We start from the raw sequence: 52,910 nt of genomic DNA, 5'->3' as shown, positions 1-52,910 counted from the left end.
GAGAACACGTCTTCGATCGGCATCAGGAACGGCTTGTCCAGCGGACGAACCGGCGTCGGGATATAGGCATCGACCGCAGCCATCAACTCGCGGATCGCATCTTCGCCGATGGTCTTGTTGGAATCTTCCAGAGCAGCCAGCGCCGAACCCTTGACGATCGGAATGTCGTCGCCGGGGAACTCGTTCTTCGACAGAAGCTCGCGAACCTCGAGCTCGACCAGTTCGAGCAGCTCGGCATCGTCGACCTGGTCGACCTTGTTCAGGAACACCACGATCGACGGCACGCCGACCTGACGGGCAAGCAGGATGTGCTCGCGGGTCTGCGGCATCGGGCCGTCGGCGGCCGACACCACCAGGATCGCGCCGTCCATCTGCGCAGCGCCGGTGATCATGTTCTTCACATAGTCGGCGTGGCCGGGGCAGTCGACATGGGCGTAGTGGCGCGCTGCCGTCTCGTATTCGACGTGCGCCGTCGAAATGGTGATGCCGCGGGCCTTCTCTTCGGGCGCCGCATCGATCTGGTCGTAGCGCTTGTACTCGCCAAAATACTTCGTGATCGCCGCCGTCAGCGACGTCTTGCCATGATCGACGTGGCCAATCGTGCCAATGTTCACATGAGGCTTGTTACGCTCGAATTTACCTTTTGCCATAGTCTCTTTCCTTGGACGGCCTTGACCTTCAGTTCAGTCGAATGCGGGGCGATTAGCGACTACGGCCGAAAAACACAAGTGCCTTGTGGCCGGGTGCGCTGTCCACTCGGTGCGAACCGATGATCCGATTGCGGGGATGTGGCGCTGATATAGGAACGCGCGAACGGAAATGAAATGGGGGCTGCGGGCTCCAGCACCTGTTTGCTATTCCCGCCCATGTCCTGTCCCGCCCATGTCCTGGCCTTTGCCTGCCGGATGTGCAGCCGGCGCCTGGCCCATTGCCGCTGCGGCGGCGGTCTGATTTGGTTGCCCCATGCAATTCATACCGACCTCCATACGCGGCCCGCTGTTCATGATCGTTTCGACGGGGTCGTACCTCGTCAACGACACGATGATGAAGCTCGCCACAGCGGGATTGCCGTCCTATGAAGTGCTGTTCCTGCGCGGGGTCGCGGCCACGCTATGGGGCATGCCGCTGCTGTTCCTGCTGGGCTATCGCAGGCAGATCCCTTTGATCTTCGACAAACGCGTGCTGCGCCGCAACCTGCTCGAGCTGGCGGCCATCCTTTGCTACGTCGTGGCGCTGGCCAACATGCAGATCGCCGATTCGACCGCGCTCGGGCAGATCACCCCGCTTTTGATGCTGGTCGGCTCCTCCATCCTGTTCGGCGAACGGATCGGCGGCGTGCGCATGGCGCTGATCGGGCTCGGCTTCATCGGTGCGCTTATGGTGGCCCAGCCGACCATGCAGGGCATCTCGGTCTATGCGTTGCTGGCGCTCGGCAACGCGGCATTGGCGGCGGCACGCGATCTTGCCGGCAGGCGGGTCGCGGCCGAGGTGCCGGGCATGATCGTCGCCATTTCCGCCATCGTGGTGGTGCTGATCGGCGCGGGCGCCGCGCATCTCGTTTCCGAGCGCTGGGTGATGCCGGAAGCCCGGCACCTGCTGCTCATGGCCGGCGCCGGATTCTTCCTGATCTTCGGCCATTTCTTCATCTTCATGGCCTATCGCGTCGGTCCGACCGGCGTGGTGGCGCCGTTCTACTACTGCTTTACCGTCTGGGCGGTCATCTCAGGCGTGCTGGTATTCGGGCAGTTCCCGAATGCCCTGGCGGTCTGCGGCATCCTGCTGGTGGTCGCGAGCGGGCTGACCATCGTCTCGCTTGATGAACGCAAACGCAGGCTGACCGTCGTCGCCTGACCTTCAAGTCAACGCGTCGAAGCAGGTTTGGCCGACCTGCGGTCGGCCAGTCGGCAGACTGGCGCCTAAAGCGTTCGCTTGCCGGAGAACTGGTGATAGGCCCACAGCACGACCACCGCGCCGATAATGGCGACGATCAGGCTCCAGATGTTGAGGCCGGTCACACCCGTGGCGCCAAAGGCGCTGAAGATCAGCCCTCCGACGATGGCGCCGACAATGCCGAGCACGATATCCATGATCAGGCCCTGGCCGGTCTTGTTGACGATCTTGCTGCCGATAAAGCCGGCGATGACGCCGAGGATGATCCAGCTGATAATGCCCATTTTTCCTCTCCATTCCCCGCCCGCCGATCATGGTCACATGATTGTCAAAAGCTCAAGCCAACTTGAATTTCCGCCCGCATGCTCCATTGTAGCCGGCGGGACGGGCTTGGTCGTTATGGAGGATTGACCTATGGGACTCTTTGACAACGCCGTACCCGGCGGCAACATCACCAAACCGCTGATGATCGCGCTCGGCGCGCTGCTGGTGGGAAAGATGCTGAGCGGCAGAAGCGCCGAACAGACGAGTGCCGAAGAGACGGGCGAGCCCGCCCAGCCTCAAACGCCAGCCCCCACCGGAACCACGGCCTCAGGCGATGGCGGCCTGCTTGGCGGACTGGGCGGACTGCTCGACAAGCTCAAGAATGCCGGCCAAGGCAATGTTGCTGACTCATGGGTCGGCACCGGGCAGAACCAGCCGATCAACGCCAATGATCTGCGCAAGGCGATCGGCCCGCAGGTCATTCGAGAGATCGCGCAAAGGACCGGACTGGACGAGCAGGAGTTGCTCAAGCAATTGTCCACAGCCCTGCCCGGCATTGTCGACAGACTGACGCCGAACGGACAGGTGCCGCAGCAACACCAGGTCGCGTCCGCTTTCAACAGCTAGACTTCTGCGCCTGCATCACGCGCAAACACGCCCAGCACCGCCTTGCGGCTGTCGGGCGTTGCTCCGACCAGCGCGGCGAACCGCCTGGCAGTCGACGCATCGACCGGCGTGTAGACGGAAACCGAGAAATCACTGTCGCGGCCGCCCGGCTGCAGCGTGGCGAAATCGAACGACATCGCGCCGGCGACAGGGTGCCGGATGGATTTCCGCCAGATCGGTGGCTCGGCGATGTCGCGGCTGTTCCAGCACGTGGCGAACGCTTCGCTTGCCGCTTCCAGTGACGAAACCAGCGCAGCCAGCACCGGATCGCGAGTCATGGCGACAGTGGCAAGCCGGAACTGCGCCGCCGCCGAGCGCGAAACCTCCGGCCAGTCGACAAAGCGCTGCCGCCATTCCAGGTCGAGAAACAGCCGGGCGAGCAGGCTGCCGGACCACTCATCATCCGTCTCGAAATCCCCGAGCAGCACCGCCGCCGGGTGGTTCCAGGCGACGACCTGCCAGTAGCGGTTGACGACATAGGCCGGGTGCGGCGCCAGCCCGTCGAGCAGGCTGAGCAACGGCGCGCTGGGCAGGCCTTGCGCGCCGAGCCGGTTTCGCCAATCGAGATCGGGCCGCGCCAATTGGAACAGATAAGCCTGCTCGGATCGGCTCAGCTTCAGCACCCGCGCCAGCGAGCGAAGCACCTTCGGCGATGCGTTCACCTCCCGCCCCTGCTCGAGCCAGGTGTACCAGGTGGTGCTGATCCCCGCCTCGGCGGCGACCTCTTCGCGCCTGAGGCCCGGTGCCCGGCGGCGGCCATTGGCGCCATCGACCCGCGGCAAGCGGTCCCGCCGCTCGCGCAGGAAGCGGGCAAGCTCATCGTGCCGTGGGCCGTCGTATGGCATGCAGTCACCTCCGATACCAGTATAAGCTATAGTCTTGTACTACTTTAAAGGAAAGCTAGGTTGCGGGCGATCGCAACATCAGCCCACGGGACTTCGACAATGAACGCGCTCAATGAAATCCGTCAGATCGACTACACCGTCATCTTCGCCCGCGACATGGCCGCCATGCGGCACTTCTACGGGGATGTGATGGAATTTGATCTGCAGCGCGAACTCGGCGACAGGTGGATCGAATATCGGGTCGGCCCGAACACGCTGGCCTTGACCAGCCTCGGCATGATGTTCAACGACACGCCGCAGCAGCGGGATGCGCTGTCGCTGCAGCTGGCATTCCGGGTGGCGCCGGAGATGGTCGCTGCTTGCGCCGAGGCGCTTCAGGCCAAGGGCGTGCAGCCGGTCCTGCCGCTCACCGACCAGGAATGGGGCCACAGGACAGTGTTCTTCCGCGATCCGGACGGCAACGTTGTCGAGATATTCGCTGAGATCTGATGCGGAGTGGGGAGTTTGGAGCGGGTAGCGGGAATCGAACCCGCATATTCAGCTTGGAAGGCTGCTGCTCTACCACTGAGCTATACCCGCATCGTCCTCAAGGTTCGCGGGCTGGCAGTGGTGGAGAGGGTTGGATTCGAACCAACGTAAGCTAAGCTAACGGATTTACAGTCCGTCCCCTTTAACCACTCGGGCACCTCTCCAGCCTGCCGTCGAAGCCTTGCAACGAGGCATTCTCGCCGATCAGGTCGAAACCAGGGTTTTGTCCGAAATCAGCGAAGCGCCTTATGGCGGCAAGGCCAGTGGGTGTCAACCGCACCGCAAGGCAAAATGCGCTGATTTTGACAGCCTGCCCGGCAAGCCGGCTTTCTGCCTGTATCCACAGCCCGGCGACGCGGCTATAGAAGCCGGCCATGAGCAATGACAACACGCCCAAGACCGCCAAAGACATCCATTACGCCAAGCTGCGTCGCGCCCATCGCGACGAGAAGGCCGGCGGCGCGCCCGCCTTCCGGCCGCGCCAGCCGGTGCCGCCGGGCGAAAACGCCGCCGACGGGCTGGTCAGGCTCTATGGCCTGCATACGGTGCGCGCGGCGCTCGACAATCCGCGGCGGAAGATCCGTAAAATGCTGGTGACGCGCAATGCCGCCGAGCGGCTGGCGATCGCCGACCTCGCCGCTTTGCCGTTCAAGGCCGAACTTGTCGAGCCCAAGGAGATCGACAAGATCACCGGTTCGGATGCCGTGCATCAGGGCGTGCTGATCGAAGCCGAACCGTTGAAGCCGAAACGCCTCGACACGCTCGGCGACACGAAACTGGTGCTGGTGCTCGACCAGGTCACCGACCCGCACAATGTCGGCGCCATCCTGCGCTCGGCGGTCGCCTTCGGCGCCGGTGCGCTGATCACCACGGCCCGCCACAGCCCGCAGGAATCCGGCGTGCTGGCCAAATCCGCCTCCGGCGCGCTGGAACATATCGACCAGATCGAGGTGAAGAACCTCGCCGACGCGCTGGAACAGCTGCACGAAGCCGGCTTCCAGACCATCGGCCTCGATTCGGACGGGCCGGCCGAACTCGAAACGGGTTTTTCAGGCGAGAAGATCGCGCTGGTGCTTGGCGCCGAAGGCAAGGGCCTGCGCCAGAAGACGCGCGAGACGGTGACCACGCTCGCCCGCCTTGACATGCCCGGCGCCATCCGCTCGCTCAACGTGTCGAATGCGGCGGCGGTGAGCCTTTATGCGGCACGGAAATTCCTTGGAGGGTGAATGGTGAAATAGTGAATGGGAAAGCGTTCTTACCGTCACCATTCACCATTCACTATTCACCATTCACTATTCACCCACTTCATGCCCCGCCATCCGCTCCAGCGCCCGCACCAGCGCCGAATGATCCTCTTTCGCCCCGCCATTCGCCGCGCACGAGTTGAACAGCTGCTGCGTGGTCGAAGTATTCGGTAGCGAAACTCCGAGCGCCTTGGCGCCTTCCAGCGCCAGGCTGAGATCCTTCTGGTGCAGTTCGATGCGGAAGCCCGGCGCGAAGGTGCGCTTTATCATGCGCTCGCCATGCACCTCGAGGATGCGCGATGCCGCCAGCCCGCCCATCAGCGCCTGCCGGACCTTGGCGGGGTCGGCGCCGGCTTTTGCGGCAAAGACCAGCGCCTCGGCGACCGCCTCGATGGTCAGGGCCACGACGATCTGGTTGGCAACCTTGGTGGTCTGGCCGACGCCGTTCGGGCCGACAAGCGTGATGTTCTTGCCCATCTTTTCGAACACGGGCTTGGCGCGCTCGAACGCCTTGTCCTCGCCGCCGACCATGATGGTCAGCGACGCCGCCTTTGCGCCGACCTCGCCGCCCGACACCGGCGCGTCAAGATAGTCGCAGCCGAGATCGTTGATTTTCTTGGCGAAAACCTTGGTCTCGATCGGCGAGATCGAGCTCATGTCGATGACCAGCTTGCCCTTGCTCAGGCCGGAAGCGACACCGTTCTCGCCGAACAGCACCTCGGCTACCTGCGGGGTGTCGGGAACCATGGTGATGATGATATCCGCAGCCTTCGCCACTGCCGCGTGGCCGGTGATGCTTCTCAAGCCCTTGGCGACGAGATCGGCCGGCGGCTTCGAGCGGTGGTCGCTGGCAATGACGGCGTAGCCGGCATCCAGGAGATGCCCCGCCATCGGCGCGCCCATGATGCCAAGGCCGATGAAGCCGATGGTTTCCATTGTTGTCTCCTTCGTTGAGGCTGAGTTCCTTCGCGCCCCCCTCTGGCCTGCCGGCCATCTCCCCCACTTGTGAGGAGATTGGCAGTTCCGGCGCCTCGCTCACCCTGCAATGTTGGGAATTGACGAAAGCCGGGATGACGTCTGATCTTCCCACCTGTGGGGGAGATGGCCGGCAGGCCAGAGGGGGGCGCGAAGGAACGCGACTTCAATCGTAACAGCTAAGCCGCGGCACTCCCCTGCCCGTTAAGCTCCCGAAACCACCCCAGCCCAGCCTCCGTCCCCGCCTTCGGTTTGTATTCCGCTCCGACCCAGCCGGAATAGCCGATCCTGTCGATATGCTCGTAGAGGAAGGGATAATTGATCTCGCCCGTCCCCGGCTCGTGACGGCCGGGATTGTCCGCAAGCTGGATATGCGCGATGCGGCCGAGGTTGGCCTCGATGGTACGGGCGAGATCCCCCTCCATGATCTGCATGTGATAGATGTCGTATTGCAGGAACAGGTTCTTCGAGCCGACGCGGTCGATCATCGCCAGCGCATGGTTCGAATAGTTCAGGAAGAAGCCCGGGATATCGCGCGTGTTGATCGGCTCGATCAAAAGCCGGATGCCGGCCTGCTCCAGTTTCTCGGCTGCAAACGCCAGGTTTTCGGCAAAGGTATTTTCCAGCACCGAATGATCGACACCCTGCGGCGCGATGCCGGCGAGGCAATTGACCTGCTCGCAGCCCAGCGCATGGGCATAGCTGATCGCCTTGGCGATGCCTTGCCGGAATTCCGGCACGCGGTCGGGTAGCACCGCGATGCCGCGCTCGCCCTTGCCCCAGTCGCCGGCCGGCAGGTTGAAAAGCACCTGGTTCAGGCCGTTCTTCTTCAGCCGGGCCGCGACCACGTCAGGCGTATGATCATAGGGGCCGATATATTCGACGCCCTTGAAGCCGGCGCGGGCTGCGGCATCGAAACGATCGAGGAACTCATGCTCGCCAAAGAGCATCGACAGATTGGCTGAAAAACGCGGCATTCTTTTTCTCCTTCTTCTGCTTGGCCCTAGGCGTGTTGAGATTCAGGTCGGGCAGAGTCGAAAACGGTGACTTTCGAGAACCGGAGCGGAACGTACTTTCTGTACGTGAGCACCGGAAGCGCAGGAAGGCGCCGTTTGCAGGCCTGTCTCACCTGAATATCGGCGCGCCTAATCGAGCAACACAATCGCCGTCGGCGCATCCTCATGGCTTTCGGCAAGGTCCTCGAATTCGGTGATCTTGTCGATTTCCGTGCCCATGGAAATGTTGGTGACGCGCTCGAGGATGAATTCGAGCACCACCGGCACCTGGTATTCCTTCATCAGCCGCTGCGCTTCCTTGAACGCGCCGGCGAACTCTTCCGGTTTGCGCACCCGGACCGCCTTGCAGCCCATCGCTTCTGCGACCGCGACATGGTCGACGCCGTAGCCGGCCTCCGGATCGTTGGCGCGGTTGACGTTCTCGAAGGCCAGGCTCACCTCGAAATCCATCGCAAAACCGCGCTGCGCCTGGCGGATCAGGCCGAGATAGGCATTGTTCACGACGACATGGATATACGGCAGTTTGTGCTGTGCGCCGGCCGCCAGTTCCTCGATCATGAACTGGAAGTCGTAGTCGCCCGACAGCGCCACGATGGTGCGATCCGGATCGGCGGCGCGCACGCCAAGCGCTGCCGGCAGCGTCCAGCCGAGCGGGCCGGCCTGGCCGCAATTGATCCAGTTGCGCGGCTTGTAGACATGCAGGAACTGCGCCCCGGCGATCTGCGAGAGGCCGATCGTGGTGACGTAGGTGGTGTCACGGCCGAACGACTTGTTCATCTCCTCATAGACGCGCTGCGGCTTCAGCGGCACCTGCTCGAAATGCGTCTTGCGCTTCATCGTCTTCTTGCGGGTCTGGCATTCCTTCGCCCAGCCCGACCAGTCGCGCAGCTTTCCTGCCGTCTTCCATTCGGTGGCGACGTCGAGCAGCATCTTTAGTGCCGCACCGGCGTCCGAGACGACGCCGAGATCCGGCGCGAACACCCGGCCGATCTGGGTCGGTTCGATGTCGACATGGATGAATTTCTTGCCCTTGGTGTAGACATCGACCGAACCGGTGTGGCGGTTGGCCCAGCGATTGCCGATGCCAAAGACGAAATCGGCTTCCAACATCGTCGCATTGCCGTAGCGATGCGAGGTCTGCAGCCCGCACATGCCGGCCATCAGCCGGTGGTCGTCGGGGATCGCGCCCCAGCCCATTAGCGTCGGGATGACCGGCACGCCCGTTATCTCGGCAAATTCGATCAACAGATCCGACGCATCGGCGTTGATGATGCCGCCGCCGGCGACGATCAGCGGCTTTTCCGCGGCATTGAGCATCGCCAAGGCCTTTTCGGCCTGGGCGCGCGACATTGCCGGCTTGAACGGGACCAGCGGTTCATAGGCATCGATATCGAATTCGATCTCGGCCAATTGCACGTCGACCGGCAGGTCGATGAGCACCGGGCCCGGTCGCGACGAGCGCATCAGGTGAAATGCCTTCTGCAGCGCCATCGGCACGAGATAGGGCTCCATGACCGTGACCGCCCATTTGGCGACGGGTGCGGCTATGGCGGCGATATCGACCGCCTGGAAATCCTCCTTGTTGAGCCGTGCCCGCGGCGCCTGACCAGTGATGCACAGGATCGGGATGGAGTCCGCCGCCGCCGAATAGAGCCCGGTGACCATGTCGGTGCCGGCCGGGCCCGACGTGCCGATGCACAGCCCGATATTGCCTGATTTAGCTCTCGTGTAGCCCTCGGCCATATGCGAGGCCGCTTCGACATGGCGCGCCAGGATGTGGCGGATCGAGCCCCTCGCCTTCAGCGCCGAATAGAACGGATTGATCGCCGCGCCCGGCACACCGAAGCCGCAGGAAACGCCTTCCTTTTCGAGAACGAGAACCGCTGCATCTACAGCGCGCATCCTGGCCATGTCCAGCCTCCGCAAATTGTTGGTCGACCGACAATGCCAGTATGGTTTTCATTTTTCAATTTTTTCAGAATAATTTTTCATTTCTAGAAAACGGCTCCTGTCCACTGATTTCGCTGGCTTTTCCGTTTTTCATGAATCCGGGCACCAGAATCTGTGAAAAAGTTTTTCATTGCGATTTCGGCGAAACCGGCGACAATGCCGCCATGGAAACCAGCGAAAAACGCCAGCGCGGGCGGCCGCGCGCTTTCAACGGTCCGTCCGAGGCCGGTTCTGTACAGTCGCTGGACCGGGCTTTGCGCATCCTGGCCATCGTCGCCGAAGGCAGTGGCCTGTCGCTGAGCGAGATTTCGGCGCGCAGCGAGCTCGCAGCGTCCACCGCCTACCGCATGCTGACGACGCTGCAGAACCACGGCATGGTTGAATTCGATACATCGGACCAGTTGTGGTCGATCGGCGTCGAGACTTACCGCATGGGTGCCGCCTTCCTGCGCCGCCGCAAGCTGGTCGACCGGGCCCGCGTGGTCATGCAGGAATTGATGGAGAAGACCGGTGAAACCGCCAATCTCGGCGTCGCCGAGGACGATTGCGTCGTTTTCGTCAGCCAGGTCGAGACCCATCAGGCGATCCGCGCCTTCTTCCGCCCAGGCACGCGCAGCTCCTTCCATGCCTCGGGCATCGGCAAGGCGGTGCTGGCGCAGCTCGAGCCGGAACGCGTCGCCGCCATCCTGCGCAAGTCGGGCCTGCAGCGCTTCACCGACAAGACGCTGTCCGACATTTCGGCGCTGGCCCATGACCTGGCTGTCATCAAGCACCGCGGCTGGTCGGTCGACGACGAGGAGCGGCATCCCGGCATGCGCTGCGTGGCCGCCGCCATTTTCAACGAGTTCGGCGAGCCGATCGGCGGTGTCTCGGTCTCCGGACCGACGGTGCGGGTGACGATGGAGCGGCTGGACGAGATCGGGCCGCTGGTGCGCGACGCCGCCGCTGAGGTGACGAGGATGATCGGCGGGTTCCGATTATAATGCGGAGAACGCTTCAGCTTTTGCTCGCCGCTTCACTGTGCGGATGCGTGGCGACGGTGCCCGAACCCGCCCCTGTCTCCCAGCAAGTCAGCGAGATTCCGATCTCGCTCGCTTTGGAGGAGACAATCACGATCGGCATTCGCCAGCATTTGCAGGATCCTGTATCCGCCAAATTCGGGACGATGCGCGCCGGCGAGCGGACGCTCAACGGCCGCCGGGAAATCGTGGTCTGCGGCCATGTCGCCGCGAAGTCATCGTCCGGTGGTCATACAACAGACCAACCGTTCGCCGCCAAGATCTATCCGGATGAAGGAAGCAGCTTCGAACTCATCGCCATGGGCGATCAATCGCTGAATGCGAGCGGTGGTGTTGTCGGCACCTGCCATGCAGCCGGATTACCGATCTCCAAACCGTAGCTGACACTGCCACGCGCTCAAATGTAGGAAAGAGGGGCTGCGTACAGCCCCTCCTTCTTGTGGGGAGCCTCCTCTTAGAGGCGGCAATAGTGGCGGTAGCCGTCATAGCCGACATAGGTGTCGGAGTACGGATCGTAGCTGGCGTAGCGATTGGCGCAGCGGCGGACGTGCCAGGAACCACCCTCGTCGTCGACATAGACGGTGCGGGGCTGCTGGTTGAGCAGGCTGCCGAGCACGAAGCCGCCGACGCCGGCGGCGATGCCGATGCCGATTTCGCGGTTGTGGTGATGGCTGTGGGCGGCCGAGGGCTGGACGGTGCCGACCAGCGAGGTGGCGGCGACGGTGCTGGCGATGAGGGCAGAAGCGATTTTGCGCGTGAACATGACGATCTCCTTGTTTCGTTGCGAGAGGCGATCCATCCGCCTCTTGATCATCTGTCGTTTCGGCGCGGAAAAAGGTTCGAAAGAATTTGGGATTTTCTTGAAGGCCGGAAATCAGCCGATGGAAACCAAGATCTGATCGATCGAGCGCTCAACGCAAAAAAGGGCGGCCGAAGCCGCCCTTCCGCGAGGCAGGTCGTCTCGCTCAAAGGAAGATGATCACCTTGCCGTGGTGATGATGATGCTTGTGGTGATGGTGCTTGTGTTGATGGTTCCACCACCAAGAGGGCTTGTCGTGGTGCTTGTGATGGTGGTGATGATGGCTGTGAGCGGAGGACGACTGCACGGTACCGGCGAGCGCGCCGGTGGCGACGAAGATGGCGACCAGGCCCGAAGTAAGACTGCGCTTCAACATGATGATCTCCTTGATCGAGGCGACCATTCGCCTCTGGAGATCAGTCGCGGTGACGTGGTGAAAGGTTCGAGGTTTTGAGCGAGTAGTGAGTAGTCAATGGTCCGAAAGGCGTTCGCCCATTCACCATTCACCATTCATCCCCATCCCAGTCACATGCCGCAGCCAAAACGCCATCGCGATAAAACCGACGATGGCGGCGATGCCGGTCCAGTCGACATTGGCGCTCTTCACGTCCCTGATGAGCTTTACCGCAAGCAGCCAGGCAATGACGACAAGCGGCAGGATGATGACAAGTCTGATCATGCGACACCCCGTTCGATGCGTTTGCACCTGAGAGATATGTAGGGATCGCATTGGCGGTTTTCAGCATGGCGGCCCGCCCACCTCGGCGGGGTCCATTAGCGATCGAAAACGGAGTTTTGTCTTTACTGGCGCACGAAATATGCTAACCGGAGCGCCGTGCCCTTGTAGCTCAGCTGGTAGAGCAGCGGTTTTGTAAACCGAAGGTCGGCGGTTCGATTCCGTCCGGGGGCACCACCCTTCGCTCTTCGAGCTTCGGGTGGCAGGCCACTCGAAGCTCGTTAGTCGAAGGAGGACTGCCGACGGTTCTATTCGGCGGAGCTGGCAGCACGACATCAGGCCAACTCGCAGCCGTCGGACCTTCTAGGAAAATGTGGCAGCCTGTATGGCTGCCGTATCGCCGAACGTGTTCCTCACCCTAACCGACCTGTAGACGTAGGCGGCCCAGATCCCTGTGACTATGAAGGATGCCAAAGGTGTAACCAGAGCCCCTCCGGCAAGCAAACGGTTTACCGGGACACCAAGCACAGTCGATATCCAAACTGTGTCCAGTACGAATAAGAGAGGGATCGCGAACCACAGACATATGAACAGCTGCGGAAAGCGGTGGCTTCGCCGCAGCATCGAAACAAGCACGACCAGCTGAAGCACCAGAAATGCCAGATTGAGGGCTGCCTCGCCATAGATGGCCAAGGCCCCGTTGGGCACTGTAACAAGCTGTTGGTAGGTTTTGACCAGACTGGCCATATCGACAAGTGTGCGCAACGGCGAAAGGGACAGGCTGATCGCCAGCAGGATCAGCCAGCCGCCGAACCCCACGAGGTCATCTGGGCTCTGTGACGATTTGCGCGACGACCGGACGGCGAAGAAAACCGGCACGCCAATCAGCAACAGAAGTATCGCCCAATGCCACATTTACCCACCCTCGAATACATCCCTGGGTTGTTTAGCTCGCACCTCTGGATTGTGCAAGCGTTTTTACAGAGATCAAGGCATCGTAGAGATTTTCGGGTTTAGGTTTGCAGAGGACGCTTTCGTCGCTCGCAATGGCCGCATCTCACCCCAAGTCAAAATGCCGCGGAAAGGCCTGGTGCAGCAGGAGCAGCATGGTCTTGCGCAGCACGTCGGTGTCGCGGCTGGACGGGTTGAGATGGTCCCAATACCAGGCGCCATGCACCAGATAGTTCAGGCTCTCCGACAGCGTGTCTATGTCGACGCCGGTGTAACCGCCGCTGCGTGAAATCTCGATCAGCAGCTCGCGCGCTTCGGCCGTGTAGGCGAGATCGCTCGGCAGGCCGATTTCATTGTAGATCTGCATGCTCTTGCGGTCGCTGGAAAACACGACGAAGACCGAGACCCATTTCGGATGCTGCCGGGCAAAGCGCTGCGCGCAATCGACCGCGCCCAACACCCGCTCGACCGGCGACAGGCCGGGCGCCCGCACCAGCGTCAGCCACAGCGCGTCATATTGGTCGCTGAGATATTGCAGGACGGCCCGGAACAGGTTCTCCTTGCTGCGAAAATGAAAGACCACCAGTGCGTTGGACGAGCCGACATGCTCGGCAATGCGCTGCATGGTGACGCTGGCCAGCCCCTCCTCCGCGATGAGCTCGATGGTGGCGTCGATGATGCGCTGGACGCTCGCTTCGCCGCGCTCGCGCCGGCGGTCCTTGGGCGCGGCGTCGTTCGCCGCACCCTTGGCCGCCTTGCTTTTTCCCGCATCCGGAGTGGCTATGCGTTGCGCCATTGTCGTCAGGCCTTTCCCCGGCGGCCGAAACATCCCGCCGCTGCCTTGGCATGCCGGCGCCCTGCGGACTCACAGCGCCGGGCGTGTCCCGGCATTCGTGTACCACTGACCACGAGCCATCTCATAGGCCATACCCGCCCGGAACACGTCGGCGTCGCTATAGGTGCGGCCGACAATCTGGATGCCGGTGGGCACGCCATTGACGGCGCGGCCCGACGGCACGGACAGAACCGGGCAGCGGCTCAGCATGTTGAACGGCGTCGTCATCACCCAGCCCAGCGACGGGTTCACCTCTCGTCCATTGATCTCGACCTTGCCTTTGGTCTGATCGAATTCCGCCGGCACTGCGGGAAGCGCATTGGTCGGGCAGATCAGCACATCGTATTTTTCCAGCAACGGCCCCAGCGTCTGGTACATCCTGGCCGCCACGTCCAAAGTTGCGACAAAGTCCGTGGCCTTCGACTTCTGGCCGTCCTGCGCAAACTGCCTGGCATAGCTGGTCATGTCCTTGCCGTGCTTGGCGAGCAGCGGCGACAGCGAGGCGCCGAAGAGATGTTCGAGATAGGCCATGCCGGCCTTGAGCACCTCGTCGCCCCAGCCGAGGTCCACCTCCTCGACGGTGGCGCCGAGCGAGCGGAACACATCGCAGGCAGCGAGCGTGTTCTTGCGCACGTCCGCATCCACCTCGAAGGACCCGAGATCCATGGAGAATGCGATCTTCCAACCCTTGATCGGCTTGTAGTCGAGCGGCAGGCGCAGTTTCGGGCGCAGCGTGGCGATGTCGAGCGGGCTCGGCCCGGCCATGACGTTCTGCAGCAGGATCGCATCCCCGACGTTTCGGGCCAAGGGCCCGGTGTGGCAGTAGAAATCGAGATTGAACGGCGGCTCATCGGGATTGCGGCCGTAAGGCGGCTTGAAACCGACCAGGCCGCAGGCCGAGGCAGGGATGCGGATTGAGCCCGCTATGTCCGAGCCGGTTGCGATCGACGACGTGCCGGAGGCCAGCGTTGCCGCCGAACCGCCCGACGAACCGCCCGGCGTGAAATCCGGGTTCCAGGGGTTGCGCGTGACGCCCCAGCGCTTCGACCAGGTATAACCGGCGCAGCTGAATTCGGGCGTCGCGGTGCGGGCGTGGACGATGCCGCCGGCCTTCATGACACGCTCGTTCATGGTCGAGGTATGGCCGCCAATGGCGTCCCCGGACAGCAGCGAGCCATGCGAGGTCGGCTTGCCCTTGATGTAGCTCTCATCCTTGATGCCGATCGGCAGGCCCTCGAGCGCGCCGGTCCTGGCGCCTCTGGCGTATTTCGCCTCGGCTTTTCTGGCGAGATCCATCGCCTCGTCGAAATGCGTGAAGGTGAGGCAGTTGATCGTCGCCTTGGTTGCCTCGGCGCGGCGGATGGTGGCCTGCATCAGTTCCAGAGGCGACAGTTTCTTCGCCTTGAACAGCCGCAACGCCTCGCTGGCCGGCATGTAGCAAAGGTCGAGATCGGACATAAAAAATCTCCCGCGGCGGCTTTACGGCATCTGGCATTGGGGATGGCCGAGCCGCGATGCGCGGCCCGATGTTGGTCAGCTTCGGCCGGCGGCGCTGCTATTTCTGCAGATCGGTCCAGATCCTGGTGTAGAGCGCCTGGACGTCGGCGGGACAGGCCGACATGAATTGGCCCTTGTCGGCAAATTCGGCCGGAACATCCACTTCGGGCGCGCCCTTCATATCGGCCGGCAGGAAGGGCTCGGAGCCCTTGATGCCATTGGCGTAGTGCGCGAAGGCCGAGATCATCGCTGCATTCCTGGGGTCCATGATGAAATTCTGGAAGAGCTTGGCGTTCTCGACGTTCTTGGCATCCTTGAGCACCGCGACACTGTCCATCCAGATTGGAAAGCCCTCCTTGGGATAGCCGTAGACGATCTTGTCGTTCTCCAGCCGCTCGCGCAGCGATATGCCGTTCCAGTTGACGCCGGCGGCAATGTCGCCCCTGCCGAGACCGTCGACGGCCGCATAGTCGAGCGACAGCCATTTCGCTTTCGCCTCGATGAGCTTGTCATGCACCTTTTTCAAAAGCACCTTGTCGTCGGTGCAGTACTTACCGCCCTCATAGGCAATGGCGAGGAACATGATGTCTCCCATTTCGGGCACGACATTGATCTTGCCCACGAGTTCCGGCGGTGGATCGAGGAAAATCGCCGAGGTGTTCGGATCGCCCGCATAGACCGATTTGTTGACCGAGATGCCGGTCGTGCCCCATTGCCACGGCACCGAATATTTGCGGCCGGGGTCGAACGGCACGTCGACCCATCTCGGATCGACGTTTCTAAAGTTCTCCATCGTGTTGGGATCGGTTTCCAAGAGCAGGCCTTCGCTGATCCAGATCGGCATCACGCTGGCCGATGGAACGACGATGTCATAGCCGGAAGCGCCCTGGCGGACCTTGGCCAGAGCCGTATCGTTGGAGTCGTAGTCGGTGACGGTAACCTTGACCTTGTAGGTTTCCTCGAACTTCTTGATCAGGTCCGGGCTGGTGTAGTTGCCCCAATTATAGATTTGGAGTTCGCCCTCGGCGCGGGCAATGCCGGTCATCGCCAGCAGCGACAGGCCGAGCGCCGTGGCGGTCGATATCAACTGCATGCTTGTGTCTCCCATTGTTGGGACCGGCGGGATTGCGCCTCGAGTCCCTAAGTTCCCTTCGTCCTGGTGATCATTCACCGGCGAATGCCGGCTGACCAACTCGGTATCTCGGGCAACGGTATTAATTACTAAACATACAGTCAATATCTTTTAGCGACAAAACTGCATCATCGGCACCGGCAGTGCGCCGGCGAAGCCGACATGATATGGTCAAGGTTGGGCCATGATGAATTGGGGCAAGCCGTGGCGTGAGCGCCGCAGCCTGCAGGGCTTGGATCACGGTCATGCGCCTTTTTCTGGCGGTCGTGCTGCTGATGACCATGGCGCTCTTCTCCGCTGCGCGCGGCGAAGAGCGGATAGCGCTGGTTGTCGCCAATCCGGCCTCTGAGGGCTCACCGGCAATCGCCAACGCCGACCTCAGTGCCGAACTCGTTGCAGCGACGCTTCGATCGCTTGGCTTCACCGTCCGGCAGGTGTCGGATGGCGACCGCGCCGATGTCGCGCGCGCCATGCATGATTTCGCCCAATCCCTGGCCAATCCGGACTCCGTCGGCATCTTCTACTATGTCGGCCACACCGCGCAGGCCAACGGCAGGAACTATTTACTGACGCGCGGCACCCGGATCGATTCAAAGGAAACGGTCGACCAGACGGCATTGCCCCTCGATCTGTTCATGCAGGCGCTCGAGGCAACCCCGACATTGAAGGTGGTTCTGCTCGACAATCCCGGCGATGGCCACAACCCTACTTCCGGCGTGATGCAGGGTCTGGCGGCGGTCGATCCCCTCACCCACGCCATCGTCGCTCTGTCGGCCAAACCCGGAACCGTTGCACTGGACGAAGCCCGCCCCGTCACCGTATTTGCCGATGCGCTCACCGCTGCGCTGGTCAAGCGCGGCGCGGACATAGCCATCATCCTCGCCTCGGTCAGGCAAACCACTATCGACAAAACGTCAGGCGCCCAGTGGCCATGGATGGCATATGGCCGCTCGGCAGACGCTGCCTTTGTGCTGACGCCGGACCAGGTGGCCGGCGCGGCACCGGCGCTGCCGCTTGTGCCGGAACCGGCACCGCCGGCGATGGCGAGCGGCGGCTACATCTCCGGGAGTGGCGGTTGGGAGCCTGATGGCAGCGACTACGCCGATGGCAGCGGTCAGGAGCCCTACCCCATGGACGTTGCACCGGGCTCCGGCAGTCCCGATGCCGCGATGGGCGACAGCGCCAAGGAGGCGGCGCTCTACGAGGAATACAAACGCCAGGAACAGCAGCGCCAATTGCAGGAAGAGCAGGCTCGGCAACGATACGAAGAGGAAAAGCAACGTCTTGAAGACGCAGCTGTGGCCGCTGCCCAGAACAATCTCGGCGGGACCTATCCGCAGGATGGCGGAGCCACCGGCGCCGAACCGCCCCCCGATAAGGCAGGGATCCCCCCTGAGGACGGCATGACATCGGCCCCGCCACCCGCGACCGGCGCCGAAAGTCCGCCGGAGGCGCAGGCGCCACCGAAACCAGCGCCGCCGCCCATCGACCAGGCGCAAAGCCCTCCTTCCGGCGGCGCCCTTCCACAACCCGAGACGGGCGCTGTCGAGGTGGTGCGCCATCCAACCATCGATGCGCCGGATGAGATTGTCGCCGGCGAGACGGTGACCGTTTCGATCGCTCTGACCGAGGAGCAATTGACGCCCGAAGTGAAGGTAAAGGCAGCGCCGGGCTCGTCGGCGACAGAAGATGGCGCCCTGGCCATGGCGATGCCGGCGGGAGCCGAGCAATGGCCGATCGACATCGATCTGTTCGCCTCCGGCTTCGATCTCACCGACGGCGGCAAATGGAGCCGGCAAACGACGCTCTACCGCCAGGGCGACAGCGACTTCGTCCGCTTCGACGTCAAGGCGCGGCCGACCGCCAACGACAGCAAGCCGTCCCAGTTCATCGCACGCATCTACAGCGCCGGGAGGTTCCTCGGATCGGCGTCGCGGTCCGTTGTCATCCGTCGCACGGCGCCTGTCGAGGCAGCCGCTCGGAGCGCCGCAGCCGAACGCTCCGCAGCACCTGCCATGCTGATGCTGGCCGCAGCGCCGCCGCAGCCGGCGGTAACTGGCAATGTGACGCTCGGCGGCGCAGCCGGCGATGACGTTCCCGATCTCGACGTGACCATCCTCTATGACGATCCGAGCGGGCTGGGTTCGGGGCAGATCATCATCCATTCGCCGCATCTGGCCGGTCCGGTGACCGATACGTTCTCGACGCCACCTGAGATGGCGGCATGGCTGGACTCCGAATACCGCCGCCTGCTGCAGCTCGGATTGAGCCTGCGCGGCGCCGTTTCGCTGCAGCAGCCTGCCGCAAGCAGCGATACGGGGGCGCAAAAGCGCTTTGTCACGCTCGCCGCCGAAGGTTTTGGCGATGCGCTCTACCGCGACTATGTGCCGAAACCGTTCAAGGACGTGTTCTGGTCGCTGCGCGGCAAAGGCGAACTCCATTCAATCCAGATCACCTCGAACAGCCCGACGCTGCCCTGGGAATTGATCCGCCCGCGCAGCGCCGACGGCGCCGTCGCCGACGGTTTTCTCGGCATGGGCTACCGGCTGGCGCGCTGGGCTCCGCGCAGCAGTGCCTCACAGGTCGACAACCCGCTCGACCGCATGACCTTCACCGGCGTCGCGGCCGTCGCGCCCTCCTATCTCGACAAGCGCTCGCTGCGCTTTCAGCAGGACGAGATCGCGGCGCTGAGCAAGCTTTACGGCTACCGCCGCTTCGATGGCGATTTCACCTCTTTCGAGAAACTGGTCGGTGAAGTCTCGACCGGTTTCATTCATTTCTCCGGTCATGGCGAGGTCAACCAGCCGAGCAGTGGCCGGCCGGTCTTTGCCATCGATCTCGTCGACCAGTCGCTCGACCCCGATACATGGGCCGCGCTGGTCGCGGCCGCGCATGGCAAGGGCAATCCGTTCTACTTTTTCAACGCCTGCGACACCGGCCGTTCGCAGATGCTCGGCGGCTTCGTGCAGGGCTGGGGTCCGGCGGTGCTGGCGGGCGGCGCTTCCGGCTTCATCGGCGGCATGTGGCCACTGACCGACCGCGCGGCAGCGGCCTTCTCGACCGATTTCTATGGCGGCATCAGCACGCGGATCAAGGACGGGCCGGTCTATCTGGCCGAGATCCTGCAGGATGTCCGCAGAGAATTCTACCGGACCGGCGATCCGACCTATCTCGCCTACACATTCTACGGCAACGCCAATCTGAGGATTGTCGGGCAGTAGGCGACGGATCGTCGTTGGCGGATTGGCTTCGCCTACAATGCGTTTTGCGGGCATGGCACGCCGGCGCCGCCGCAGCGTGAGGCCATCGGCCTGGAGCTCATGTCTTCGGACTGCCGCACAAGCTCCGCAAAGAGAAGGGCGAAACTTCCCATCACAAGGAAGACGATAATCAGGCGTGTCACCGGCAATAGACAGGTCTCGACTGGCTAGCCCCCCAGCCACCCATCCTCTGTCGGCTAACATGATCGATCAGGCTTTACGAGTGCTTAAGCTCGCACTTAACCATCACATTCGCCGTTCCGGCGACATGAAGCGCGAGCCGCCGATTTCGTTTCGCCGCGGCCGCAACTGGCCCGGACGATGCCTCCCTTTGCAGATGCGCTTGCCCATGCTACCCCACGCAACCGCCGCCGACCGCCATCGGCCGACCGCCATCGGAATGTCATGAGCAAAGCCAATCTCGCCTTCGTCTCCTCCGACACTGCCGATGCCAAGGCGGCGATGGAGAGCCTGTCGGCCCGCTATGGCCAGGCATCCTTCGACGACGCCCAGGTGGTGGTGGCACTGGGTGGCGACGGCTTCCTGCTGCAGACCTTGCGCGACACGATGAGCACGGGAAAGAAGGTCTACGGCATGAACCGTGGCACCATCGGCTTCCTGATGAACGAGTACCGCGTCGGGGGCCTCACCGAGCGCATCGCGGCCGCCGTCGCCGAAACGATCCGCCCGCTGGAAATGCTGGCGTTGACGCATGAGGGCGAGACGGTTTCGGCACTCGCCATCAACGAGGTGGCGCTGTGGCGTCAGTCCTACCAGACGGCAAAGATCCGCATCACCGTCGACGAGCAGGTCCGCATCGAGGAACTGAACTGCGACGGCGTGATGATCGCGACGCCGGCCGGCTCCACCGCGTACAATCTTTCGGCGCACGGGCCGATCCTGCCGCTGGATGCGCCGTTGCTCGCGCTGACCCCGGTCAGCCCGTTCCGGCCGCGCCGTTGGCGGGGTGCCTTGTTGTCAAACAAGGCGACCGTACGCTTCGATATTCTGGAGTCGGAAAAGCGCCCGGTGAACACCGCCGCCGACCACACCGAGGTCAAGGCGGTGGCTTCCGTAACGGTCCGCGAATCGCCGACTGCGACGGCAACGCTGCTGTTTGATCCCAACCATTCGTGGAACGAACGCATTCTCGCCGAGCAGTTTCGCTATTGAGCCGGCGCAAAGAGTGACTACCTAATTAAGCATCGCGATTAAGCTTACGTTTTCACAATCGTGCCAATCCCGCCCGTTTCTGTTGACAAATCGCGGGCTTGCGCCTAATCGCAATACCAATCTTGCAGGCACGCTGTGCTTGCCGCGACGGATGCCGTTGCGCTTCCCCGAACCAGCCAAAGACAGCAACTCTTGTCCTCAGACACCACGACCGCTCTAGAAGCGTTGACCTTTTCAGACCTCGGCCTGTCGCCCAAGGTCCTTTCCGCAGTCACCGATGCGGGCTACACCGTGCCGACGCCGATCCAGGCTGGCGCCATCCCGCATGCCTTGCTCGGCAAGGATATTCTGGGCATAGCACAGACCGGCACCGGCAAGACGGCTTCCTTCGTGCTGCCGATGCTGACCCGCCTCGAAAAAGGCAGGGCCCGTGCCCGCATGCCGCGCACGCTGATCCTCGAGCCGACGCGCGAGCTCGCCGCGCAGGTCGAAGAGAATTTCATCAGATACGGCAAGAACCACAAGCTCAACATCGCGCTGCTGATCGGCGGCGTCTCCTTCGACGAGCAGGACAAGAAGCTGGAGCGCGGCGCCGACGTGCTGATCGCCACGCCCGGCCGTCTGCTCGATCACCGCGAGCGCGGCAAGCTGTTGCTCAACGGCGTCGAGATCCTCGTCATCGACGAGGCCGACCGCATGCTGGACATGGGCTTCATCCCCGACATCGAGCGCATCTGCGAGATGATCCCGTTCACCAGGCAGACGCTGTTCTTCTCAGCGACCATGCCGCCGGAGATCACCAAGCTCACCGAGAAATTCCTGCATGCGCCGGTGCGCGTCGAGGTGTCCAAGGCGGCATCCGCTGCCACCAACATCATCCAGCGCCTGGTCAAGTCCGGCTCCAAGCCGTGGGACAAGCGCGAGACGCTACGCAATCTGATAAAGGCCGAAGACGCCGAGCTGAAGAACGCTATCATTTTCTGCAACCGCAAGGTCGAGGTCGCGGAGCTGTTCCGCTCGCTGTTGAAGTATGACTTCGACGCCGGCGCCCTGCATGGCGACATGGACCAGCGCGCCCGCATGCAGATGCTGGCCAATTTCCGCGATGGCAAATTGCGCTATCTCGTGGCGTCCGACGTCGCTGCGCGCGGCCTCGACATTCCCGACGTCAGCCACGTCTTCAACTACGACGTGCCGATCCACGCCGAAGACTATGTCCACCGCATCGGCCGCACCGGCCGCGCCGGACGCTCGGGCAAATCCTTCACCATCGCCACCAAGTCCGACACCAAATACATCGACGCCATCGAGCGGCTGATCGGCAACAAGATCGAGTGGCATGACGGCGACCTGTCGACCGTGGTCGCCAGCGAAGGCGGCGAGGACGAAGCGCCCCGCCGTGGCCGTGGCGCTCCGCGCCGCGCCGGCCGCAAGGACGAGGACCGCAAGGTCCATGATCGCAAGGACGGTGGCGAGCGCAAGCCGCGCGAACGCCATGCCAAGCGCAGCGACGACGCGCCGGCGGCAGATGCCGCACGCGAGGAACAGCCGGCGGTAGCCGAGGCCGCGGTCGCCGACATCGGCGAACGGCATCAGCGCAAGGAAGCGATTCGCTCCGAAAACAGCGACCGCAAGGTCTCCGATCGCAACAACGAGAACCGTGCCCCGGAACGCGGCGACACAAGGCCGCAGCGCGCCAGCGGCAACAGCCGCCCTGCCCGCGGCAACAACCGCGGTGAAGACAATGACGGCACCGTCGGCTTCGGCGACGACATGCCGGCCTTCATGAAGATCGTCGCCAAGGTCTGATCCCATGAGCCGCGGCGTCCCGAGGACGCGCGGCTTGCCTGGACGCGACGGGGATGTGAGATCTGGAGCCCGCTCCAGGATCGGCGCCATGCGCGGTAACTGCAAAACAGGCTCGATCTACCCGATCGCTTCCGGTCTGGAGGCTTAAATAGCCCGTCGATGCTACAGGCTTTTCAGTTCCAGGCGGGATGCCAATAAATCCAGAAACGCCCGAACCTTGGCCGAAGATGACCGGCCTTCCTGCCACAAGGCATGGATCGGCACCGGTGCCGGCTCGAATTCCGTCAAAACCAGTTCGACGAGACCGTCGTCGACCAAATGTCTTATCTGCCACAGAGGCGAGAAGCCCAAACCCAGTCCGTGGATTGCGGCGGCATAGACCGAGGTCATCAGATTGGAGCGAAAAGTGCCTGCGACCTTCACGGTCCGGGGTTTCCCGTCGATCTGAAACGTCCATTCACCTGGACGCTCGTTAGCGGTTCTGATGATGCAACTGTGCTCACTCAGCTGGAAGGGATGGGCCGGCCGGCCACACCGCGCGAAATAGGAAGGCGCGCCGAACACAACGCGCCGCAACGCCCCCAGGCGTTTGGCTTTCAATTTGGAATCCGGCAAATCGCCGATGCGTATTGCCAGGTCGAGACCTTCGGCGCCAAGATCGGCAAATCCATCGGAAAGTTGAAGATCGACCTCGACCCGGGGAAATGTCCGCATGTATTCCGCGATGACAGGCATCAGGACGTTCGGGCCAAACAGAACCGGCGCCCCGATGCGCAGGACGCCTGCCGGCTCCGATCGTTGATTGATCGCCTGAAGTCTTGCGTCGTTTATTTCGTCAACCGCGGGTTTGATCCGGTTGAAAAAGGCTGCTCCGACTTCACTCGGTGTCGAGCGACGCGTTGTCCTGTGGATCAGCTCGACGCCGACTGATTCCTCCAGTGCCGCCAGGGACCGGCTGACCGACTGCAGCGAGCGGTTCAGCCGATGTGCGGCAGTCGTCAGACTTCCATGCTCGACGATCGCGATGAAAGCCTCGAAATCGTCCATCCGGCTCATGTATTCTCCCGATCTTCGACATAATATATCGCAAAAACGGGTAATTGTAACGACAATTGCGACGTCGTACCTCTCTGCAAGTTGTCCCGCGAGGACAGGCTTGATGGAAGGGAATCGTCATGCAAGTAGCCAATCCAACTGTTCTGGTCGTTGGTGCCACAGGCCGAGTTGCGGGACTTGTCGTGCCTGAACTTGTCCGACGCAATGCCAATGTTCGAGCGCTCGTTCGCGACCCTGCGAATGCCGAAAAGGCCAGGAAGCTAGGGGCATCCGAGGTTGCGACAGGAGATTTGCGAAATCGTCAGAGCCTCGAAAGGGCGGTCGAGGGCGTCGACGGCGTCTTTCACATTGGGCCGGCTTTTGCTCCCGATGAAGCAGCCATGGGCGTTGCCATGGTTGAGGCCGCCACGCGAGCAGGAGTTCGAAAGTTCGTCTTCTCGTCGGTGATCCAGCCTACCAATACGCGACTGAAGAACCATGCCAGCAAGGTGCCTGTCGAGGCTGCTCTCTACTCGACAACGATGGAATATACGATTCTGCACCCTGCCAATTTCATGCAGAACCTCGCAGCGGCCTGGCCGTCCGTCGTTGAACATGGTGTTTTCTCGGAACCGTTTCCAAAGACGGCGAAGCTGGCCCGCGTCGACTACCGCGATGTCGCTGAGGTGGCGGCGATCGCCCTAACCGAAGCGCGATTGTCCTACGCGACCCTCGATCTGTGCGCTGACGGCATGCACAGCCGGGAAGACATCGTTGCGATGATGAGTGAGGAACTTGGCCGACCCATCTCTTCTGGTGAGCCGACATTTGGCGAGTGGGCGGCCGAGGCACGCCTTCCCTACAATGAGCGCCAAATGCAGGTGCTGGCCAAAATATACGCCCACTACGCCCACTATGGCCTTGGTGGGAACAGTCTGACATTGCGCGCCGCCCTGGGCCGCGAACCGCGTTCGTTGCGCGGCTTTATTCGAAACCTTGCCCAGCAAATGGCGCAGGCCGCCTGACTGCGCCCAGCCGCGCATACTTCCACTTTTCGAGAAGGAGATATTTGATGCGACCGTCATCCCACAAGGTTTTGAAATCGAGGAAGCTACCGGCCTCTTACAATGCGCTGGTAATGCCATTCGTACTTTCCATCCTGATGTCGTGCATTGTTTCCGCGGTAGCGACGCTGATCAATGCGGGCTGGACAACCGGTTTCGTGGCGACCTGGCCGTATGCATGGGGAGCATCATGGCTAGTGGGCTTTCCAAGTCTGCTGCTGGTCTTGCCGATCGTGCGCCGTATCGTTGCGGCAATTGTCGATCAGCCGACCTCGTAGGCCTTGATTACAGAGTCCGACATGCCAAACAAAAACGGCCCTTGCGGGCCGCTTCTACCTTCGACTGACGGCTCGCAGCGCCATTGTCGGCTTCCGCGACCAGATACCCGTCTTCAAGCGGGCAGCCTTCATGCGCGCCGGCCCTCATGCCGATCGTCCTCCGAGCCCGATCCCGAGCGCTCTCAAATGCAGCCGGCCAGCTTGCACTCTTGGCACGCTCCTATCCTGGCCCGTCCGTCACATCGGGCCGGGCATCATCTTGGTCGGTTTTTCCAGCATCGGAAACTCTGCCTTGCTGCATTTCACGTTCGGGTTGGTCGGACTGAACATGCCGTTCGGATTGTCTCTGAACAGCCAGGCATGAAGGTCGTAGTGGACGAACTCCCTCGGAATGAGCGGATAGTGCCCTTCCATCGGTCCCATGAAGGTCTGGCCAAATAGTTTTGGAGGTTCCTTGGTGTCCGGCGTCAGGGGCACCAGCCATTCCACGCCAACCAATCTCAAGCCTTTCTTGGTCGGCTCGTAGATCAGCACATTGGGGCGCATCGGATCGAGTTTCTGACCGACACTCGGGACGTTGACGAAATGGATGCCCATAGCGCCCTTCGGATAGTCCATTGCGCCCTCGATCCTGTCCCCGCTGTAATAGACGCACCCGACAGTCGACAGATAAAGGTCGCGGACGGCGACCGTGTAGTCTTCATATTTGGCGAGCGATTTCTTCAACGCTTCGATGTCGGCTTTGTTGGCGTCCTCGGCTTGAGCCGTGGCCGCTGCGCACCAAGCAGAGACCAGACCTGTCAAAATGAGGACGCCGCAACGCCCAAAACGAGCTGTTCTTGTCATGCATTCCTCCCAGATTTCCTTATCTGGCCGTGCAGGACCGGGGCCGACTAAGTGACTGCGCGGCCGTTTGTACCGCCCCATCCCCTCTGGAACCGCACCAATGCTAATCCCTTCCAAGGCCTCCGGAAAGGGATTATTAGAAATCTCTAATGCGTTAGACCTTTTGGCGGACCACAGGAGCCCAAAAAGAAAGCGGCCCTTGCGGGGCCGCCTTCGCATTTCGATGCCGAACAATTCAGGTCAGCGGCGAAAGCTGGATCTCGACGCGCCGGTTCTGCGCACGGCCGGCCGCCGTTCCATTGGACGCGATCGGACGGGTCTTGCCGAAACCGGTGACGGCGAAGCGGCGCGAATCGACACCTTGGCCCGAGAGATAGTTGGCGACCGCCAATGCACGGCGCTGCGACAGATCGAAATTGTGTTCGTCGCCGCCGGTCGAATCGGTATGGCCGAACACATCGACCGTGGTCTGCTTGAACTTCTTCAGCACCAGCGCAACCGAGTTCAGCACCTGGTAGAAGCCAGGCTTCACCGCATCCTGGTCGACGTTGAAAGTAATGTCGGACGGCATGTTGAGGATGATCTGGTCGCCGGTGCGGGTGACGCTGACGCCGGTGCCTTCGAGCTGGCGGCGCAGTTCAGCCTCGTTCTGGTCCATGGTCGCGCCGATGGCGCCGCCGGCCAGCGCGCCGATACCGGCGCCGATCAGCGCGTTGCGGCGGTCATTGCCGCCGGCAAGCAGGCCGAGGCCCGCGCCCGCCAGGGCGCCAAGGCCGGCGCCGGCTGCGGTGTTCGAAACCTTCTGCTCCCCGGTGTACGGATCGGTCGTGGTGCAGGCACTCACCAGCACAGCCGTCGCAACGGCGACGAGCACAGTCTTTTTCATAGAATCGTCCCTCTCCAAAGCGCGGCCTTTGCGGCTCGCGCATATAAGCCCTTCTCCGGTCTTGTAACATGAAATGCGGCGAAAAACCGAGCGGCGAAAGCGGCTTTTCCCCGCTCGCGCCACTCTTCCGCTTCGGTGGCTGGTGCTGGCCTACCAGAGGTTCTTGCCGTCAATGACGACCACCTCGACCTTATCGAGGTCGAAATCGTCGAACAGCCGCGAATTGACTGATATCTTGGGATTGTCGAAGTCCGGTTTTCCGGTCGACCAGTCCGGCGTTTCGGTGAAGGTGCCGCAGCCGCAAATGGCGCAAAACCCGTGTTTGACGGTCTTCGATCCCCATTGATAGAAGGAAACGTTTTCCGGCGAGCTGGTGAGCTTGAATTGCGACGGAACGTAGTAAGCCCACAGCGAACCGCGCTTGGAGCAGAACGAGCAGGTGCATTGTGTTACCGTCTCGGGCGCCTGCGAAACCTCGAACGTCGTCGCCTTGCAATGACAGCTGGCCTTGATGGTCATGAAAAGCTTTCCTCTCCGTTGCCCGCCACCCATGCGGCAAGGCACCATAAAGGAAGGCTCCTGACAACTGTCTGTCAGCAGGCTCCGGTCGATCGAGCCGAGCGGCGCTCTGGCTGAAGCAGGCCCGTCGTCACCTCCCAATCGTCGTCACCTGCCGATATAGGCGGCCAGTTCGTCCGGCGTCCCGTTTGGGAAAGCCTGTTTCAGAAAATCCAGGAACGCCGACACGCGCGCGCTGAGCAGCCGCCGGGAGGGGTAGAGCGTCCATAGAGAAATTTCGGGGCCGTCAATATCCCCCCAATTCACCAGTGTGCCGTCAGCCAGGTCGTGGGCCACCAACGAAATGGGAAGCCGTCCTGCGCCGATGCCGGCTCGCACCGCATCCCGGACCATGATGAGCGTCGACAAGGCGAGGACCGGCTCGATTCTAAGTGTTGCCCGGCCACCTGGTGTCTTCACCTGCCATGTTTGCCGCTCGCCCGTCCCGCGCGCAACGCCAGGAGCGGCGAGCCCATCGGTCGGGCGAGGAAGGTCCGGGCTCGCCACAACGACCAGGCGGTCGCGGAGAAACGCCCGTCCGACCAGGCTTTCATCGGGATCCGGATTGACCCGGATTACCAGATCGTAGCCTTCCTCGATCATGTCGACATGCCGGTCTTCGGTGGTCACTTCAAGCCTCACCTCAGGATACCTCAGGGCAAATCCCGCGGCGATCCTCCCCATTGCAGTCTGCGAAAAATGCAAAGGCGCGCTGATCCGCAATCTGCCCTTGGGTCTCTGGCCGCCCGACGCAATCGCCGATGCCGTCTCGTCCAGCTCGGCAAGCAACGCCCCCGTCCGCTCGAAGAGCGCCCGTCCTTCTTCGGTCAGCTTCAGGTTACGCGCACCCCGTTCGAACAGACGCAGATCGAGACTGCTTTCCAATTCGCCAACGCGCCGGGACAACGTTGCCTTGGGCCGGCCGGTGGACCTTGCCGCTTTGCCGAAGCCGCCATGGCGGGCCACGAGGTTAAAATCGGCAAGGGCTAAAAGATCCATGACTGTCCCACCAGTGAGACGACGTGTCTAAAATTGCCGTCTACTGGGCTCTTTGTGAGCCACACATATTGGGGCTGTCAAGCAACCCAACAGGAGAAATTCCATGACCATTCTCGTTACCGGCGCCACCGGCAATATCGGCCGCCAAGTCGTCGAACAGCTCGCCAAGCGCGGCGCCGATGTGCGTGCTCTCGTGCGCGATCCGTCGAAAGCCAGTTTTCCGGCAGGCGTATCCGTCGTGCAGGGCGACTTTCTCGATGTCGATTCGCTGCGCAAAGCCATGTCTGGCGTTTCCACGCTGTTTCTCTTGAACGCCGTGGTGCCGGACGAATTCACCCAGGCTTTGATCGCCTTGAACGTCGCCCGATCGGCCGGCATCGAGCGGATCGTCTATCTCTCGGTGATCCACGCTGACGTCTATGTGAACGTGCCGCATTTCGCGGGCAAGTTCGGCGTCGAGCGAATGATCGAGCAGATGGACTTCAAAGCTACGATCTTGCGCCCGGCCTACTTCATCCAGAACGATCTGACGGTCGAAGACGTCATCACCGGCTACGGCACCTACCCAATGCCGATCGGCCCCAAGGGTCTCGCCATGATCGATGCCCGCGATATCGCCGAGGTCGCCGCTCTTGAGCTGCTGCGTCGCGAACGGTCCAAGGAGCCGCTTGCGTTCGAGAGGATCAACCTCGTCGGTCCGCAGACACTGACCGGGACGGATATTGCCGCAATCTGGTCAGACGTACTCGCCCGCCCGATCAGCTACAGCGGCGACAATACGGAGGGTTTTGAGCAAAATCTCAAGCAGTTCCTGCCCGCCTGGATGGCCTACGACATGCGCCTGATGGGCGAGCGCTTCTTCACCGACGGGATGCTGCCCGAGGCCGGCGACGTCGAGCGCCTGACGGCACTTCTGGGTCGCCCACTGCGCCCGTATCGCGACTTCGCCTCAGCACTCGCTGCTTCCGTCTGACGCAAGCGCCTTCAGCACCAAGGCCGGCCTTCCGATGAGAACTGCCAACAGAACTCAGTAGGAACGCGGTGGCACGAACAGGCAGATCGTCTTGCCTGCGTCGAGGCCGGCCTGGTGCGCGCACCAGTGGAAATCGCCGTCGGGTGAGTCCTTGACCCGCTTGTCGCTCATCGGAACGACCTCCCCCGTTCCGGCGATGACATAGCCCTCCGGCTTTTCCAGCACCTCGCCGGTGTGGGTGGTGCGGCAGTCGTAGTTTGCGCAGCAGGCGAAGGGATAACTCCAGCCTTGCGGCTTCGCCGCCGTGGGCTTGGCGTCATGTGCGAAGGCGGGTGCCGTCAGCACCGCCATAGCAAGCATCGCGATTGCAAAGATCGGGGTGACGAACAAGGAAAACAGGAGTCGGCCAGCCGGTTGAACGGCTCTAGCCGATCGGAGAGTGGCAGCAGACATGGAAGCGTTCCTTTCAAACGAGCATCAAGCGTTTCGCTTGCCCGTTCCCGGAACGTGTCTTCCCAGTGGCCGGATCGTCAGGTCGCAGATATGCCGCGTCCGGCCATAAATGCTTTTTCTCTTCCAGCCCTCGGATGCTGGGCTGATTCCTTGGCCGGCGCAAGAAGTTGCTGCGCGAGGCCGCACATCTACGCCGCTATCTGCAACCGCTGACGAGATCCAAGGCCAGGCTCAACTCCCGGCAGACGGGCAACGAAACAACGGGATTGGCCGTATGTGGTTCCAGCCTATACGTCGCCTGGACCGGCGATCACATGCCCTTCATATTGCGGCAAGTCGTCGGCGATGGTGAACCATGGCGCCTTGGAGCCGACGAAGATGTGCGCGGTCGGCCGGATCGTCGGATCGTCGACCAGCGTGCCCATGGCGACGTGGACATAGGCGCCGTCGCGGACCAGCGAATACAGCAACGAGCCGCAGCGGCTGCAATGCGCATCGTGGCCGCTGTCATCGCCGAAATGGATGAGCCCGTGATGCCCTTCGGCAAGGGCAAGTTTCTCGCGCTCGATGCCGGCGAAAGGCTTGAAGGCGGAACCTGTGGTGCGCCGGCAGTTTGAACAATGGCAGTTGGCGGCATAGACGAACTCGTCCGCCACTTCATACTGGACCGCGCCGCAAAAGCATTTGCCGGTGAGCCTGCGACTCATGGTTCCTCCTTCGCTCCCCCTCCCAGGGATCCTTCTGATTCAAGTCGGCCGAGTCGAGAGTGGCGGAAGCGCAGGAATCAGCCATTCGCAGCCCGGCCTCACCTGAATATGGACATATCCTAGTCGAGGTCGGCCACGGCTTCACCGGCACCGCCCTCGATGCGCTGCGACAACGAGGCTTCCATGAAGTCGTCGAGGTCGCCGTCGAGCACGCTCGACGGGCTGGTGCTCTCGACGCCGGTGCGCAGGTCCTTCACCAACTGGTAGGGCTGCAGCACATAGGAACGAATCTGGTGACCCCAGCCGATGTCGCTCTTCGACGCTTCTGTGGCATTGGCCACCGCTTCGCGCTTCTTCAGCTCTTCCTCGTAAAGGCGCGAGCGCAGCATTTCCCAGGCCTTCGCCTTGTTCTTGTGCTGCGAGCGTTCGGCCTGGCAGGCAACCGCGATGCCGGTGGCGATATGGGTGATGCGAACCGCCGAGTCCGTGGTGTTGACGTGCTGGCCGCCCGAACCGGATGAGCGATAGGTGTCGATGCGTACATCGGATTCCGAGACGTCGATCTCGATCCTGTCATCAACGACCGGGTAGACCCAGACGCTGGAGAAGGACGTGTGGCGGCGCGCATTGCTGTCATAGGGTGAAATGCGGACCAGGCGATGAACGCCCGACTCCGTCTTCAGCCAGCCATAGGCATTGTGGCCCTTGATCAGAAGCGTGGCGGACTTGATGCCGGCCTCTTCGCCGTCATGGACTTCGAGCACTTCGACCTTGAAACGACGACGCTCGGCCCAGCGCGTATACATGCGCAGTAGCATCGAGGCCCAGTCCTGGCTCTCGGTGCCGCCGGCGCCGGCATGGACTTCGAGATAGGTGTCGTTGGCGTCTGCCTCGCCCGACAGCAGCGTCTCGACCTGGCGGGCCTTGGCCTCGCCCTGCATCGAGCGGAGGGCTGCTTCCGCTTCGGCGATCACGCTCTGATCGCCCTCTTCCTCACCCAGTTCGATCAGGCCGATATTGTCTTCCAGCGCCTGCGTCAGGCTTTTGACGCCGGCGATCCCGTCTTCGAGGCCCTGGCGCTCGCGCATCAGCTTCTGCGCTTCCAGCGGATCATTCCAGAGGCTGGAATCCTCGGCGCGCACGTTCAGGTATTCAAGCCGCTTTATGGCCTGATCCCAGTCAAAGATGCCTCCTCAGCAGGGTGATCGCCTGCCTGATCTCGTCGACAATGTTCTGCGTTTCCGCGCGCATGGCTGGTTGTTCTGTCCTGTTTTTGAAGTGGCGCTTGGGTCGGCGCGATACATAGGCACGGCATTGCTGCCTGTAAAGCGAAATGGGCCGGCTCAACAAGCCAGCCCATTCGACGTAAAAAATCAGGTCGTCAGTAGAGTCCGCCGCCGGGTGCCTGGATAGCTTCCGTAGCCTGCGGCGATAGCGGTCCGCCGGCGCCGTTGGACCCGTCGGCGCCCATGCCGATCACCCAATAGCTGTCGGCTGGGCCGGTGCCGGGCTTGAAGGCTTCGATGATGGTGCCGGGATCGCCCGACGCGGCACGCATGCCGGTCTTGCGGTTGATCGCGACCAGGTTCATGCCTTCCGGCACCTTGAAGTCGACATTCGGCGTGCCGTCCAGCGCAACGCGCATGAAGTCCTTGAAGATAGGTGCCGCCAGACCACCGCCGGTGGCGCCATGGCCGAGACCGCGCGGCGTGTCGTAACCCATGTAAAGGCCGACGACGAGGTTCGGCGTATAGCCGATGAACCAGGCGTCCTTCTCGTCATTGGTCGTTCCGGTCTTGCCGGCGATGTGGCGGCCAAGCTCGGCGATGGTGGCGCCGGTGCCGCGCTGGACCACGCCTTCCATCATCGAGGTGATCTGGTAGGCCGTCATCGGATCGAGCACCTGCTCGGAATTGTCGACCAGTTCCGGTTCGGGCTGGTTGTTCCATTCGGGCGCGTTGCAGCCTTCGCAGCCGCGCTCGTCCTGCTTGAACACGGTCTTGCCGTAGCGGTCCTGGATGCGGTCGATGAGCGAGGGTTTGATCGACTTGCCGCCATTGGCCATGATCGAATAGGCCGACACCATGCGCATCACCGTCGTCTCGCCGGAGCCCAGCGCCATCGGCAGATACGGCGCCAGATGGTCGTAGACGCCGAACCTCTCGGCATACTCCACCACCAGCTTCATGCCCATGTCGTTGGCGAGCCGCACCGTCATCAAATTGCGCGACTTTTCGATACCGGAGCGCAAGGTCGCGGGGCCGGCCACCGTGCCGTCATAGTTCTTCGGCGTCCAGGTCGTGTTGCCGCTCTGGATGGTGATCGGTCCGTCCATGATAACCGAGGCCGGCGTATAGCCATTGTCGAGCGCGGCCGAATAGACGATCGGCTTGAAGGACGATCCCGGCTGGCGCATCGCCTGCGTGGCGCGGTTGAACTCCGACTGCGCATAGGAGAAGCCGCCGACCATGGCCAGCACGCGGCCGGTATGTGGATCCATGGCGATCAGGCCGCCCTCCACTTCCGGCACCTGGCGCAACGTGTAGGCGCCTTCCGACCCTTCGTTCTTCTGCACGAAGATGACGTCGCCGGGCTGCAGTACATCGGCCGGAGACTTGGCCTTGACCGTCTTGCCATCGACCACATGGCGCATGGCAAAGCTCATGTCTTCCTTGCTGACGGCGCCTTCGACGCGTTCCTTGACGATGTCGCCTGATATCTGCCGCGTCGGCTGCAGGCCGATGGAAAGGCCGGTCGCCGAGCTGTCGAGCACGACGGCAAGCGACCATTCCGGCACGTCTTCCAGCCCCTTGACGTTGCCCAGCGCCACGCCCCAGTCGCCGGAAGCATCGATATGCGTCACCGGTCCGCGATAGCCGCGCAGCGTGTCGTATTTGAGCAAGCCGTTCTGCATCGACTTGCGGGCGATGAGCTGGATCTTCGGATCGAGCGTCGTGCGCACCGAAAGGCCGCCCTCATAGAGCGCGTTCTCGCCATAGCGCGAGATGATCTGGCGGCGCACTTCCTCGGTGAAATATTCACCCGCAAACAGATAGGAGCCATTGCGGCGCGGCGTCACGCCAAGCGGCTCGGCCTTGGCCTTGTCGCCTTCCTCGCGCGTCACGTAGCCGTTCTCGACCATCTGGTCGATGACCCAGTTGCGGCGCTCGATGGCGCGGTCGGCATGCTTGAAGGGATGGTAGTTGTTGGGCCCCTTCGGCAGCGACGCCAGATAAGCGGCTTCCGCGACGGTGAGTTCGTTGACCGACTTGTCGAAATAGGTCAGTGCCGCGCCCGCAACGCCATAGGCGCCGAAACCGAAGAAGATTTCGTTGAGATAGAGCTCAAGGATGCGGTCCTTCGAATAAGCCTGCTCGATGCGGAAGGCCAGGATCATCTCCTTGATCTTGCGCTCGTAGGTCTGGTCCGAGGACAAGAGGAAGTTCTTCGCCACCTGCTGGGTGATGGTCGAGGCGCCGACCTGGCGCCTGCCCGAACCCAGATTCTGCAGGTTGACGTAGATGGCGCGGCCAAGCCCGGTGATGTCGATGCCGGGATGGTTGTAGAAATTCTTGTCCTCGGCCGACAGGAACGCCGCCTTGACCCGGTCCGGAACCGCCTGGATCGGTAGATAGAGCCGCCGTTCGCGCGCATATTCGGCCATCAGCGAGCCGTCGGAAGCATGGATGCGGGTCGTCACTGGCGGCTCGTACTTGGCCAGAACCTCGTAGTCGGGCAGGTCTTTCGATAGATGGCTGATGTATATCGCCACGCCCGCGGCGACGATAAGCGCCAGCGTCGTGCCGATACCAAAGAAATAGCCGATAAGACGAATCATGCCCGCTCCAGTCCGAGGTCCGGGAATTTCCTAGACGAAGCCGCCTTTCGCGCAAGCCTTCGCAACTGTCCCGATCCGTGATGGAAAACCCATGTCGCCACCATGTGGGCAAAATACGGCAGTGCCCGGTTTAGGCATCCCCCACCTGAAATAAAAGCGCCTGGTGTTGTCGTCGTGCAACGCTGCCTCCGGTCGTGGGCGGCGGCGACCATCTCAGCCTCCGGTTCCCGTTCCCATCTTGGCGGAGGCAAACAGGGCGACGGCGTTGGTGATGCTCTCCGCCGCCTTGCCGCGCCAGTCGGCGTCGAGCAGTTGCGCTTCATCCTTGGCGTTGGAGAGATAGCCGAGTTCCACCAGCACCGACGGCACATCGGGCGCTTTCAGCACTTTGAAACCGGCCGAACGCTGCGGATTGTTGATCAGGCCGACGCTGGTGGACAACTGGCCGACCAGAGTGTGGGCAAAGCTCATCGAGAAATTATGCGTCTCGCGGCGGATCAGGTCGATCAGTATGTCGGTGACTTCCTTGTTGTCGTCCTTGATCACCATGCCGGCGAACTGGTCGGAGAGGTTTTCACGGTCGGCAAGCGCCTGCGCTTGCGGATCGGACGCCTTGTCGGAGACGGTATAGACGGTGGCGCCTCTGATACCCTTGACGCTGATCGTGTCGGCATGGATCGAGATCAAAAGGTCGGCCTCGTGCTGACGGGCGATGCGCACGCGGTCATCGAGCCGCAGGAACTCGTCGGAATCGCGCGTCATGAACACGTCGTAGTTGCCGACGGCGGCGAGCTTGTCGCGCAGTTCGGTGGCGAAGGCCAGCGTCACGTTCTTCTCGATGGTGCCGTTGAGGCCTTCGGCGCCACCGTCGATGCCGCCATGGCCGGGATCGATGACGATGGTGAAGCGATGCCCGGGATTGGAGATCGGCCCTGTGCCGACCCTGGAGCCCTTGTCGGTGGAGACGGTCGAGCCGGTGGTCAGCGCCTGGTTGGCAAGGGCTTCGTCGAACTCGCGGTCGGAGGCTGCCGACACGTCGATGGCGATGCGATAGCCTGCGCCGTCCTCGTTCTTGAGCACCTCGAGCTTGTCGACCGAGAACGGCCCCTTGCCGGTCAGGATCAGCCGCGATCCCTCGCCCTGATCGCCATAACGCACCGCTTTGACCAGGCCGCGGGCCTTGGCGTCCTTCGCGCCAATGGCGAATCGGGTGCGCGGCAGGTCCACGACCAGCCGGTTGGGGCCGCGCAGCAGGAACCATTTGATGTCGGGCTCGCGGTCGAAATCGATGACGATGCGCATCTTGGTTGCGTCGCCGGCCATCTTGTAGGCGGTGGCGCCGAGTGGCGCATCGGCGGCGCGTGAAACCGGCGCAAAAGCAAGGCAAAGCGCCAGCAGCAACAGCACACCGGCAGCGCGCAGGAAACGGCCTGCACGGCCATGGCCCTTGTCTGTGGTGCCCGCCAGTCCCATTTCTTTGCAGTCGCTCCCGGTTTGGCGCCTTGCGCCCGCGTGGTTGGTCGAAATGCCGGTCAGGCCGCAGACTCGATTAACGATTGGTATCCAGAGAAGGTTAACCAAGCCTTTTCATTGAGGATTAAGGCCTGTGCTTCCGTTACGGCACTGCTTTTTGCCGGCATCCGAAATCGGGGTTGCCTTCCACCCCGTCAAATCATAAAAGCGATGGTGGATCACTGCAATCCTGGAACCGCTTCTCCCGCAGCTTCCTGCTACAGGTCAGATGAAAGGCGGCTCCTTTCGCTCCAGCGAAAAGGCTTAGGTGATCGCGACGAATTTCGCAGGTGTGCGCCCGTGGCGGGGGAATCGCCTGCGTGAGGAAAACGGCCGGGTTTGTTCCCGTGCCGGCTCTGTATGAGCAAACAAGCTGGTCCGGTTCGTCCGGGCTTTGGTTCAAAAGGTTCTGCTGGTGACGATGGCTTCAAGCGCAATCATGGAAAGGTCCGCATCAAACCGCGCCATTGTGGCTGCGGGCGGCACCGCCATGGCGCTCAAGCGGCGTCCGGCGGACATTCAGACATCCGGCACCCACATCCCAGACACGCAGCAGCGGGCTTTGCCTCGCAAGCTGCGGCTGACGGCTGCCGGGAGGAAACGAAATAATGCCCAACAAAATGCTGATAGACGCCTCCCACCCGGAGGAAACACGCGTTGTCGTTATCCGCGGTAACCGTATTGAAGAATTCGACTTTGAATCCCAGGACAAGAAGCAGCTCAAAGGAAACATCTATCTCGCCCGCGTAACGCGCGTCGAACCTTCCCTTCAGGCAGCCTTTGTCGAATATGGCGGCAACCGTCACGGTTTCCTCGCCTTCAGTGAAATTCACCCCGACTATTACCAGATCCCGGTCGCCGATCGTCAGGCTTTGCTGCGCGCTGAAGCGCAGGAAGCCGAGGACGAGGAGAACGAGGACAATGACGGCGACGACCGCCAGAGCCGCGATCGCGGCCGGCGCGGCCGCCGGCGCGGCGGCAAGGGTCGTGAGCGCGGCGAACACAAGCGCGACGCCGGCGCCGATGATGAGAACGGCGAACATGGCGATGCCGGCAGCGATGCCGTCTCCGAAGAGCCTGCTTCCGAGCATGCCGCGGCCGATACCGCCGGGCATGACGATCATGCCGGGCATGGCGACAGCGAAGCTTCCGACGCCGAGACATCCGGGAGCGAACCGTCGGAAGGCGGCCCGACATCGATTGCGGCAAGCGTCGAAGCGGATGTGATCTCCGAAGCTGTCCCTGCGGCGGAGCCGGGTGACGAAAGGTCGTCCAGCGAGGCAAGCGGCGAAGCCACCTCCGGGGACAATGACCGCGGCATGCTGGAAGAGGTGCAGTCCTCGCATCCGGACGACCACGAGATCGAATCCGTAGGCGCCGAGGATGCGCTGGAAGAGGTGCGCAGCCGCCGCAAGCCGGTGCGCCGCCAGTACAAGATTCAGGAAGTCATCAAGCGCCGGCAGATCCTGCTGGTGCAGGTGGTCAAGGAAGAGCGCGGCAACAAGGGCGCTGCACTCACCACCTATCTGTCGCTTGCCGGCCGCTATTCCGTGCTGATGCCCAACACCGCACGCGGCGGCGGCATTTCGCGCAAGATCACCAGTGCGGTCGACCGCAAGCGCCTCAAGGAGGTCGTTGCCGATCTCGAAGTGCCGCAGGGCATGGGCGTCATCCTGCGCACCGCCGGCGAAAGCCGCACCAAGGCGGAAATCAAGCGCGACTACGAATATCTGATGCGGCTTTGGGAAAACGTCCGCAATCTGACGCTGCAATCCACCGCCCCTGCCCTCGTCTATGAGGAAGGCAGCCTGATCAAGCGCTCGGTGCGCGACCTCTACAACAAGGATATTGACGAGATTCTTGTCTCCGGCGAGGAAGGCTACCGCGAGGCCAAGGATTTCATGCGCATGCTGATGCCGAGCCACGCCAAGGTCGTTCAGCCGTTCCGCGACACGACGCCGATCTTCGTGCGCAACGGGATCGAGGCGCAGCTCGACCGCATGCTGCAGCCGCAGGTGACGCTGAAGAGCGGCGGCTACATCATCATCAACCAGACCGAGGCGCTGGTCGCCATCGACGTCAATTCGGGCCGCTCCACCAAGGAGCACTCGATCGAGGACACCGCTCTCCACACCAACCTTGAAGCGGCGGAAGAAGTCGCCAGGCAATTAAGGCTGCGCGATCTCGCCGGCCTGATCGTCATCGACTTCATCGACATGGAGGAGAACCGCAACAACCGCTCCGTCGAGAAGCGGCTGAAGGATCACCTCAAGAACGACCGAGCCCGCATCCAAGTCGGCCGCATCTCGCATTTCGGCCTGATGGAGATGTCGCGCCAGCGCATCCGCGCCAGCGTGCTGGAATCAACCATGAAGCCGTGCCCTCATTGCGGCGGCACTGGCCATGTGCGCTCCGATTCGTCGGTGGCGCTGATGGTGGTGCGGGCGATCGAGGAATTCCTGCTCAAGGATTCGCGCAGCCACATCACGGTGCGGACTCCGGCGGCGACCGCTCTCTATGTGCTCAACCACAAGCGCGGCACGCTGGTGGAACTCGAAAGCCGCTTTGGCCTGACCATCACCGTCGAGGCCGATGATACGGTCGGTGTGCAGCACTACGCGATCTTCCGCGGCGCCATTGCCGAAAAGCCGGAAGGCTTTGTCGAAGCGCGAACCTTCCCGGCCTATGTCGAGCCGGAAGAGCCCGAGGACGAGATCGTCATCGAGGAGGAAGACGACGAGGTTGTGGTACAGGCCGAGCAGCCGCGCCAGGCGCAGCCGCAATCGCAGCAGCAGCCGAGATCGGCTGAGGACGGCGAAGGCCGCGATCGCAAGCGTCGCAAGCGCCGCAGGCGGCGCGGCGGCAAGGATCGCGAACGCGAACATGGCGATCGCGAGCATGGCGCCGAAGGTGCTTCGGTTTCGGCGGCAAGCGACGACTTTGCCGCTGAACCAGGCGATGACGATGCAACACAGCAAGACGAAGCCCAGGTTGGCGCCGTCGAAATGGTGGAAGCATCAGATGACGCCCAGGGCAAGAAGCGCCGTCGCGGCAAGCGCGGCGGCAAGCGCAATCGTCGCGAAGACGGCACGGAGACCGAAGCCGGCGAAACCGCCTCGGTGGCCGAGGCCGCTGAAGTCGGAACGGCCGCAAGCGAGCCCGTAGCAGCCGTAGCGGTTGAAGAAGCAGCGGCTCCCGCCGCGGCGAACGACGACGCTCCAGCCGAAAAGCCGAAGAAGAAGCGCGCTTCAAGGGCAAAGAAGGCTGTGGTGGAAGTCGCCGATGAGACGGCGGCCGAGGCTGCACCGGAAGCTGCCGTCGAAGCAGCCGCCCCCGCTGCGGCCGATGCCGCCACGGAAACGACCGACGACGAGCCCGCCAAGGCTCGCCCGTCACGGCGCAAAGCCGTGGCCGCGGATACCTCCGCGGTGCCGGTGGTTTCCTCCAGCGTTGCCGACGAGGCAAAGGCCGAGGAAAAGCCGAAGCGCGCCGGCTGGTGGCAGCGGAAGGGCTTTTTCTAAGCTATTCAGCCGATTAAGATAGGTTCCTGACAAAAATCCCGCGCCGTTCAAACCACGGCGCGGGATTTTTGCATGCACGAATGACGGAAGGCGTCAGGGGGCGAAAATCGACCAGTTCATCATCCTGGCCAGTTTTTCCAAGGCGATCGACCCCAGCTTGGAATTGCCGTTGGCGTTCAAGCCCGGCGACCATACGGCGAGCGAAGCAACACCCGGCACGATCCCCAATATGCCACCGCCGACGCCGCTTTTGCCGGGAATGCCGACACGGAAGGCGAAATCGCCGGAACCGTCATAGTGGCCGCAGGTCAGCATCATGGCGCCGATGCGCCGCGCCCGCTCGGCAGACACCACGGAGTGCCCGGTTGCCGGGTTTCTGCCGCCATTGGCGAGGAAGCGGCCGGCCAGCGCCAATTGCCGGCAGCTCATGGCGATGGCGCAATGGTGGAAGTACACGCCCAGCGCCAGCTCCGGTGCATGGTTGAGATTGCCGAAGGATTTCATGTAGTTGGCAAGCGCGAAGTTGCGATAGCCGGTGGCGCGTTCGGAAGCCGCGACCTCGCGGTCGATGATGATGGTTTCGTCATCGGCAAGGAACTGGATGAAGCGCAGGATTTCGCCGATCGCCTCGCGCGGCTGGTGGCCGGCAAGCAGTATGTCGGACACGACGATGGCGCCGGCATTGATGAACGGATTGCGCGGAATGCCGTTCTCATGCTCGAGTTGCACGATCGAGTTGAACGGATTGCCCGACGGCTCGCGTCCGACACGCTGCCACAGCGCGTCGCCGACATTGCCGAGCGCCAACGTAAGCGTAAACACCTTGGAGATGGACTGGATCGAAAACGCCTGGTCGGCGTCGCCGGCGACCAGCACGCGGCCGTCATTGGTCACGGCGGCAATGCCGAATTTCTTCGGATCGACCTTGCCGAGCTGCGGAATGTAGGTGGCGACGTCACCGCAATCGGTGCGCTCGGCCATCTCGGCGGCGACATCGGCCAGCGCTTGTTCAAGATCCGGCATGCTCGTCCCCGCTTTTCAGCCAGCGCTCGATGCGCGCCATCGCCTCGACCATGTCGTCATGGCTGCCGGCATAGGAAAAGCGCATCGTGCGGTGGCCCTGAAGTGGATCGAAATCGCGGCCGGGCGTCGCCGCCACATGCGCCCCGGCCAGCATCTTGCGCGCAAAGGCCATGCTGTCATTGGTATGCCGGGTAACATCGCAGAAAGCGTAGAAGGCGCCGTCCATCGGCGCCGCCAAGGGAAATCCGAGTTCCGGCAGGCGCCGCATCAACAGCTCGCGGTTCCAGGCGTAGCGCGCCTTTACCGCTTCCAGCTCTTGCGTCGCCTTGAAGGCTTCGATCGCCGCGATCTGCGACAGTTCCGGCGGCGAGATGTAGAGGCTCTGGGCGATGCGCTCGATCGGCCTCACCAGAGCTTCCGGCAGCACCATCCAGCCGATGCGCCATCCGGTCATGCAATAATATTTCGAGAAGGAATTGATCACCGTCACGCCTGAGCCATGGGCCAGCGCCGTGGTGTCGGGCGCGGCATAGGCCAGCCGGTGATAAATTTCGTCCGATATCACCGCGATGCCGAGTTCTTCGGCTGTCCTCACCAGTGCCGACAACTCGTCGACGGGAATGACCGCACCTGTCGGATTGGCCGGGCTGGCGAACAACACGCCCTTCAGCGGTTTTTCCCGGTGCGCCGATTTCAAATGTTCGGCATGAAGATAGGCGTCGCTGCCGAGCTCGATCTCGACGATCTGGATACCGAGCGCGGCCATGATGTTGCGGTAGGCCGGATAGCCGGGTGCTGCGATGGCGACGCGGTCGCCGGGATCGAACATCGCCAGGAATGCCAGATTGAAGGCGGCCGACGATCCCGTGGTCACGGCGATCCGGTTCGGCGCGACATCGATCCCGTAATGGTCGCCACAATGCGTCGCGATCGCCTTACGCAGATCCGCCAGACCGAGCGTGTCGGTATAGCCGATGCGTCCGATCCTCAGCGCATTTGCGGCTGCTTCCCTCACGCCCACGGGCGCCGGATCGGATGGCTGGCCGACGGCCATGGACACGACAGGCACGCCCGTCGCCTTCAGCCGGTTGGCTTCGGCCAGAATGTCCATGGCGTGAAACGGCTCGACTTCACCGCGGCGCGACAGCGAAACTACCATTTGACCTCAATCTTTCCGTCCGGCCCGCCGCTCAAAGCCATCAACCGGCGGCAGCGCCGCACAAATGCCCGATTGATGTGAGGATCACAAGTTCGCCTAGTTTCGGTGCCGTGACTTTTCATCGTTCGCCCGCTCGTTTACCAGTGGACCTCATGCTGAGCCGACCCAAATCGACGATGTCCAAATCTTCCATCGGGAAGACAGCGCGCGGCTTCGCGACGCTTTTGCTTGCGGCCGCCATCGCTGTCACCGGCTCGGTGACGGCCTTCGCCCAGGCGGTGCCGGTCGTGCGCGATGCCGAGATCGAGGCGCTGGTGCGCGACTATGCGCGGCCGATCTTCAAGGCGGCCGGTCTTGCCAATGACGGTGTCGATATCGTTCTGGTCAACGATCAGAGCTTCAACGCCTTCGTTACCGGGCGCCGGCTGTTCATCAACACCGGCGCGCTGATGCAGGCCGAAACGCCCAACGAGATCATCGGCGTCATCGCCCATGAGGCCGGCCACATCGCAGGCGGCCATCAGCAGAAATTGCGCGACCAGCTCGAGCGCGCCAAGACCATGGCCATCATCGCCACGCTGCTTGGCGCCGGCGCCATCGTTGCCGGCGCCACCACCAACAGCCGCGGCCTTGCCGGCGCCGGCATGGGTGTCGCCGCGGGCGGCGGCGAGATGGCGCAGCGCAGCATTCTTGCCTACCAGCGCACCGAAGAGTCGACCGCCGACCGCTCTGCCATCACCTATCTCAATGCCACCGGCCAGTCCGGCATGGGCATGCTGAAGACCTTCGCCCGCTTCCAGAGCGCGCTGTCGCTTTCCGGCACGCAGGTCGATCCCTACCGCATCAGCCACCCGATGCCGCAGGAGCGCATCGCCAATCTCGAAGTGCTGGTCAAGCAGAGCCCTAACGTCGACAAGGTCGATCCGCCGGCACTGCAGCAGCGGCACGACATGATGCGCATCAAGATCGCCGCCTATATGGGCGGCCAGGCCGCGGCCACGCGGCTGATCCGCAAGGCCCCGGGCAGCCTCGCCTCGCGCTATGGCGAAGCGCAGATGGCCTATCTCTATGGCAATCTGGGTGCGGCGCTGACCAAGGCCAATGCACTGATCAAGGAACAGCCGAAGAACCCCTACTTCCAGGAAATGCGCGGCGACATACTGATGAAGGCTAACAAGCCCAAGGACGCCGCGGACGCCTATGCCAAGGCGGTCAGCCTCGATCCGGTGGGGTCGGGCCTGTTGCCCGTTTCTCTCGGCCAGGCGCTGATGGCCATCGGCACGCCCGATTCGCTGAAGAAGGCGGTGGTGCAGATCAACAACGGCCTCGGGCGCGACAAGGAAAACACGGTCGGATACCGCTATCTCGCCCAGGCCTATGGCGAGCTTGGCAACATTCCGGCGGCGGAACTCGCCACCGCCGAGGGCCATTTCTATTCCGGCGATTACACGAATGCGAAAATTTTCGCCATGCGCGCGCAAAAGGACTTGAAGCGTGGCGAACCCGGCTGGATTCGGGCGCAGGACATCATAAACTACAACCCTTCAGGCAAACTCAAGAAATGAACCTTCCGGTCGCCCGCGGCGACTAGGATAGACCGGAACCGGTAAAGAGGATGAGACGATGAACAAGGCAATATTGCTCGGCACGACGGGAGTGGCGGCTGCTCTTGCCATGCTCGCTTTCGGGTTCGTCGCCGGCAGTCCGCAGGTGGCCAAGGCCGGCACGGCGCAGACCGCGCAAACCGCCTCTGCCGACACCAAGATCGATCGCACTGAGGTCGAGGGCATTATCCGCGACTATCTCCTGAAGAACCCCGAAGTGCTGCTCGAAGTGCAGGAGGCGCTCGAGGCCAAGCAGAAGGAAGAGCAGCGCATAGCCAGCCTCGGCGTCATCGAGAAGGCCAAGTCCGAGATTTTCAACTCGACCTTCGACGGCGTCGTCGGCAATCCGAAGGGCAAGGTCACCATCGTCGAATTCTACGACTACAATTGCGGCTTCTGCAAACGCGCCATCGACGACATGCAGGCTCTGACAAAGGCCGATCCGGAGCTGCGCTTCGTGCTCAAGGAATTCCCGATCCTCGGGCCGGATTCGCAAAAGGCCAGCGTCGTCTCGATGGCTTTCCACCTGATGCATCCGGAGAAATACGGCGAGTTCCACAACGCCCTGCTCGGCGGCCAGGGTCGCGCTACCGAGGCGGCGGCCATCAAGGTTGCGCTGTCGCTAGGCGCCGATGAGGCGAAATTGCGCGAGAAGATGAAGGACCCGACCATCACCGAGGCCTTCTCCAAGACCTTCGACCTCGCCAACAAGCTGGCCATCACCGGAACGCCGTCCTATGTCGTCGGCAATGAAGTGGTGTTCGGCGCGCTCGGCCAGGAAGTGCTGGCCGAAAAGATCGAGGCGGCGAAAGCCGCGCTCTGATCTTGCACGCGAGCCTTCTCACGGGCACATTTCCGCCTGTTGTGGACAGTGAAAGATCGCACTTGTGCTCTTTCCGCGGGCGGCTATGCCCATTATAGAAGGCCCTGCGCGCCGGCTTGAGGCCGGCGTCGGAAAAGGTCGGCATTTTTGAAAACGATTTTCGTCCTGAACGGCCCCAACCTGAACGCGCTCGGCAAGCGCGAGCCGGGCATCTATGGCGGCAAGACGCTTGCCGCGATCGCCGACGACTGTAAGCAGGCGGGCGCCGCCCTTGGCCTCGAGATTGATTTTCGCCAGTCGAACCATGAGGGCGACCTCGTCGACTGGATCCAGGAAGCCGGCGACAAGGCAGCCGGCATCGTCATCAATCCGGGTGCCTACAGCCACACCTCGATTGCCATTCACGACGCCATCCGCGCTGTCGCGCCGCTGCCCGTCGCCGAAGTTCACCTCTCCAACATCCACGCGCGGGAACCATTCCGCCACGTCTCCATGGTCGCGCCGGTCGCTGTCGGCATGATCTGCGGGTTCGGGCCGCTTGGCTACTCGCTGGCGCTGCAGGCGCTGGCGGCACGCCTATGACCGGCCCACAAACAGAAGGCTCGAAAATGTCGATAAAGAAGACCGGTGTTGACCAGCAACTGATCCGCGATCTCGCGGGCATACTGAACGACACCAATCTCACCGAGATCGAAGTCGAGCTCGGCGACCTGAAGGTGCGCGTGTCGCGCCAGGCGCCGGCCGTCCACGCCATCGCCGCACCGCAGGCCGGTTATGCTCCGGCAGCGCAGCAGCCCGCGGCGGGCGCGGCTGCCGCACCAGCAGTGGCCGATCCGTCCAAGAACGCGGTCCCCTCGCCGATGGTCGGCACCGCTTATCTCGCGCCCTCGCCCGACGCCAAGGCCTTCATCGAAGTCGGCCAGAAGGTCAAGGAAGGCCAGACGCTGCTGATCATCGAAGCGATGAAGACGATGAACCAGATCCCTTCGCCGCGCGCCGGCACGGTGACGGCGATCCTGTTCGAGGACGGCCAGCCGGTCGAGTACGGCATGCCGCTCGTCGTGATCGAGTAGAGCGGGCCGGATGTTCCAGAAGATCCTCATCGCCAACCGCGGCGAAATCGCGCTTCGGGTGCTGCGCGCCTGCAAGGAACTCGGCATCCAGACCGTGGTCGTGCATTCGACCGCCGACGCTGACGCCATGCATGTCAGGCTCGCCGACGAAAGCGTGTGCATCGGTCCGCCGCCGTCGCGCGACAGCTATCTCAACATCCACCAGATCGTCGCAGCCTGCGAGATCACAGGCGCCGATGCCGTGCATCCGGGCTATGGCTTCCTGTCGGAAAACGCCAAGTTCGCCGACATTCTCGCCGCCCACAACATCACCTTCATCGGCCCGTCGGGCGACCACATCCGCATCATGGGCGACAAGATCGAGGCCAAGCGCACCGCAAAGCGGCTCGGCATTCCGGTTGTGCCGGGCTCCGACGGCGCCGTCACCGATCAAAAGGAAGCCAGGCGCATTGCCGCCGAGATCGGCTATCCCGTGATCATCAAGGCATCGGCAGGCGGTGGCGGGCGCGGTATGAAGGTCGCCCTTACCGAGGCTGACCTCGAGATCGCCTTGCAGACAGCCAGCACGGAGGCCGGCGCGGCCTTCGGCGACGATGCCGTCTACATCGAGAAATACTTGGAAAAGCCGCGCCACATCGAGGTCCAGGTATTCGGCGACGGCGCCGGCCGCGGCGTGCATTTCGGCGAGCGCGACTGTTCGCTGCAACGCCGCCACCAGAAAGTCTGGGAAGAGGCGCCCTCGCCGGCCCTCAACGCCGAGGAGCGCGCCCGCATCGGCAATATCTGTGCCAAGGCCATCGCCGACCTCGGCTACTCCGGCGCAGGCACCATCGAATTCCTGTACGAGAATGGCGAGTTCTACTTCATCGAGATGAACACGCGGCTGCAGGTCGAGCATCCGGTGACGGAGGCGATCACCGGCATCGATCTGGTCCACGAACAGATCCGCGTTGCCTCCGGCGGCGGGCTTTCGGTGCGCCAGGAGGACATCAAGTTCAACGGCCACGCCATAGAATGCCGCATCAATGCCGAGGACCCGCGCACCTTCACGCCTTCGCCCGGCACGATTACGCATTTCCACACGCCTGGCGGTCTCGGCATCCGCGTCGATTCCGGTGTCTATTCCGGCTACAAGATCCCGCCCTATTATGACAGCCTGATCGGCAAGCTGATCGTGCACGGCCGCAACCGCGTCGAATGCATGATGCGGCTGCGCCGGGCGCTCGACGAGTTCGTCGTCGATGGCATCAAGACGACACTGCCGCTGTTTCGCGACCTGGTCGGCAATGCCGATATCGCCAATGGCGACTACGACATCCACTGGCTGGAAAAGTATCTGGCCAAAGAGGAATAGCGCCCGAATTGCCGCTATGATGCCGCGATGACCCGCCCTTACGCTCCCGGCTATCGCATTCCGACCGACCTGTTGCTCAAGGCCTATGCCTCGGGCGTCTTCCCGATGGCCGAGAGCGCTTCCGACCCGGAAGTGTTCTGGGTGCGGCCGGAGACGCGCGGCATCATTCCGCTCGATGGCTTCCACACGCCGAAGAGCTTGAAGAAGACGATCCGCAAGCACCCGTTCGACATCCGCTTCGATTTCGATTTCGAGGCGACGATCGACGGCTGCGCCGAAAAGCGCGAGGAGCGCCGCTCGACCTGGATCAACGCGCCGATCCGCGAAGCCTATATCGAGCTGCACCGTCTTGGGCACTGCCATTCGGTCGAGGCATGGCGCGAGGAACGGCTGGTCGGCGGCCTCTATGGCGTGTCGCTCGGTCGCGTGTTCTTCGGCGAAAGCATGTTCGCCCGGGAAACCGACGCGTCCAAGACCTGCCTGTATCATCTGGTCGAGCGGCTGAAGGCGCGCGGCTTTGCCCTGCTCGACACGCAATTCACCACTGAGCATCTCAAACGCTTCGGCGCGGTCGACGTGCCGCGCGTCAAATACGAGAAGATGTTGGCCGAGGCGCTGAAGGGCGAAGCCGTTTTTTATCCCTGATCGGAGACCGAGCGGCCGAGCCGGCTCGACCGGTGAAAGGGGTCAGCCCTTCGCGGTTTCCATCGGCGTCTGCGAATGGAACATCATCTTCCAGCCGTTGACACGGTGGACATAGCCGGTGCTGACCAGCGCCGCGTAGGGCTCGCCGTTTTCCCGTGTCGCATGAGCCTCATAGGTCAGCATGATAATGTCGCTGCCGGGCTCGATGATACCCTTGAGGTCGATCTGAAGGTCGCGCCAGCGGTTGGGCTTGGTCGCGGTCTTGGCCAGATCGGCATTGTCCATTGCCTGTGCCATCTCAGGAAACGCCACCAGGCATTCTGTGTCGACATTGGCGGCGTAATAAGCTTCGTCGCCCGTCCAGAACCCCTTTTCGAGTTCGAGCAGGTCGTCTTTGCTGGCCGTGATCCGTTTGCTGTCCGACATCAGAATATCCTCCAAGCGCGCAAATGCGCGGTCGTCCATGGCCCAACGCATGGTGGCCATGACGGTTCCGGGGATCAGTTGGTGTTGGTCGCGTCAGGCTCCGTGGGGTCCGGCTGTTCGGCGGCCGGAGCAGCGGTAGGCTTTGGCTTGGACGTGTCGACCTTGGGCGTCTCGGCATTGGCCGCGTCGGGCGGCGGCACATCCGACTTCTGCTTGCAGCCCTTTAGCCAGACGTCATAGACGGCGTGCTCGACGGCGTTTAGGCCGGGGCTCTCGGCGAACATCCAGCCGGTGAAGATGCGGCGGATCTTGCGGTCGAGCGTGATTTCGTCGACTTCGACGAAGGAATCGGTCTTCGGCTCTTCATTCTCCGGCCGCGAATAGCAGATGCGCGGCGTCACCTGCAAAGCGCCGAACTGCACGGTTTCGTCGATGTAGACATCGAAGGTGATGATACGGCCGGTGATCTTGTCGATGCCGGCAAATTCGGCGACCGGATTGGTGATGCGATCGGAGATTGCGGGTGCTGCCGCAGGCGCCTGCGCCGCGGCAAACGCTGTCGGGAACATGGCGATAGCGCCAATTGCCGCCAGTCCGGCCATCGATGTCAGGCTGAAAATGTTCATGCGGAGATACCGGTGGTTTGGGCCCGGGTGATTCTGTCACGCCCAAGGCTATTCGCCGTTGTCATATCAGCAAGCAGCTAAACGCCAATTGTGGCGACAAAGGACCGGCCGGCGGTCAAGAACCAGGCGTCCACGCATCGTAGTCGCCCGTCACCTGCGGACGGTGCTGATTGGTGAGCACGGAACCCTTTGGGCGATAAGCCGCCGGTGTTCCCGTGAGGTTCGGCTCATGCGCCTTTTCCCATTCGCGCGGCCGATAGTCATCGCTTGGCGGCGCCACATCGACGCGGTGATGCATCCAGCCGTGCCAGCCCGGGGGGATCGCCGACGCCTCCGAATAATTGGCGTAGATGACCCAGCGGCGGGTGCGGCCTTCCGAATCGACGCCGCCTTCGTAGTAGACGTTGCCGGCCCCATCCTGGCCGACCTTGTTGCCGTGGCGCCAGGTGTGAAAACGGGTTCCCAGCGTCTGGCGGTTCCACCAGGTGAAAAACTGCAGAAGGAAAGTTTTCATTCAGATCCTCGCGGGCGCGCGGCGGTGGCTGTCCCTGCTTATGGCGTCAGGCCTTGGCGAAGGCAAGGGTTTTGCGGCGCCTGCGGCACTGACGGCATGCCGAAACGCTCGGTCATTGGCCGATCCATTTCGCACCTGCGAACCGACGCTTGCCAAGCCGGCTGCGTCTTCCTAAAGCTCTCATCGCTCGGCGCTGCCGCATGACCCCGAAAATCGAAATCGATTTTCGGAAAGGATCATGCGCAAACCAAAGTGCTACAGCGTCCTTTGCGCGTCCACGGGACGCGCGGCGCTGTAGTCAACGCCGGCTGCGGGAGGTGAGGAATGGCCTTAGCTGTCGCCAGGATCAGTGCGAGACAATACGCGCCCGCAAGGGCGGCGTGCCGGTCGTATGCCTTACCGCTTACACCTATCCCGTCGCCCGCCTGCTCGACGATCATGTCGACCTTCTCCTGGTCGGCGACAGCGTTGCCATGGTGCTGCATGGCCACAAGACCACGCTCGGCGCCTCGCTGGAGATGATGATCGCCCATGGCCAGGCCGTGATGCGCGGTTCGTCAAAGGCCTGCGTGGTGGTCGACATGCCGGCCGGCAGCTACGAGACTTCGGCCGCGCAAGCCCTTGCCTCGGCGCGCCGCATCTCTGAGGAAACCGGCTGCGAGGCGGTGAAGCTGGAAGGCGGCGTCGAAGTCGCCCTCCAGATCGCCGCAATCGTCACGGCCGGCATTCCAGTGATGGGCCATATCGGCTTGCAGCCGCAATCGGTGGAAAAGGACGGTGGCTACAAGATCAAGGGCCGCACGCCGGAGAATGTGGCCGCGCTCATGCGCGACGCCGACGCGGTCGCAAAGGCCGGCGCGTTTTCGCTGGTCATCGAAGGCACGGTCGAGACCGTTGCCGCCGACCTCACCCGGCACATTACCATTCCTACCATCGGCATCGGCGCCAGCCGCGATTGCGACGGCCAGATCCTGGTCATCGACGACATGGTCGGCCTGACGGTCGACCGGGTGCCGAAATTCGTCAAGGAATACGCCGATTTGCGCAGCGCTGTCGCCGATGCCGCGGCGCGTTATGCGGCGGAGGTGCGCAGCCGCACCTTCCCCGGGCCGGGCCACGTCTTTTCAGCCGCGAGCGACAAGGACAAGGCATGAACCGGCCCCCCATCCGCCAGCCGCTCGTCGTCGACACCGTGCCCGGCCTTCGCGCGCAGATCCGCGAATGGCGGCGCGAAGGCCTGAGCGTCGCCATGGTGCCGACCATGGGCGCTTTGCATGACGGCCATATCTCGCTGGTCGGGGCTGCGCTCGCAACGGCCGATCGCTGCGTCGTCTCCATCTTCGTCAACCCGGCCCAGTTCGCCCCCACTGAAGATCTCGACAAGTATCCGCGGCAGCTGGCCCGCGATCTCGACCGGCTGACCGAGGCCGGCGCACAGCTTGCCTTCACGCCTACGGTTTCCGAAATGTATCCGGCAGGCTTTGCGACGAAGATTTCGGTCGGCGGCCCGTCTTCTGGCCTGGAATCGGATTTCAGGCCGACCTTCTTCGAGGGCGTCGCCACGGTCGTGGCCAAGCTCTTTCTGCAAGCCCTGCCCGACTACGCCATCTTCGGCGAAAAAGACTACCAGCAGCTTTGCGTCGTCCGAAAGCTCTGCCGCGATCTTGACCTTCCGGTGGAAATCGTCGGCGCGCCAACCGTGCGCGATGCGCATGGCCTGGCAATGTCGTCGCGCAACGCCTATCTCGACGCCGCCGAGCTCGACGTCGCGCGACAGCTCAATGTCATCTTGCGCCAGACGGCGGCAGCGCTCGCGGCCGGTGCCGATGAAAACGGCGTGACCGGTAAAGCCACTGCCGCGCTTCTCGAGGCAGGCTTCGACAGCGTCGACTATGTCGCCGCGCGCGAGAGCCTGACGCTCACCTCGTGGCGGCGTGACGGCGATGGCCGCCTGCTTGCCGCGGCGTGGCTTGGCAGAACCAGGTTGATCGACAATGTGGAAGTTTACTCATTTATTCCCTGAAAAATTCCAATTCCGTTCACTTTGATTTGTATCGCAGAGCGGCCCGAGCGCTCTTAGACAACGGCTCATCAGGTACGTTCTGGCCGGCCCGTAAGCGCTCACGATACACCGAACGCCGCTGTGAGACGTTTCACAGACGTAACCAAGCCGGCTATGTTGTGTGCGACCCCAGGCAGAGACAGTGTGTGACCTGCCACTACGCTGCAATCCTTACGAGGCTCTACGTGTCTGTCCAGGCCAACATAGTCGGTCGCGCCCTGCCGCAGATCGTCGAGGCAATCTACGATTCGATTGTCGATGTCGGCCGTTGGCCATCGACGCTTGAATCAATCTGCAAATTGGCGCTCGGCCGGCTTGCCATGCTGGCGGTCGTCGATACGGCGAGAAACTCGGCCCGGTTTTCGACTTCCTGCGGCGATCCGGTTCTGCTTGAGCCGCTGCAGCGCGACTACGCCTGCGAGGTGCCCTTTTTCAAGGCGGTGCCGAAGATGGAAGTCGACATACCGTTCACCGTCGACAGCGTCTACGCCCTGCAAGGCCCTGACGCCCGCCAGAACTGGCTCGAAAGCCGCATCGTGCGCGAGTGGGTGGAACCCAACCGTCTCGACGATTTCTTCTGGGTAGCGCTGATGAAGCAGCCGGCGCGCACCGGCACGCTGATGGTGGTTACCGACAAGGACAGGCCCCAGATTTCAGCCAGGGATATCGACCTGATGTCCACGCTCGCCCCCCATGTCCGGCGTGCGGTGACCATCGGCGACCTGTTCGAGGCCGAGCGGCGCAAGGCCGACGTCTTTCGCTCGATCCTCGAGAGCCTCGACCATCCGGTGCTGATCGTCGCCGACGATATGCAGATCATTTTCGCCAATCGGGCAGCCGAAGCCCTGCTCACCGAAACCGCCTCAGTGTCCTCGGTGCGCGGCCAGCTGTCCTTCGCTTATGCCAACGCCAACACCGCCATCGGCCGCGCCGTCCAGCTCGGCACGCGCGACGAATTCGCGCTCGGACCGTCCGGCATCAACATTCCGCTGGTGAAGGCCATGTCTCCGGCGGTGGCGCATGTCATGCCTCTGGCGCGACGCGACATTTCGGCCCGCATATCGCCGCGCGCCGCCGCGGCCATCTTCATTGCCGCCGCCGGCGCCACATCAGTGCCGGCGCTGGAAGCGATCGCTGCACTGTTCGGACTGACAGCAGCGGAAAAGCGTGTCGCCGGCCATGTCGCCGCCGGGCTGACACGGCGTGAAATCGCGGCTGCCAGCGGCGTCTCGGACGGCACCGTCAAATCACAGCTGGCAACGATCTTCGACAAGACCGCCACCGGCGACCAGCGAGAGCTGGAACTCCTGATGCGCGAATTGACGCCGCCGCTGCGCTCGGCCTGAAGCCATACTCGGAGCCAATCGTCAAATCTTTCAACTATTTGCCGGTACGCAGGCGTAATCCACAATACCAAGCCGGCATCGTTGCAATTCGGCCAAAATCATGGTGCGGTTCTGCTCCGGTCCGGAGACGGTGCATCGTGCACGACCGGACGTGGAAACGATTTCCTGGGCGGTCCCCGAACTTGATACCGACACGAATTGAACGGCTGCTGCCTTACCTCTTCCTGCTGGCCCTGCTTTGCATCGCGCTCGCTTTCCGTCCGCTACTGCCGGTCGATGAGACGCGCTATCTCAGCGTCGCCTGGGAGATGTATCTCGGTGGACATGTCTTCGTACCGACGATGAACTTTGCGCCCTATCTGCAGAAGCCGCCGCTGTTGTTCTGGCTCATCGATCTCTCTTGGAACATCTTCGGTGTGAGCCGCGCGGCGGCGATGCTCGTCATCTTCGCCGCCTCGTCGCTGGTCATCTGGCTGACGACGCTTCTGGCCAAAACCCTGTTTCCCGAGCGCCAGGACATCGCCAGCCGCATCCCCTGGCTGGTGGCCGGCAGCACCGTCTTTGTCATCTATTCGACCCTGATCCTGTTCGACATGCTTTTGACGGCCTGTGTGGTCGCCGCACTGCTGGCGTTGCTGGGCTTCGCCAGGACCGGCAACCGCTGGCAGGCGGTGCTGGCGGGTCTCTTCATCGGGCTCGGCGTGCTGGCCAAAGGCCCGGTCGTGCTCATTCACATCGGCGCGCCCGTCCTGCTCTATCCCCTCTGGCGTGACCGGCGAGCCGGCCTTGCCCCTTTGCAGTTCTTTGCCGGAGCCGGCCTGGCAATTCTCGCCGCCCTTGTCCCGGTCGCCATATGGCTGGCGCCCGCGACCATCCTGACCAAGGGTAGTTTCGTCTACGATCTCGTGTGGAACCAGTCGGCAGGTCGGGTTACCGGAAGCCTGCACAATTCGCATGGCCGGCCGTTTTACTTTTACCTGATGCTGTTGCCGCTCATGTTCGTGCCCTGGGGCTTTATCCCCCCGGTGTGGCGGCTGAGGCCGGTTGCCCGGATAC

52 protein-coding genes and 3 tRNA genes (1 of these 55 cut by a window edge) are annotated in these 52,910 nt (G+C 62.6%); 24 read left to right on the top strand and 31 right to left on the bottom strand.

Annotated elements, in window-relative coordinates:
- On the bottom strand, positions 1-650 hold a 650-nt coding region (locus NKI32_RS07500), incomplete at its 3' end, for a GTP-binding protein (RefSeq protein WP_353002420.1).
- A gap of 313 nt (positions 651-963) precedes the next feature.
- Here NKI32_RS07500 and NKI32_RS07495 point away from each other — a divergent pair.
- The gene (locus NKI32_RS07495; protein WP_352513690.1) at positions 964-1,851 is read left to right on the top strand and encodes a DMT family transporter; all 888 of its coding nucleotides are present in this window, start codon (positions 964-966) and stop codon (positions 1,849-1,851) included.
- Between the two features lie 65 nt (positions 1,852-1,916).
- Here the strand turns inward: NKI32_RS07495 and NKI32_RS07490 are convergent, their stop codons facing one another.
- Entirely contained in the window at positions 1,917-2,174 is a 258-nt protein-coding gene (locus NKI32_RS07490) for a GlsB/YeaQ/YmgE family stress response membrane protein (protein WP_023688411.1), read from the bottom strand.
- A 130-nt stretch (positions 2,175-2,304) separates the two neighbouring features.
- Here NKI32_RS07490 and NKI32_RS07485 point away from each other — a divergent pair, with 130 nt between their 5' ends.
- Complete coding sequence (locus NKI32_RS07485) at positions 2,305-2,781, top strand: YidB family protein (protein WP_352513689.1); 477 nt, start codon at positions 2,305-2,307, stop codon at positions 2,779-2,781.
- Here the strand turns inward: NKI32_RS07485 and NKI32_RS07480 are convergent.
- The gene (locus tag NKI32_RS07480) at positions 2,778-3,665 is read right to left on the bottom strand and encodes a helix-turn-helix transcriptional regulator (protein ID WP_352513688.1); all 888 of its coding nucleotides are present in this window, start codon (positions 3,663-3,665) and stop codon (positions 2,778-2,780) included. The two genes, NKI32_RS07485 and NKI32_RS07480, sit on opposite strands and share 4 nt — an antisense overlap.
- Before the next feature lie 99 nt (positions 3,666-3,764).
- Here NKI32_RS07480 and NKI32_RS07475 point away from each other — a divergent pair, with 99 nt between their 5' ends.
- Positions 3,765-4,154, top strand: coding sequence for a VOC family protein (locus tag NKI32_RS07475; RefSeq protein ID WP_023688409.1), 390 nt, complete (start codon positions 3,765-3,767; stop codon positions 4,152-4,154).
- Positions 4,155-4,170: 16 nt separating this feature from the next.
- Here the strand turns inward: NKI32_RS07475 and NKI32_RS07470 are convergent.
- The 3 genes from NKI32_RS07470 to NKI32_RS07460 all read right to left on the bottom strand — a co-directional run bounded on the left by NKI32_RS07470 (position 4,171) and on the right by NKI32_RS07460 (position 4,569).
- Positions 4,171-4,244: transfer RNA gene (locus tag NKI32_RS07470), tRNA-Gly, on the bottom strand.
- Positions 4,245-4,272: 28 nt separating this feature from the next.
- Positions 4,273-4,357: transfer RNA gene (locus NKI32_RS07465), tRNA-Tyr, on the bottom strand.
- Positions 4,336-4,569 (bottom strand): hypothetical protein, encoded by a 234-nt coding sequence (locus NKI32_RS07460; protein WP_352740108.1) that lies wholly within the window; start codon positions 4,567-4,569, stop codon positions 4,336-4,338. The genes NKI32_RS07465 and NKI32_RS07460 overlap by 22 nt, the downstream gene beginning before the upstream one ends.
- On the opposite strand from NKI32_RS07460, the gene rlmB reads away from it, so the two are divergent.
- The gene (rlmB, locus tag NKI32_RS07455; RefSeq protein WP_353002417.1) at positions 4,568-5,419 is read left to right on the top strand and encodes a 23S rRNA (guanosine(2251)-2'-O)-methyltransferase RlmB; all 852 of its coding nucleotides are present in this window, start codon (positions 4,568-4,570) and stop codon (positions 5,417-5,419) included. The genes NKI32_RS07460 and rlmB overlap by 2 nt on opposite strands.
- 66 nt (positions 5,420-5,485) lie before the next feature.
- Here rlmB and NKI32_RS07450 read toward each other — a convergent pair whose 3' ends face one another.
- From NKI32_RS07450 to gcl, 3 genes are all read right to left on the bottom strand, one after another.
- Positions 5,486-6,373: a 2-hydroxy-3-oxopropionate reductase gene (locus NKI32_RS07450; RefSeq protein ID WP_027050438.1), complete on the bottom strand. Its 888-nt coding sequence runs from the start codon at positions 6,371-6,373 to the stop codon at positions 5,486-5,488.
- A gap of 218 nt (positions 6,374-6,591) precedes the next feature.
- Complete coding sequence (gene hyi, locus NKI32_RS07445; protein ID WP_023688406.1) at positions 6,592-7,389, bottom strand: hydroxypyruvate isomerase; 798 nt, start codon at positions 7,387-7,389, stop codon at positions 6,592-6,594.
- Positions 7,390-7,557: 168 nt separating this feature from the next.
- The gene (gene gcl, locus NKI32_RS07440; RefSeq protein ID WP_027050436.1) at positions 7,558-9,339 is read right to left on the bottom strand and encodes a glyoxylate carboligase; all 1,782 of its coding nucleotides are present in this window, start codon (positions 9,337-9,339) and stop codon (positions 7,558-7,560) included.
- A gap of 203 nt (positions 9,340-9,542) precedes the next feature.
- Between gcl and bhcR the strand changes: the two genes are divergently transcribed.
- Positions 9,543-10,361, top strand: coding sequence for an HTH-type transcriptional regulator BhcR (bhcR, locus tag NKI32_RS07435; RefSeq protein WP_023681470.1), 819 nt, complete (start codon positions 9,543-9,545; stop codon positions 10,359-10,361).
- A gap of 47 nt (positions 10,362-10,408) precedes the next feature.
- Positions 10,409-10,777 carry a hypothetical protein gene (locus NKI32_RS07430; RefSeq protein ID WP_352987210.1) on the top strand — a complete coding sequence of 123 codons (369 nt, stop codon included), beginning with the start codon at positions 10,409-10,411 and terminating at the stop codon, positions 10,775-10,777.
- Positions 10,778-10,851: 74 nt separating this feature from the next.
- Here the strand turns inward: NKI32_RS07430 and NKI32_RS07425 are convergent, their stop codons facing one another.
- From NKI32_RS07425 to NKI32_RS07415, 3 genes are all read right to left on the bottom strand, one after another.
- Positions 10,852-11,160, bottom strand: a complete 309-nt coding sequence (locus NKI32_RS07425; RefSeq protein WP_023667455.1) for a BA14K family protein — start codon at positions 11,158-11,160, stop codon at positions 10,852-10,854.
- A 202-nt stretch (positions 11,161-11,362) separates the two neighbouring features.
- A complete protein-coding gene (locus NKI32_RS07420) occupies positions 11,363-11,572 on the bottom strand; it encodes a hypothetical protein (RefSeq protein ID WP_023688402.1) in 210 nt (69 codons plus the stop codon).
- 120 nt (positions 11,573-11,692) lie between these two features.
- On the bottom strand, positions 11,693-11,875 hold the full coding sequence (locus NKI32_RS07415; protein ID WP_023667458.1) for a hypothetical protein: 183 nt from the start codon (positions 11,873-11,875) through the stop codon (positions 11,693-11,695).
- Between the two features lie 158 nt (positions 11,876-12,033).
- Between NKI32_RS07415 and NKI32_RS07410 the strand changes: the two genes are divergently transcribed.
- Positions 12,034-12,109: transfer RNA gene (locus NKI32_RS07410), tRNA-Thr, on the top strand.
- Positions 12,110-12,235: 126 nt separating this feature from the next.
- On the opposite strand, the gene NKI32_RS07405 is transcribed toward NKI32_RS07410, so the two are convergent.
- The 4 genes from NKI32_RS07405 to NKI32_RS07390 all read right to left on the bottom strand — a co-directional run bounded on the left by NKI32_RS07405 (position 12,236) and on the right by NKI32_RS07390 (position 16,248).
- Entirely contained in the window at positions 12,236-12,763 is a 528-nt protein-coding gene (locus NKI32_RS07405; protein ID WP_245260196.1) for a DUF2569 family protein, read from the bottom strand.
- Positions 12,764-12,929: 166 nt separating this feature from the next.
- Positions 12,930-13,619: a TetR/AcrR family transcriptional regulator gene (locus NKI32_RS07400; protein ID WP_023688400.1), complete on the bottom strand. Its 690-nt coding sequence runs from the start codon at positions 13,617-13,619 to the stop codon at positions 12,930-12,932.
- A 69-nt stretch (positions 13,620-13,688) separates the two neighbouring features.
- The gene (locus NKI32_RS07395; RefSeq protein ID WP_353002414.1) at positions 13,689-15,116 is read right to left on the bottom strand and encodes an amidase; all 1,428 of its coding nucleotides are present in this window, start codon (positions 15,114-15,116) and stop codon (positions 13,689-13,691) included.
- A 97-nt stretch (positions 15,117-15,213) separates the two neighbouring features.
- Positions 15,214-16,248: an extracellular solute-binding protein gene (locus tag NKI32_RS07390; protein ID WP_353002412.1), complete on the bottom strand. Its 1,035-nt coding sequence runs from the start codon at positions 16,246-16,248 to the stop codon at positions 15,214-15,216.
- Positions 16,249-16,532: 284 nt separating this feature from the next.
- Here NKI32_RS07390 and NKI32_RS07385 point away from each other — a divergent pair, with 284 nt between their 5' ends.
- The 3 genes from NKI32_RS07385 (at position 16,533) to NKI32_RS07375 (ending at position 22,529) form a co-directional block, all read left to right on the top strand.
- Positions 16,533-19,508 carry a caspase family protein gene (locus NKI32_RS07385; RefSeq protein ID WP_353002410.1) on the top strand — a complete coding sequence of 992 codons (2,976 nt, stop codon included), beginning with the start codon at positions 16,533-16,535 and terminating at the stop codon, positions 19,506-19,508.
- A 444-nt stretch (positions 19,509-19,952) separates the two neighbouring features.
- On the top strand, positions 19,953-20,720 hold the full coding sequence (locus NKI32_RS07380) for an NAD kinase (protein WP_023681482.1): 768 nt from the start codon (positions 19,953-19,955) through the stop codon (positions 20,718-20,720).
- A gap of 192 nt (positions 20,721-20,912) precedes the next feature.
- Positions 20,913-22,529, top strand: coding sequence for a DEAD/DEAH box helicase (locus NKI32_RS07375; protein WP_031201721.1), 1,617 nt, complete (start codon positions 20,913-20,915; stop codon positions 22,527-22,529).
- Between the two features lie 162 nt (positions 22,530-22,691).
- Here the strand turns inward: NKI32_RS07375 and NKI32_RS07370 are convergent, their stop codons facing one another.
- Positions 22,692-23,585 (bottom strand): LysR family transcriptional regulator, encoded by an 894-nt coding sequence (locus NKI32_RS07370; RefSeq protein WP_023715781.1) that lies wholly within the window; start codon positions 23,583-23,585, stop codon positions 22,692-22,694.
- 119 nt (positions 23,586-23,704) lie between these two features.
- On the opposite strand from NKI32_RS07370, the gene NKI32_RS07365 reads away from it, so the two are divergent.
- Together NKI32_RS07365 and NKI32_RS07360 are read left to right on the top strand one after the other, a co-directional pair.
- Positions 23,705-24,589 carry an NmrA/HSCARG family protein gene (locus NKI32_RS07365; protein ID WP_023741410.1) on the top strand — a complete coding sequence of 295 codons (885 nt, stop codon included), beginning with the start codon at positions 23,705-23,707 and terminating at the stop codon, positions 24,587-24,589.
- 47 nt (positions 24,590-24,636) lie between these two features.
- Positions 24,637-24,906 carry a DUF2798 domain-containing protein gene (locus NKI32_RS07360; RefSeq protein ID WP_023667468.1) on the top strand — a complete coding sequence of 90 codons (270 nt, stop codon included), beginning with the start codon at positions 24,637-24,639 and terminating at the stop codon, positions 24,904-24,906.
- 237 nt (positions 24,907-25,143) lie between these two features.
- On the opposite strand, the gene NKI32_RS07355 is transcribed toward NKI32_RS07360, so the two are convergent.
- The 4 genes from NKI32_RS07355 to NKI32_RS07340 form a co-directional block, all read right to left on the bottom strand.
- Complete coding sequence (locus tag NKI32_RS07355) at positions 25,144-25,752, bottom strand: hypothetical protein (protein ID WP_023715783.1); 609 nt, start codon at positions 25,750-25,752, stop codon at positions 25,144-25,146.
- Positions 25,753-25,987: 235 nt separating this feature from the next.
- Complete coding sequence (locus tag NKI32_RS07350) at positions 25,988-26,638, bottom strand: YiaD family glycine zipper/OmpA-like lipoprotein (protein WP_023667470.1); 651 nt, start codon at positions 26,636-26,638, stop codon at positions 25,988-25,990.
- 150 nt (positions 26,639-26,788) lie between these two features.
- Positions 26,789-27,157, bottom strand: a complete 369-nt coding sequence (locus NKI32_RS07345; RefSeq protein ID WP_023667471.1) for a GFA family protein — start codon at positions 27,155-27,157, stop codon at positions 26,789-26,791.
- 147 nt (positions 27,158-27,304) lie between these two features.
- On the bottom strand, positions 27,305-28,195 hold the full coding sequence (locus NKI32_RS07340; RefSeq protein ID WP_352535557.1) for a LysR family transcriptional regulator: 891 nt from the start codon (positions 28,193-28,195) through the stop codon (positions 27,305-27,307).
- A 103-nt stretch (positions 28,196-28,298) separates the two neighbouring features.
- Between NKI32_RS07340 and NKI32_RS07335 the strand changes: the two genes are divergently transcribed.
- Complete coding sequence (locus NKI32_RS07335; protein ID WP_023741412.1) at positions 28,299-29,168, top strand: NmrA/HSCARG family protein; 870 nt, start codon at positions 28,299-28,301, stop codon at positions 29,166-29,168.
- Between the two features lie 54 nt (positions 29,169-29,222).
- Here NKI32_RS07335 and NKI32_RS07330 read toward each other — a convergent pair whose 3' ends face one another.
- The 5 genes from NKI32_RS07330 to NKI32_RS07310 all read right to left on the bottom strand — a co-directional run bounded on the left by NKI32_RS07330 (position 29,223) and on the right by NKI32_RS07310 (position 35,639).
- Positions 29,223-29,621: a hypothetical protein gene (locus tag NKI32_RS07330; protein WP_023708478.1), complete on the bottom strand. Its 399-nt coding sequence runs from the start codon at positions 29,619-29,621 to the stop codon at positions 29,223-29,225.
- Positions 29,622-29,908: 287 nt separating this feature from the next.
- Positions 29,909-30,328 carry a GFA family protein gene (locus NKI32_RS07325; protein ID WP_023805259.1) on the bottom strand — a complete coding sequence of 140 codons (420 nt, stop codon included), beginning with the start codon at positions 30,326-30,328 and terminating at the stop codon, positions 29,909-29,911.
- Between the two features lie 119 nt (positions 30,329-30,447).
- Positions 30,448-31,579, bottom strand: a protein-coding gene (prfB, locus tag NKI32_RS07320) for a peptide chain release factor 2 (RefSeq protein WP_155922402.1) whose coding sequence is annotated in 2 segments (ribosomal slippage) — positions 30,448-31,512 and positions 31,514-31,579 — 1,131 coding nt in all. Because the reading frame shifts where the segments join, the coding sequence is not laid out codon by codon here.
- A 130-nt stretch (positions 31,580-31,709) separates the two neighbouring features.
- Positions 31,710-34,166 carry a penicillin-binding protein 1A gene (locus tag NKI32_RS07315; protein WP_023695364.1) on the bottom strand — a complete coding sequence of 819 codons (2,457 nt, stop codon included), beginning with the start codon at positions 34,164-34,166 and terminating at the stop codon, positions 31,710-31,712.
- A gap of 213 nt (positions 34,167-34,379) precedes the next feature.
- Complete coding sequence (locus NKI32_RS07310) at positions 34,380-35,639, bottom strand: N-acetylmuramoyl-L-alanine amidase (protein ID WP_023688387.1); 1,260 nt, start codon at positions 35,637-35,639, stop codon at positions 34,380-34,382.
- Between the two features lie 647 nt (positions 35,640-36,286).
- Here NKI32_RS07310 and NKI32_RS07305 point away from each other — a divergent pair.
- Positions 36,287-39,199 carry an Rne/Rng family ribonuclease gene (locus tag NKI32_RS07305; protein ID WP_353002406.1) on the top strand — a complete coding sequence of 971 codons (2,913 nt, stop codon included), beginning with the start codon at positions 36,287-36,289 and terminating at the stop codon, positions 39,197-39,199.
- 93 nt (positions 39,200-39,292) lie between these two features.
- On the opposite strand, the gene NKI32_RS07300 is transcribed toward NKI32_RS07305, so the two are convergent.
- On the bottom strand, positions 39,293-40,222 hold the full coding sequence (locus NKI32_RS07300) for a glutaminase (RefSeq protein WP_023691223.1): 930 nt from the start codon (positions 40,220-40,222) through the stop codon (positions 39,293-39,295).
- On the bottom strand, positions 40,209-41,381 hold the full coding sequence (locus NKI32_RS07295; protein WP_023725769.1) for a pyridoxal phosphate-dependent aminotransferase: 1,173 nt from the start codon (positions 41,379-41,381) through the stop codon (positions 40,209-40,211). The genes NKI32_RS07300 and NKI32_RS07295 overlap by 14 nt, the downstream gene beginning before the upstream one ends.
- Positions 41,382-41,533: 152 nt before the next feature.
- Between NKI32_RS07295 and NKI32_RS07290 the strand changes: the two genes are divergently transcribed.
- The 6 genes from NKI32_RS07290 to aat all read left to right on the top strand — a co-directional run bounded on the left by NKI32_RS07290 (position 41,534) and on the right by aat (position 46,880).
- Positions 41,534-42,946, top strand: a complete 1,413-nt coding sequence (locus NKI32_RS07290) for a M48 family metalloprotease (protein WP_352755158.1) — start codon at positions 41,534-41,536, stop codon at positions 42,944-42,946.
- A 58-nt stretch (positions 42,947-43,004) separates the two neighbouring features.
- Complete coding sequence (locus tag NKI32_RS07285; protein ID WP_023695370.1) at positions 43,005-43,808, top strand: DsbA family protein; 804 nt, start codon at positions 43,005-43,007, stop codon at positions 43,806-43,808.
- 147 nt (positions 43,809-43,955) lie between these two features.
- Positions 43,956-44,390, top strand: a complete 435-nt coding sequence (gene aroQ, locus NKI32_RS07280) for a type II 3-dehydroquinate dehydratase (RefSeq protein ID WP_023667485.1) — start codon at positions 43,956-43,958, stop codon at positions 44,388-44,390.
- Between the two features lie 26 nt (positions 44,391-44,416).
- On the top strand, positions 44,417-44,881 hold the full coding sequence (accB, locus tag NKI32_RS07275) for an acetyl-CoA carboxylase biotin carboxyl carrier protein (RefSeq protein ID WP_023681496.1): 465 nt from the start codon (positions 44,417-44,419) through the stop codon (positions 44,879-44,881).
- A 10-nt stretch (positions 44,882-44,891) separates the two neighbouring features.
- Positions 44,892-46,235 (top strand): acetyl-CoA carboxylase biotin carboxylase subunit, encoded by a 1,344-nt coding sequence (gene accC / locus NKI32_RS07270; protein WP_023681497.1) that lies wholly within the window; start codon positions 44,892-44,894, stop codon positions 46,233-46,235.
- Between the two features lie 27 nt (positions 46,236-46,262).
- Entirely contained in the window at positions 46,263-46,880 is a 618-nt protein-coding gene (aat, locus tag NKI32_RS07265; protein WP_023667488.1) for a leucyl/phenylalanyl-tRNA--protein transferase, read from the top strand.
- Between the two features lie 42 nt (positions 46,881-46,922).
- Here the strand turns inward: aat and NKI32_RS07260 are convergent, their stop codons facing one another.
- From NKI32_RS07260 to NKI32_RS07250, 3 genes are all read right to left on the bottom strand, one after another.
- Positions 46,923-47,306, bottom strand: coding sequence for a hypothetical protein (locus NKI32_RS07260; protein WP_023667489.1), 384 nt, complete (start codon positions 47,304-47,306; stop codon positions 46,923-46,925).
- A gap of 74 nt (positions 47,307-47,380) precedes the next feature.
- Entirely contained in the window at positions 47,381-47,932 is a 552-nt protein-coding gene (locus NKI32_RS07255; protein WP_352761448.1) for a DUF2155 domain-containing protein, read from the bottom strand.
- 115 nt (positions 47,933-48,047) lie between these two features.
- Positions 48,048-48,446: an NADH:ubiquinone oxidoreductase subunit NDUFA12 gene (locus NKI32_RS07250; RefSeq protein ID WP_023667491.1), complete on the bottom strand. Its 399-nt coding sequence runs from the start codon at positions 48,444-48,446 to the stop codon at positions 48,048-48,050.
- 380 nt (positions 48,447-48,826) lie between these two features.
- Here NKI32_RS07250 and panB point away from each other — a divergent pair, with 380 nt between their 5' ends.
- From panB to NKI32_RS07230, 4 genes are all read left to right on the top strand, one after another.
- On the top strand, positions 48,827-49,600 hold the full coding sequence (panB, locus tag NKI32_RS07245; protein ID WP_502897917.1) for a 3-methyl-2-oxobutanoate hydroxymethyltransferase: 774 nt from the start codon (positions 48,827-48,829) through the stop codon (positions 49,598-49,600).
- A complete protein-coding gene (gene panC / locus NKI32_RS07240) occupies positions 49,597-50,469 on the top strand; it encodes a pantoate--beta-alanine ligase (protein ID WP_444849040.1) in 873 nt (290 codons plus the stop codon). The genes panB and panC overlap by 4 nt, the downstream gene beginning before the upstream one ends.
- Before the next feature lie 224 nt (positions 50,470-50,693).
- Complete coding sequence (locus tag NKI32_RS07235) at positions 50,694-51,854, top strand: helix-turn-helix transcriptional regulator (protein ID WP_023830705.1); 1,161 nt, start codon at positions 50,694-50,696, stop codon at positions 51,852-51,854.
- A 182-nt stretch (positions 51,855-52,036) separates the two neighbouring features.
- A protein-coding gene (locus tag NKI32_RS07230) for an ArnT family glycosyltransferase (protein WP_352513671.1) crosses the window boundary here: on the top strand, positions 52,037-52,910 show its 5' portion. 527 nt of this gene lie beyond the right edge of the window; 874 of the gene's 1,401 nt are visible here — the first part of the coding sequence; the start codon lies at positions 52,037-52,039; the stop codon falls past the right edge of the window.

The organism is Mesorhizobium sp. M0761 (assembly GCF_040320205.1).
Lineage (GTDB): Bacteria > Pseudomonadota > Alphaproteobacteria > Rhizobiales > Rhizobiaceae > Mesorhizobium.
Note: the sequence above shows the minus strand (reverse complement) of the source record. Positions and strands in the feature narration are given on the sequence as shown.

Excerpts from the sequence above, each read along its gene's own strand:
- NKI32_RS07315 (WP_023695364.1), bottom strand. The coding sequence starts at position 34,166 with ATGATTCGTCTTATCGGCTATTTCTTTGGTATCGGCACGACGCTGGCG.
- NKI32_RS07255 (WP_352761448.1), bottom strand. The coding sequence starts at position 47,932 with ATGAACATTTTCAGCCTGACATCGATGGCCGGACTGGCGGCAATTGGC.
- NKI32_RS07460 (WP_352740108.1), bottom strand. The coding sequence starts at position 4,569 with ATGGCCGGCTTCTATAGCCGCGTCGCCGGGCTGTGGATACAGGCAGAA.
- NKI32_RS07450 (WP_027050438.1), bottom strand. The coding sequence starts at position 6,373 with ATGGAAACCATCGGCTTCATCGGCCTTGGCATCATGGGCGCGCCGATG.
- NKI32_RS07260 (WP_023667489.1), bottom strand. The coding sequence starts at position 47,306 with ATGTCGGACAGCAAACGGATCACGGCCAGCAAAGACGACCTGCTCGAA.
- NKI32_RS07360 (WP_023667468.1), top strand. The coding sequence starts at position 24,637 with ATGCGACCGTCATCCCACAAGGTTTTGAAATCGAGGAAGCTACCGGCC.
- NKI32_RS07420 (WP_023688402.1), bottom strand. The coding sequence starts at position 11,572 with ATGTTGAAGCGCAGTCTTACTTCGGGCCTGGTCGCCATCTTCGTCGCC.
- NKI32_RS07355 (WP_023715783.1), bottom strand. The coding sequence starts at position 25,752 with ATGACAAGAACAGCTCGTTTTGGGCGTTGCGGCGTCCTCATTTTGACA.
- NKI32_RS07390 (WP_353002412.1), bottom strand. The coding sequence starts at position 16,248 with ATGCAGTTGATATCGACCGCCACGGCGCTCGGCCTGTCGCTGCTGGCG.
- NKI32_RS07330 (WP_023708478.1), bottom strand. The coding sequence starts at position 29,621 with ATGTCTGCTGCCACTCTCCGATCGGCTAGAGCCGTTCAACCGGCTGGC.
- NKI32_RS07490 (WP_023688411.1), bottom strand. The coding sequence starts at position 2,174 with ATGGGCATTATCAGCTGGATCATCCTCGGCGTCATCGCCGGCTTTATC.
- NKI32_RS07385 (WP_353002410.1), top strand. The coding sequence starts at position 16,533 with ATGCGCCTTTTTCTGGCGGTCGTGCTGCTGATGACCATGGCGCTCTTC.
- panC (WP_444849040.1), top strand. The coding sequence starts at position 49,597 with ATGAACCGGCCCCCCATCCGCCAGCCGCTCGTCGTCGACACCGTGCCC.
- NKI32_RS07305 (WP_353002406.1), top strand. The coding sequence starts at position 36,287 with ATGCCCAACAAAATGCTGATAGACGCCTCCCACCCGGAGGAAACACGC.
- NKI32_RS07340 (WP_352535557.1), bottom strand. The coding sequence starts at position 28,195 with ATGGATCTTTTAGCCCTTGCCGATTTTAACCTCGTGGCCCGCCATGGC.
- NKI32_RS07285 (WP_023695370.1), top strand. The coding sequence starts at position 43,005 with ATGAACAAGGCAATATTGCTCGGCACGACGGGAGTGGCGGCTGCTCTT.
- NKI32_RS07365 (WP_023741410.1), top strand. The coding sequence starts at position 23,705 with ATGCAAGTAGCCAATCCAACTGTTCTGGTCGTTGGTGCCACAGGCCGA.
- NKI32_RS07480 (WP_352513688.1), bottom strand. The coding sequence starts at position 3,665 with ATGCCATACGACGGCCCACGGCACGATGAGCTTGCCCGCTTCCTGCGC.
- NKI32_RS07415 (WP_023667458.1), bottom strand. The coding sequence starts at position 11,875 with ATGATCAGACTTGTCATCATCCTGCCGCTTGTCGTCATTGCCTGGCTG.
- NKI32_RS07300 (WP_023691223.1), bottom strand. The coding sequence starts at position 40,222 with ATGCCGGATCTTGAACAAGCGCTGGCCGATGTCGCCGCCGAGATGGCC.
- NKI32_RS07400 (WP_023688400.1), bottom strand. The coding sequence starts at position 13,619 with ATGGCGCAACGCATAGCCACTCCGGATGCGGGAAAAAGCAAGGCGGCC.
- NKI32_RS07475 (WP_023688409.1), top strand. The coding sequence starts at position 3,765 with ATGAACGCGCTCAATGAAATCCGTCAGATCGACTACACCGTCATCTTC.
- gcl (WP_027050436.1), bottom strand. The coding sequence starts at position 9,339 with ATGGCCAGGATGCGCGCTGTAGATGCAGCGGTTCTCGTTCTCGAAAAG.
- accC (WP_023681497.1), top strand. The coding sequence starts at position 44,892 with ATGTTCCAGAAGATCCTCATCGCCAACCGCGGCGAAATCGCGCTTCGG.
- accB (WP_023681496.1), top strand. The coding sequence starts at position 44,417 with ATGTCGATAAAGAAGACCGGTGTTGACCAGCAACTGATCCGCGATCTC.
- NKI32_RS07290 (WP_352755158.1), top strand. The coding sequence starts at position 41,534 with ATGCTGAGCCGACCCAAATCGACGATGTCCAAATCTTCCATCGGGAAG.
- NKI32_RS07485 (WP_352513689.1), top strand. The coding sequence starts at position 2,305 with ATGGGACTCTTTGACAACGCCGTACCCGGCGGCAACATCACCAAACCG.
- NKI32_RS07310 (WP_023688387.1), bottom strand. The coding sequence starts at position 35,639 with ATGGGACTGGCGGGCACCACAGACAAGGGCCATGGCCGTGCAGGCCGT.
- hyi (WP_023688406.1), bottom strand. The coding sequence starts at position 7,389 with ATGCCGCGTTTTTCAGCCAATCTGTCGATGCTCTTTGGCGAGCATGAG.
- NKI32_RS07345 (WP_023667471.1), bottom strand. The coding sequence starts at position 27,157 with ATGACCATCAAGGCCAGCTGTCATTGCAAGGCGACGACGTTCGAGGTT.
- NKI32_RS07295 (WP_023725769.1), bottom strand. The coding sequence starts at position 41,381 with ATGGTAGTTTCGCTGTCGCGCCGCGGTGAAGTCGAGCCGTTTCACGCC.
- NKI32_RS07335 (WP_023741412.1), top strand. The coding sequence starts at position 28,299 with ATGACCATTCTCGTTACCGGCGCCACCGGCAATATCGGCCGCCAAGTC.
- bhcR (WP_023681470.1), top strand. The coding sequence starts at position 9,543 with ATGGAAACCAGCGAAAAACGCCAGCGCGGGCGGCCGCGCGCTTTCAAC.
- NKI32_RS07495 (WP_352513690.1), top strand. The coding sequence starts at position 964 with ATGCAATTCATACCGACCTCCATACGCGGCCCGCTGTTCATGATCGTT.
- NKI32_RS07425 (WP_023667455.1), bottom strand. The coding sequence starts at position 11,160 with ATGTTCACGCGCAAAATCGCTTCTGCCCTCATCGCCAGCACCGTCGCC.
- NKI32_RS07370 (WP_023715781.1), bottom strand. The coding sequence starts at position 23,585 with ATGAGCCGGATGGACGATTTCGAGGCTTTCATCGCGATCGTCGAGCAT.
- NKI32_RS07380 (WP_023681482.1), top strand. The coding sequence starts at position 19,953 with ATGAGCAAAGCCAATCTCGCCTTCGTCTCCTCCGACACTGCCGATGCC.
- aat (WP_023667488.1), top strand. The coding sequence starts at position 46,263 with ATGACCCGCCCTTACGCTCCCGGCTATCGCATTCCGACCGACCTGTTG.
- NKI32_RS07250 (WP_023667491.1), bottom strand. The coding sequence starts at position 48,446 with ATGAAAACTTTCCTTCTGCAGTTTTTCACCTGGTGGAACCGCCAGACG.
- NKI32_RS07350 (WP_023667470.1), bottom strand. The coding sequence starts at position 26,638 with ATGAAAAAGACTGTGCTCGTCGCCGTTGCGACGGCTGTGCTGGTGAGT.
- NKI32_RS07325 (WP_023805259.1), bottom strand. The coding sequence starts at position 30,328 with ATGAGTCGCAGGCTCACCGGCAAATGCTTTTGCGGCGCGGTCCAGTAT.
- rlmB (WP_353002417.1), top strand. The coding sequence starts at position 4,568 with ATGAGCAATGACAACACGCCCAAGACCGCCAAAGACATCCATTACGCC.
- NKI32_RS07395 (WP_353002414.1), bottom strand. The coding sequence starts at position 15,116 with ATGTCCGATCTCGACCTTTGCTACATGCCGGCCAGCGAGGCGTTGCGG.